Source organism: Pseudomonas quasicaspiana (assembly GCF_021147825.1).
In the GTDB taxonomy this organism is placed as follows: Bacteria; Pseudomonadota; Gammaproteobacteria; order Pseudomonadales; family Pseudomonadaceae; genus Aquipseudomonas; species Aquipseudomonas quasicaspiana.
The window spans coordinates 1-56,584 of the sequence record NZ_JAGTPI010000019.1 but is presented as its reverse complement, the minus strand read 5'-3'; the positions used below and the strand labels follow the sequence as shown (position 1 = coordinate 56,584).

Below are 56,584 nucleotides of genomic sequence, written 5' to 3'. Positions count from 1 at the left end.
GGCTTTCCCCTTCCATTCGGTACCGCACCCACTCGTCCTGCGGCTCGGCGCCGATGGATTTATAGAAATCGATGGCAGGCTTATTCCAGTCCAGCACGCTCCACTCAAACCGGCCGCAGCCTGTGTCATGGGCGATTTTCGCCAAGTGGCGCAATAGGTGTTTGCCTGCGCCGACACCGCGATGTTCGAGTGACACAAACAGGTCTTCCAGGTACAAGCCTTTGCGCCCCTGCCATGTGGAATAGTTGAAGAAGTACACGGCAAAACCGATCGGTTGATCATCCAGCAGGCAAATCAGCGCCTTGGCCGGAGACGCTTCGTCAAACAGGCTACGCTCGATATCAGAGACGTCTGCCAGAACTTCATGCTCGGCCTTTTCATAGATGGCCAACTCGGTAATAAAGCCCAGAATGACCTGGGCATCAGCCCGGGTGGCCTCACGAATATGCAACGTCACGACTCTCTCCTTGTAATGATGGCTCTTTATGATCGAACAGGCCGTTCAGCAGCGAACGACCGGCGGTGGATTGTGTCTCAAGCATCAGCCCGGCGCAGCATTAAAACGTCTACGCCTTCACTCGTATTTAAGGATGCTGTATGGACAACAATGAAGAAGGCAGAACCCCCGGGTTATCCGCTGAAGAAGAACGCGAAGTCGACGAGAACCAGCCTCCCCGTGCGGCGGTGCTGCACGAGACCATTCGCATTCAGGGCGATCATGAGCTGGAGCGCAGTGTTGCGGCCCTCTGGTGGTCGGCGTTGGCCGCGGGTTTGACCATGGGCCTGTCGCTGATGGCCATGGGGTTGTTCAAGTCACGCCTGCCGGATATCGAGTCCAGTCATGTCATCGCCAGCCTGGGTTATTCCGCCGGTTTTCTCGCGGTCATCCTGGCTCGTCAGCAACTGTTCACCGAAAACACCCTGACGGCGGTGCTGCCGGTCATGAGCAAGCCGACCTTGAGCAACCTGGGTCGGTTGTTGCGATTGTGGGGCGTGGTGCTGTTCGGCAACCTGTGCGGTACTTTGCTGGTGGCCTATGTGATGTTGAATCTGCCGATCTTCGATAGCCAGACTGACAAGGCGTTTCTGGAAATCGGCCGCAAGGTGATGGAAAACGACGTCATTCACATGTTCTCCAAAGGCATCGTGTCCGGCTGGATGATCGCCACCATGGTCTGGATGATTGCGTCCATGGAAGCTGCGAAGATCTGGATCATCGTGCTGATCACCTACTTGATGGCCCTCGGCGACTTCACCCATATCGTGGTGGGCTCGGCCGAAGCATCGTATCTGGTGTTTGCCGGCGAATTGTCCTGGAGTGACTTCTGGCTGGTCTTCGCCGCACCAACGCTGGCCGGTAACATCATTGGCGGCAGCTTCATCTTCGCCATCCTCAGCCATGCGCAGATCCGCAGCGAAAAAGACACCACTGCCAAACTGGAGCGGGACCGGTTGAAAAAGATTGCAGAGAAGAAGCGGTTGAAGGAAGAGGAGCAGGCTGCAGCCGTCGAAAAAACGACCTGAACTGGAATGCTCTCCCTTGTGGGAGCGAATTCATTCGCGAAGGGGCAGGTACATCCGCAACCAAAGTATCGCCTGAAATACCGCCTTCCCGAATGAATTCGGTCCCACCGGGCCGCCATTGAGCTTGAGACTAGCGCCAGTCTGGGGGAGCGGTATTCCATACCAAACCTGTAACAGATGAAAATTCTTTCAGAAACTATTCAGGTCACATCAGCGAGAATAGGTTTTTTGGCTGTAATCCTTCAGGCAGGCAAGATGACCCGAATTCTGACCATCGAAGACGATGCCGTGACCGCCCAGGAAATCGTTGCGGAATTGAGCAACCATGGCCTTGAGGTGGACTGGGTCGATAATGGCCGTGAGGGCCTCGCCCGTGCGGTAAGCGGCGACTATGACCTGATCACCCTCGACCGCATGCTGCCCGAAGTGGACGGTCTGGCCATTGTTACCACCTTGCGCGCGCAAGGCATCCTCACCCCTATTCTGATGATCAGCGCCCTCTCCGACGTTGATGAACGTGTGCGCGGCCTGCGTGCCGGTGGCGATGATTACCTCGCCAAGCCTTTTGCGTCCGACGAAATGGCCGCACGGGTTGAAGTCTTGCTGCGCCGACGTAACACTGTGGCCGCCGCGGAAACCATCCTGCGGGTCGCCGATCTTGAGCTGAACCTGATCAAACGTGAAGCCAGCCGCGGACAACAGCCACTGAGCTTGCTGCCCACCGAGTACAAACTGCTGGAATTCCTGATGCGCAACAGCGGGCAGATCATCACCCGCATGATGATTTTCGAGGAAGTCTGGGGTTATCACTTCGATCCCGGCACCAACCTGATCGACGTACATATTGGGCGTTTGCGGAAAAAAATCGATCCACCCGGCATGACTCCACTGATTCGGACCGTGCGAGGCTCGGGTTATGTCATTGCTGAACCCGTCTAAAGGCTGGCGTTCCTCTACTAGCCGCTTGCTGGCGTTGTACAGTTTTCTGTTCGTGGCCTGGAGCTGCACGCTGATCGGCGTGTTGTACTGGGAAGTCAGCAGCTACCTGGAAAACCTCGCCCGCCACTCCCTCATGCAACGCCAGCAGCTGTTTGCCCGCTTTGAAGGCGAACAGTTGATCGAGGCACTAACCTCCAGCATGACCTTCGACATGCGCGCCGTGGACGCCTATGGCCTGTTCGACGCCGAGCTGCGCCCGCTCAATGGCCCGATAAAAACGGTCCCTCCCAGCCTGCCGCTGGACGGCAAGATTCATCAGTTGAGTAACTGCGTCGACTCCGAAGATCCGCACATGCCGCAGGACACCTGCGATGCAGTGGCCAGCCAGACCCGCGACGGTCACTGGCTGGTGCTGGTGCGCGACAACGGTTCACTGTTCGCCGTCACTACCCTGATCTTGCGCGCCCTGCTCTGGGGGCTGTCATTGACGATTATTCCCGGCATTGCTGGCTGGCATTTGCTGAGTCGCCGACCGCTGAAACGCATTCGCGGCATTCAGGCCAGCGCCGAGGCAATCGTCGCAGGCGATCTGGGTCGCCGCCTTCCGGTGTCGGCACGCCGCGATGAGCTGGACATGCTGGCGGTCATCGTCAACGCCATGCTAGATCGCATCGAAAAACTGATGAATGAGGTCAAAGGCGTCTGCGATAGCATCGCCCATGACCTGCGCACACCACTGACTCGCTTGCGAGCGCAGCTCTATCGCATCCAGCAACAATCGCCGGAAGACTCGCTGGTAGCCACGCAAATGGATCAAGTGATTGCCGAGGCAGACACGCTGATGGCGCGTTTTCGCGGCTTGCTGCGCATTTCGGAAATCGAGGATCACCAGCGTCGCTCGGCGTTCGTCCAAGTCGATCCTGGCGAACTGTTGCAAGAGGTTCACGATTTTTACCTGCCTCTGGCCGAGGAAGGCGGCGTCAGCCTGTACCTGCGCGTGGAGGATCCGCTGCCACCACTAATGGGCGACCGCGCCCTGCTCTTCGAAGCACTGGCAAACCTGCTCAGCAACTCAATCAAGTTCACCCCGCCCGGCGGCAGCGTGATCCTTAGTGCCAGAGCAGACGGCGACAGCACCTGCCTCGAAGTCCAGGACTCAGGCCCCGGTATTCCTGAGGCAGAACGGCAAGCGGTGTTCCAACGCTTTTATCGCAGTGAAGGCAGCACCCAGAAACACGGGTTTGGCCTCGGGCTGTCCATTGTTGCGGCGATCGTCAACCTGCACGGCTTCACCTTGCACATCGGTACGAGTCCGCTGGGTGGCGCGAGATTGAGTCTTGAGTGTCGGCAGACGGTGGCGTTGGTGTGATCGTGCACTATTGCTTATTCAACGATCTGTAGGAGCGCGCTTGGTCTGGGCCGCATCCGGACGATGCGGTGCGTCAGCGAAAAATGCGTTCCCTGACCAGATCCCATCGCGGGCAAGCTCGCTCCTACAAGTAAGCGTTTGCTGCGCGACAGCGCTGTGTCAGGAACACTGAGCGCGCTCCTATCAAACAAAATATAACTATCTGATTTGGAATGCTTTTTACTGTAGGAGTGAGCTTGCTCGCGATAGCTTCAGCACAGGCAATATATTCATCGACCAACAGATCGAATCGCGAGCAAGCTCACTCCTACAGGTCCCGTGTTTGTTTCGCGACAGCGCGGTGTCAGGGATACAGGGCTAGCTCCTACAGATCATCAGAGAGTTGTAGTTTGTTTGACAGGAGCTGTCGAAGGCTGCGAAAGGCAGCCGTATTTCAAGGCACCGAAAACCCAAACAACACTCGTGGCGCATCAACCAGCAAGCCACTAAGTTCAGCCCCGGAACAGCCCAGCCCCTGCAACTGGCCGATGACCCGAGCGAAATCAACTTCACTCTCGTGCTGCGTATGCGGCCAGTCACTGCCCCAGACCAGCCGATTCAAGCCGAAGAACCTGATCAGCAAGGGCATGGCTGCCCTGGCAAAACCGGCGTTTTGCTCGGCGCTGCCACCCAGGCGATAAATCGCCGAAACCTTGACCCACACCCGACCGCTCAAACCGCATTCCAGCAGGGCCTTAAATGCCGGATGGTCAACCCCGAGCGGCGCTTCAGGACGACCAAAGTGATCGACGACGATCTTGCAGCCAAACGGCATCAGGCCGCGAATCAGGGTTGGAATGTCTTCTACCCCGCGATGCAATTCCACGTGCCAGCCCAGCGCTGAAACTTCATCGAGAAGACGCTTCCACGCGGGCTCGGTGAAGTCAGGCAAAGGCTTGCCCATCAGGTTCAGACGAATGCCGACGATGCCCTGCTCGTCCATCTGCCGAAGCGCTTCGCGGCTGATATCAACATCAACCACCGCGACACCACGCAATTGCTCAGGAGCCTTTGCGAGCGCGGCCAGCAGGTATTGATTGTCTGTACCGAGAAAGCTCGGCTGCACCAACACGCCGTGGCTCAGGCCATTGTCGTGAAGTTGCTGCAGGTAGGCCTCAAGGGTGGCGTCGTAGTCCGGGGTGTAACGGCGACCCGCCGTCAGGTTCAGATCACTGCTGAATACATGGGCGTGGCCATCGATACCGATGATCGGGGAAGTGCGGGAGTCAGGCATGGAGCTCATCTATCAAGAAGGCGCGGCGGATACCATACCCACCGCGCGTGGATCTGCTGCAAATCAGAAGCTCAATCAGACATCGGATCAGGCTTACTGCGGGGCTTCACGTCCTTGAGCCCCATCGGCTTCAGGTGTGGCCGCCTCCAGACTGCGGCCACGGGTTTCGGGTAAGCACAGCGCGGCGATCACTGCCACGCCGTAGGCGATACCGGCGTCGATACCGATGGCTGTGCCCAACGACATGGATTCACTCATGTGACCGACCATGAACGGAAAGACTGCCGACAGCACGCGGCCGAAGTTGTAGCAGAAACCAACGCCTGCGCCGCGCACATCTGCCGGATACAGTTCATTGAAAAACGAACCGAGACTGGCCGGAATACCGGCTGCAAAGAAGCCCAGCGGGAAGCCGAGGAACAGCATCTGCGTGTTGGTCAGTGGCATAAACACATAGCACTGCACCGTGATCACGCAGCAGATAGCGAACAGCAAAATGTTCATGCGCCGACCGATACGGTCGATCAGGAAGCCACTGGCAACGCAACCACACCAGAAGGCGACAATGATCACCGCCAGATAACCGCCCGAGTTCAATACCGACAGGTTGCGCTCGGTTTTCAGGAACGTCGGCAGCCAGGTCATCACCGCGTGATAACCACCGTGTGCGCCCAGCCCGAGGATGCCGCCAAGCAGAGTGACCCGCAGCAGTTCAGGGCGGAAGATCCCGGCCATGGACTTGAAGAAGCTTTTCGGCGTGGTCTTGTCTTTTTGCTGACGCTGGAAGCTGTCCGGTTCTTCGACGTTGCGACGTACCCAGATAATCAACAGGGATGGCAACAGACCGACAAGGAACATCGCGCGCCATGCAATATCCTGCGGCACCAGCGAGTAAATCAGAGTGAACACCAGCACCGCCAGCCCCCAACCTACAGCCCATGCGCTCTGCACGGTGCCCATGACCTTGCCGCGGTATTTGGACTGGATGGTTTCCGCCATCAGTACCGCACCGGCCGCCCACTCGCCGCCGATGCCGAAGCCTTGCAGGGCCTTGACGATCAAAAGCTGGTTAAAGCCGGTGACGAACGCCGAGAGAAAGGTGAAGAACGAGAACCACAAAATCATCCACTGCAGGGTACGCACCCGGCCGTAGCGATCCGACAGCGTACCGCCGACCCAGCCGCCCAATGCCGACGTCACCAGCGTCACACCGCTGATCAACCCGGCATCGCCCTTGGTCAAGGCAAAGGCGGCAATCAGTGCCGGAATCGCCAGACCGAACATTTGCACTTCCAGCGCATCCAGCGACCAGCCGCCGAAGCAGGCCCAAAACGTTTTGCGCTCACGAGGAGTGACTTGGCGATACCAACTGAACATGGTTTTTGTCCTTATAAGAATTTACCCGGAACCGCTAGATGAGCCATGCAGGGCCGAATTCATTCGCGAACCGATATTCCAGCCGACAAATTTTCACCGGATGTAAATGCCCTTCGCGAATGAATTCGCTCCCACCTGGCCGCCCCGCTTTCAACCCAGGCCATTGCGTTTTTTTGATTAAAAGCTGCGGACGAACCGTCAGCGGATTTCCACGCTGTAACGGAAATGGCTGGCGTGTCCACGCGAGCGACGCCACTCCAGCGGTTCGCCTGCGTAGTTGCGCGCCAGACGTTCAATCACCACCACCGGACTGTTGACGGGAATCTGCAACAGACGCGCATGCACATCACTGACCGCCTCGGCCGTCAGGGTCTCTTCGGCATAGGCCACCACCTGGCCGCATAATGTTTCGTAAATCGGGTACAGCAACGGCCCCTGACGCTGCAGGTCGTTGTCGAGCAACGCCTGGAATTGAACCCGGGGCAACCAGATTTCTTCCGCCAGCATGGGCTGCGTTTCAAGCAAGCGCAGACGCACCATGCGAATCACCGGCGAGTCAGGAACCAGACCCAGGGCCTGGCTGACGGCTGAAGGCGCGGTCATTGGTTCAATCGACAGGATTCGGCTTTCTGGTACCTGACGGGCGCCAGCAGCGGACTGAAAACGAAAGAAGCGGAACAGCGAGGACTCAAACTGCGGACGGCGAATAAATGTTCCGCGTCCCTGCTGACGCTCGAGAATATTGTCGGCAACCAGCATGTCGATGGCTTTGCGGACCGTGCCGGTGGACAGGCAATACTCGCTGGACAGTGCCGCTTCGGTAGGAATCGCCTCGCCTGGACGCCAACGATTATTGGCAATCTGCTCGGCCAACTGATCCCGCAGACGTTGATAAAGAGGTAAACGCTCATCACTGGATAATTTGTTCATATTGTTATTTATCTAGTCATCTATATGAATGTGAGACAAAGTATTGTCTCGATCATCAGGACCGTCAAGGCAACCAGACGACATTTTTTCGCCCCGTTCTATAAGATGATCAGCGTTTAGCCCTGTCGCTCAAGCAAAGGGTGATCTTTGAATGTGTAGTGAAGCGAGATGATGCAATTGACGAAACTGGATGCCGGACTGGCTGACTGGAACGACCTGCAAAACGCCCCTGACGAAAGCTGGGGGCTGTTGATGGGAAACGGGGCGAGTCTTGCCGTCTGGAAAAACTTCGCATACGACTCGCTGTTCGACCTGTCCCAGACCACTCGCAGCAACCCCATGAGTCGCACTGAACTGGCAGTATTCAGCGCCATGGAAACCAGCAATTTCGAACCGGTGCTGGCCGCGCTGAAATCAGCCATGCGGGTCAACGCTGCGTTGACCATCAGTTCGTCATCGCCGCGCAATCGCTATTTCGCCATCAAGGAAGCGCTGATCCACGCCATTCGTTCGGTGCATATTCCGTGGAAACTGATCGAGGCCAACACTCTTGCGCGGATGAACACCGAGTTGCAGCGCTACGCGACTGTGTATTCAAGCAACTATGACTTGCTGGCCTATTGGGCGGTGATGCATGCGCCGGAACACTTCGACGATCTGTTCAACGACGACGCGACGTTCAATCTGCATGAAACACGAGCTACCGCTACTCGCGTGCTGTATCTGCACGGGGGCATGCATCTGGTGAAGAACCTCGACGGAACGGTGCGCAAGCTGTTGTCATCGGAAAGCTCGCTGCTGGGCAGCTTCGCTATCAATGCCCTGGACGATGTGCCGCTGTTCATCAGCGAAGGCACCAGCGCTGAAAAAATGAAGCTCATCCGGACGTCGGATTACCTGTCGTTCTGTCATGGGCAATTGGCACAGCATGGCGATGCGCTGTGCATTTTCGGCCATGCACTGGGCAAGCAGGATGCGCATATCATCGCTGCGATCCGTCAGGCCCGGCCGAAGCGGATCGCGATTTCTGTCCTGCCGCGCAGTGAAGCGTTTATCGAGTTTCAAAAGCGGCATTACATCGGGTTGTTGGGTGATCTGGATATCGAGCTGAGCTTTTTTGATGCGAAAAGTCATCCGCTGGGCAGTGCGGATTTTTTGGTGAAAGCCTGACTGTAATGCCTACTCCTGTGGGAGCGAGGCTTGCCCGCGAAGAACGATAACGCGGTGCGTCTGATCCACCGCGTTATCGTTCTTCGCGGGCAAGCCTCGCTCCAACAGAACTTCAATCGAGAGCCTAGCGCGCCCCCGCCCGCCGCACCGGCGCCAACGCTGCGGCGATATGCTCCACCAGATACTCCGCATCCCGCGCCACACCGGAAAATCTGCCGGAACCCCAGGTGTACAGCCACGGCAAGCCGAGGAAGTACAGGCCCGGCTGTGCAGTGATACCTCGTTTGTGTCCGGGATGGCCGCGACCATTGAACACCGGGGCTTCAACCCAGGTGAAGTCAGGCGTAAACCCGATACACCACACAATACTGGTAATACCCGCCGCGCTCAGATCCAGTTCGGTGCGCTCCTGCTCAGGCGTCCATTGCGGCGAATAAACCTCACCGGCTGGAGCATTGATGCCGTGCTCCAGAATGTATTTATCGATGGAGCCATTGATCCGGTTATAGACCGCATCAGCACTGTCGAGACTGTCTTTGAGGTTATTGGCAAACGTCAGCGTGTTGCCCTTCAAGCCTTGCAGGCGTCCGAACAGTTCCATGCCCTCGACCGCGAAACGACGCAGGTCGATATCGCGACCACCGTCACGCCCCGTGACGTAATGATTGGTGTTGTCGCGCACGCCTTCACGCAGCGGATGCGTGTCGACACCGATTTCGTAGTAGCCCATTTCGGCCAGCCAGTCGACCACGTCCTTGCCGCGATAGAAACGCGCGCAACGGGGTGCATCGCCTACGGCCAGATAGACCTTGCGCCCGGCCAGGTGCAGGTCTTCGGCAATCTGCGCCCCGCTCTGCCCTGAGCCCACCACCAACACATTGCCTTCGGGCAGCGACTCGGCGTTGCGGTATTGCTCGGAGTGAATCTGGGTAATCTGCGCTGATACTCGCTCGGCCAGACGCGGGATGATCGGCGTGTGATAGCCGCCCGACGCGACGATCACCTGATCAGCCGTGAACTCGCCCTGAGAGGTGTGCACCTCAAAGCCGCCGCCAACGCGTGGCAACACGCGCTGCACCGCCACGCCCTCAAGCGCGGGCGCATTCACCGACGCGACAAACCCCGCCAGATACTCGTTGATTTGATCCTTGGTCATGAAGCCATGGGGATCCTTGCCCTGGTGCTCTACGCTGTAGCGATACCCAGGCAATGCGCATTGCCAGTTGGGCGTGACCAGACTGAAAGCATCCCAGCGCTGAGTGCGCCAGATATGGGTCAGGCTGTTTTTTTCCAGCACCAGATGATCGATGCCGTGGGCCTGTAAATAATGGCTGGCAGACAAACCGGCCTGCCCGCCGCCGACGATGATCACGCTGTGATGGGGTGGTTTGATTGAAGTGAGAGGGTTGGGCATGGGGGCTCCGGGATATTGGATTGAAATGCGTTTCCTGTGGGAGCCGGGCTTGCCCGCGATGAACGATGACGCGGTCTGACATTAAATCGCGTCCAGCACCATCGCGGGCAAGCCCGGCTCCCACACGACCGCAGCATGCAGGCCTAAAAAGAACTCCACCCCGAGCTGGGCACCCGCCCGCCGCCTTCGGTGCGCATACTGATAACCTCCACAGCGCCGTCTTCCTGACGCATGGCCTGGCCCTTCAGGGAGTTGAGGGTGTCCATCGCCGAGCTGCAGTAGAAGCCTTTGACCTGCTTGACCCGCTCCGAGGCATTGTTGAGACCGCCTTCGATGCGTTCCAGAAAGTCGGCCAGCGGGTAACTGGCGCCTTCCTGCAAGTGGTCGTAAATCACCGTCGAAGGTGAATAGCCGGAGGCTTCTTTGCCGTTGGGCCAGCGAATGGTGAAATTGACAGCGGGCATGTCAGTGCTCCTGTGGGATGGTCAATGAGGACAGATCAAGATGGGCGTAACTGAAGCCGGTAAAGGCCTGCTCGCCAAGATTCCAGAACTCGGCGTGTTGCGAACCGGCCTGCACCGTCAGCGCGGCACTGGCGTTGACCTGACCGATTCGCTCGCAACACAGCCCTTCAAACGCAAAGGCGGCCTGCACGCTGGGCCAGTCCTTTTCATCAAGGGTCATGAGAAAGCCGTAGCTGGGAAAAACCTGTAGCCAGCGCTGTGGATCAGCATCCGGCGGACATGGCAATGCACTCAAATCCACATGCCCACCACAACCGGTGGCCTCCAGCAGCATCAGCAGGCTGCCCAATACCCCGGCGTTGCTGATGTCCTTGGCGGCATGCAGCAACTGCGCTTCGGCCAGACGCGCCAACACGTCCAGCTTGCTGCGCAGCCGTGAGGCCGGGACACCCTCGAAGGCCTTCCAATAGGTCGTGTCCGCGTGCCACTGGCCTTCGAGGTCCACCGCCATGGCAATCACCTGCCCCGGCGCGACATGCAGGCTGGAAAGCAACTTGCTGGCGACCCCGGTAATCGCCACAGCCAACGCAGTCGGATTGCCGTTGGCCAGACTGGTATGCCCGCCCGCCAGCATCAAACCGTAGGCCTCACACGCGGCGCGAATGCCGGCCAACACTTGCTGGGCGGCGTCTTGATCATGGTGCCAATACGCGTTGACCACCGCTGTGGCCCGACCGCCCATGGCGGTGATATCGCTGACATTGGCCATCACTGCCGACCAGCCCGCGAACCACGGGGCGGCACTGACGAATCCGGGCAACATGCCTTCAATCGCCAACAACTGATAATGCTCACCGCAGGCGATGGCCGCCGTGTCGTCGCCGGGCAAGGCGTAGAGTTCGGCACGAGTCATTACCTTGTCCGCTTTACCGATGACCGCTGCCGGCTGCTGAATGGCCTGCTTGGAAAGCATCGCCGGGGTGTTTCGCAACAGTCCGAGCAGCGCTGGCAGATCGTTGATCTCACGCATGGCGAGCCGCCTGCAAGGTGCGAAGCGACACCTGGCGCGGCATGAATGGGTAGCGCGTCAAATCGGCCTGCATCAGGCAATGAGGCTGGCCGAGCAACTCCAGGTGATTCAGGGTCTGCCAGTGCAGCGCCTGGAAATACAGCTCGTTGGCTGTTTGCACGGTGGCGTGAAAGATTTCGCAGCCCAGATCCTTTGCTCGCGACACCGCCTCATTGACAAGTGCCTTGCCGATCATGCTGTGGCGTCGATAGGCTGGCGCAACGCACAAGCGTCCGCCAAACCACACGCCAGGTTCGGGCTGGTAAATCCGTACCGCGCCGACCACCTGATCGGCCATGCCGCAATTACCGGCCAACGCGACAATCGCAATCGCCTGAAAGTCGTGACCGTCCTTGTCTTGCGCCAACAGTTGTTGCTCATCGGAGAACACCGCACGGCGCAACGCGTAATATGCCTGTTTCTCCCAATGTTCCGTGGCTGGTTTAACCAAAAGCTCACCGGCACGAAAAGGCTCGAACGTGCTGTCGACAAGAGCAAAGGCAAGGCTGGACATGGCGTTTCTCCCTTGGGTAAACCGGCTTACTCGTAGTTCTTCAGTGCCGAGCACGCGCCGCACTTGGCGCAACCGGCATTGATCTGTTCGGAACGCAAACCGTGACGACGCAGGCTCGCGCCAATCTGCGGATACAAGCGGGACATCATGGCGCTGTCGGGTTTGGGATGACGGGCCAGTGGCGTGCCGTCGATAGGTACAAAAGGCACCACGAACGGATACACACCCAATTCGCACAAGCGCTCACTCATCTCGGTGATCGCCGCTTCGCTGTCGCCCAGTCCGGCAAGGATGTAGGTGCTGACCTGACCGCGACCGAACACCTCGACCGCCGCGCTGAAGGCTTCGAAATAACGCGTGAGGGGCACTTCGGCCTTGCCGGGCATGATCCGCTGACGAACCTCGTCGGTGACCGCTTCCAGGTGCATGCCCAATGACACCACACCGCTGTCGCGCAGTCGCATGAACCACGCATCGTTATCCGGCGGCTCGCATTGCGCCTGAATCGGCAGATCAACGGCGGCCGTCACTGCGGCGGCGGACTCACACAGAATGGCTGCGCCGCGATCAGGCGTTTGTGGCGTGCCAGTGGTCATCACCATGTGCTTGACGCCATCCAGTTCAACTGCGGCTTTTGCCACTTCAGCCAGTTGCTGCGGACGCTTGCGGGCAATGGTCTTGCCAGCAGCCAAAGACTGGCCGATCGCACAGAACTGGCACGAAGTACCACGATCATTGAAGCGGATGCAATGCTGCAGGACGGTCGTTGCGAGCACATCGCTGCTGTGCAACGTGGCGATTTTCCAGTACGGAATGCCGTCATCAGTGCTCAATCCGTAAAACTTCGGCACGCCCGGCATCTGTACCTGACCGACCTGCAAGCCCTGACGAAAAATCAGCGCATGGCTGCCATCTTCACTGGGTTGCGCCTGATATGGAGAATCCTGAGAGGCCTGATTGAGGATCGGCACCATCATGGTCCGGCTGCCGAAACTCAGCGCCTTGTGGTCCGATGGCCCCGCTCCGCCTTGCCGCGACAGACCGTTCTGCGCGGCGGGCCAGCGCACCCCGTGACATTGCAACTCGGCCAGCAATTCATTGGTCTGCATGGGCAAGCTCCTCGGTTTTGAGTTGAGCGGCGCGCTCGTGCACATGCGCGGTGGGCGTGCGATCAATCAGCAGGCTGAGCAGTTCTGGACGGCTGTAATGCCCCACCGAATCCATCATGCGTTTACGCTTGTCGATCAGCGCCAGATCCAGATCAGCAATCACCCAGCCTTCACCGGAGCGCAGCGGCTCGCCGAGCAATTTGCCTTCCGGCGAGACAATGGCCGTGAAGCAACCGCCGGAAATCGGCGCCAGACCGCAGCCGGTGTCCTGCATGATTTGCCCCTGCTGATCGGCATCCAGCCAGGCTGTGGCGTTGACCACAAAGCAGCCTGACTCAAGGGCGTGATGGCGGATGGTGACTTCGATCTGCTCGGCAAAAATGTCTCCTACCAATGAGCCGGGGAACATCGCCACATGAATCTGCTCGCCGTCGGCCATCAACGCATAGCGGGCCAACGGGTTGTAATGCTCCCAGCAGGCCAGCGAGCCGATGCGGCCGACCGCGCTGTCCACGGCACGCAAGCCGGAGCCGTCGCCCTGCCCCCAGACCATGCGCTCGTGATACGTCGGGGTAATCTTGCGACGGTGCTGAATCAACGTGCCATCGGCATCGAACAACAACTGCGCGTTGTAGATCGTGCCGCCATCGCGCTCGTTGACGCCGATAGACGCGACGATCCCTGCCTCACGACAGGCCTCACCGATCTGCCGGGTCACGTCGGAAGGCACCGTGACGGACTGTTCAAGGAGTTTCAGGTGTTCCTTGCCCATGGCAAATGGCGGCTGGACGAAGGAAAAATAGGGGTAGTACGGCACCACGGTTTCCGGGAAAACCGCGAACTCCACACCTTCGCGCCCCAGCGCCAGCAAGGTTGTGCAGAGCTTGGCGACAGTGGCTTCCCGGGAGTACAACACCGGGCTGAACTGAACGGCGGCGGCGCGGATGGTGGTCATTTGGGAGGTCCTGAAAATTTTGGCGGCTTTCATGAAACTGATTTGAAATGAGATCCAACTGTGGGAGCCGGGCTTGCCCGCGATGCATGAGACGCGTCTTGAAGGTACACCGCGTTATCGTTTATCGCGGGCAAGCCCAGCTCCCACAGGTGCATTCCATGCAGGCACCGCGTGTTCTGTTACGCCGTCCAGGTATCGATAATCATCGCGCCCTCGCGGCGCATCAGCAGGCGCAGGTCCATGACGTCCAGTGGGTTGATGGGACGAATACCCTCGATCAGGGCTTTTTCGGTCTGGCCGTACAGGGCCTGCAAGGCGAAGCGGCAGGCGTAGACTTCGCCGCCTTCGGACATGAACGCTTTGATCTGGTTGTTCACCGCCAGATGGCCGGGGAAGGCTTCTGCACCCAGCGTCGGGAAACCACGCTGCACACCCAGCTGCACGCCGGGTCCGTACAACAGGATTTTGGTTTCAAAGCCTTTGCGCAGCAGGCGTTTGGCCTGGAGCATGTTGACCAGGCCGATAGAACCTTCGAAAGCGATGGTGTGAAACGTGAGCAGGGCTTTTTCGCCCGGTTCGGCTTTGACGTCCTCGAAGACTTTTTCTTCGTAATTGACCAGGAAGTCGCCGTCTTGATAGTGAGCAATGTCCACGCTTGGCATATCGTCGTTCTCCAGTAAGTCATGTTTTTATCAGCGGCTTGAAAACGCCGGGGTGACAACAGGACAAGAGCGAACGCCGTGCCAAAAATAAAAATGTTGTCCGTATGCGGGCTAAGCCACTGATTATCAAAAATATTAAGATCTGATCCGGTTTTTACGGACCTATCTGAGCCTATCGCCGGATCACGCATTCCCGTAGAAATACGAATCTTCGTAGCGCTGGATCACGAGATTTCGTAATGAGCGAGCCAGATTCACTGACCGGCTGGGCCGACCTGGCCTATTCTTCGCGGCACATGGTGTTCGAGCACTGCGCCGAGGCCATCGCCCTGCTCGACCCCGTAGCGGATCGCTTCGGCGACCTGAACGTGGCGGCCTGCAAGCTGCTCGGCTATCCGCGCCAGGAACTGCTGGAGCTGCCGGTCAGCAAATTGTTCGGTCATCAACTGGCCGACCTGATCGTCTTTACTCAAGCCGTCATGAATAAAGGCCGTGGCTGGACCGAAGATCTCAGCTGCAATTGCAAGACCGGCGAGCGCATAGAGCTGGAATTGTCAGCAACCATTCTGCAGGTCAAAGGCAACCCACAGCTGATTCTGGTCATGCGTGAAGCCAGCCATGAGAAGTACCAGCGTGATCAGGCCCATACCGAGCGCACCATGCGTGGCGGCCTGCTGGAATGGCGCAATATTCTCAACCTGTTTCAGGAAACAGAGCGCGATAATCAGTTGCTGCTCAGCGCGGTGGGCGACGGCATTTACAGCATCAACACCGATGGCCTGGCCACCTTCGTTAACCCGGCTGGCGCACGCATGCTGGGCTGGGAACCGGCAGACATGATCGGCAAGAACATCCACCGCATTCACCATCACACCCACGCCGATGGCAGCCACTACCCGGTGGAAGACTGCCCGATTTATAAAGCGGTACGCGATGGTGTGGTTCATGAGGGTCGGCAGGAGGTTTTCTGGCGTCGGGATGGCAGCTCGTTCCCGGTTGAGTTCACCAGCACGCCGGTGATTGCCGATGGTCGAATTGCCGGTGCGGTGGTGGTATTCCGCGACATCACCGAGCGGCGGACCACGGAGAACCAGCTGCACAATGCGCTCGAAGAGCTCAAGGTGCTCAAGCAGCGCCTTGAAGAGCAAAACGCGTATCTGCAGGAAGAAATTCACATCGAACACAACTTTCGGGAAATCGTCGGCCAGAGCGAGCCGATCCTGAAGATCATCAAACAGATCGACGTCGTGGCGCCGACCGACGCCAGCGTGTTGATCAATGGCGAATCCGGCACCGGCAAAGAATTGATTGCCCGGGCGATCCATCAGGCCAGTCGACGCAGTGCCAACCCGCTGATCAGGGTCAACTGCGCGGCGATTCCCACCGAGTTGTTTGAAAGCGAGTTCTTCGGCCATATTCGCGGTGCGTTTACCGGAGCGATTCGTGACCGTGTCGGACGTTTTGAACTGGCGGATGGCGGCACTCTGTTCCTTGATGAAATCGGCGAGATACCACTGGAGTTGCAAAGCAAACTGTTACGAGTTCTACAGGAAGGTCAGTTCGAGCGCGTCGGCGAAGAACGCACGCGCAAGGTTGATGTGCGAATCATCGCCGCGACTAACCGGGACTTGCGTCAGGAAGTGACCGCCAAACATTTCCGCGAGGATCTGTACTTCCGCCTTAACGTCTTTCCTATCCAGTCCCCGGCCCTGCGCGAGCGGCCGATGGACATTGCGCCATTGGCTGCACACTTCCTCAAACAGACCGCCAAACGCTTGAACATGCCGGGCCGCCGGTTGCGCAACAGCGACATCGAACGCCTGCAACGCTATTCATGGCCCGGCAATATCCGTGAGTTGCAGAACGTTATCGAACGAGCGCTGATCACCTCTCACGGTGCGGATTTGAATATGGACCTGCCGGACGAGCCCAACAGAACCGAAGCCGCCCCTGCACTGCTTCCCGCCACGAGCATCATGACGGACGCTCAGGTGAGAGAACTGGAACGGAGCAACATGCAGGCGGCACTCAAAGCCTGTAATGGCAAGTTGTTCGGCAAGGGAGGTGCAGCAGAGTTGCTGGGTTTGAAACCGACAACATTGGCGTCGCGGTTGAAGCGGCTGGATATTGAGGTGGGATGAAATGCTAGGCCCGAAGACTTCGAATAACATTGACCAAAACAGGAGAAAAGGGTTGAAGCTTTTGTTCGCGATCTATTTGACGCAAATCGTCTAGCAGCAAATTGAGCAAGTCGTCAGTGGTAAGCCTAAGCTCAGCAGCGTCCAGACCTCCGTTGCTATACAGCAACGTATCAACCATTGCCCTCCGCTCTCCTATCAGCCCACGATTATTTAGCTTAAGAACCCTGATGCTGGCGTTCGCTCGCTCAGTCAAACCTTCTACTGCTCCAGATAACTCGAACAGCAACTCTGTTTCACATTCATCCATCAGTGGTGTTAGCGGCAACGGCTGACTGCGATGGGCGTCGCCGCATCGTCCGGGTTTATTGCAGCTGGCGACGATATTCTGGAAATCCAGCGTCCGATTACGCGCCAAATTTTGAGCTTCGACATGCTCGTTGTGAGAGCTCACTTTCTCGGAAGATATTCCGCGACAGCAATAAGCGCATAAACCATGTTGCTCAGCGACACAGGCTTGTCGAATGGCATCTTTTATCTCGCCGTGACCGACAAGATCATGATACCGAGTGCCTGGGTTCCTTCGCTTCCATGCTTCAAGGATCGCTAAACCTCCTTTTTCAATCTTTCGCACGATGCACTTCCTGCTTTCGAATCAACAACGCGGCTTTAGCTAGCTCAATGTGGTCTGCGGGGAGCTCGCCAGCCAGGATTCGATACAAAGTGCGAGCCTCATCCAGCTCACCCCTCACAAGGAAATATTGCAATTCATCAAGATGAGCTTGAACGGAGGTATTACGGATATCAGTATCCATAACACTCAACAGCACTTGGTTGGCGTCCAGACCATAAAGACTGTCTTGCTCATGTAACTCCCCATCGCTCATAACGTATACCAATACATCCTTGGCATCGCTGATGACCAATGGGGAGTGGGTGGTCAAAAGGAACTGGCAATTAGGAAAGGTCGTGGTGAGCTGTTCAATCAGGCTACGCTGCCACTTGGGGTGAAGATGAAGCTCTACCTCGTCGATCAAAACGATACCGTTACCCTGCAGGGGATTTTCGAGGGCTGGGTTCATCATAGCTAGGCGCCTGGCGATATCTCCAACCAGTGCCATCATAGATTTTTCGCCCTGAGAAAGCTGAGAAACGTTTAGAGTGACGCCCTCTTTATCGATAGCCATATGCAAACTTGGCCTTCGCTTAACGCGCAGATTATTGAATCCGGGCATAAAGGCTTCCACCGCAATTCTCACGGCTGTCAGTTGGCGATCTCGAGATGAGGCGTGCTCTTGTGACAATAATTTCCACGTCGCGCTATCTGGCGCGACTTTCTGGGAAAGTTCATTTAAGAGTTCTGCAGATATTCCCGTCTCATTTTCATTGTCCTCACGCTCTCTGAACCACTCAAAAAATCGGCGAAAATCTACGCCTCTTGCAAGCGCGTTGTCATAACCATCGAGTTGGTCAAACGTGTGTTTAGCATGAATTTTCAACGGAATTTCAAGCACCGAGCGCTCAACCGGGTAATAAGCCACCATTGGCAAGGACGCACTCTCACTCTCTGTCAACAACGAGCGATAGCTGTCTGCCAAAAGATTGAGATCACTCAACATCGACACTGAAGCTGCCTTACGACCTTTTTTCGCAGTTGATATCGCCCACTTTGAAGAGGGCCTATGAACACGAGGATCAAACACAACCGCTTCATTTACCTCAACGACAATCGAGGCTGAAGAGGCATCGTTGCGAATCGCCGACTCATCAATACGGTTACCAATACCTTTCTCCGTACGAATCCGCGCGACCAACCAACTTAGAGACGTAGCCACCGACTTGAGCAATGTGGTCTTGCCCGCCCCATTGTTCCCAACCAGTACCGTGACACTAGATAAGTGCCGCGGGGTAGGTGCCAAAGGGACATCAAGGTCGGCGAAACGACCCACGTTAACGAGCCTGAAGCTTTTGATTTCCATGTAATCCCTGAGGGGCCGGATCCAGATTTGAGTGACAGGGCGAAGTATGCCACTCATTGCAGGGCTTGAATCTCGACGAAAGCGCCCGTTACCAAATAAAAGGGGGAGCCAGACGGTATGTCGGCCCCCCCGAATACCCAGCAGCATGCTTGGCGTCAGTTGACCTTCACATCACTGAACTTCAGAACACTTTCATTGCTGTCCCTGTTACGGAAAGTCAGCTTCAGTGCCGGAGAGAGTTTTACCTGAGCTCTGGTTGTTTCGAAAATCAACGTCAGACGCGTCGGCACGTTTCTGATCAATTGGAACGAGTCCCACCGGTCAAACTTGGCATCACCTACACGCAACTGCGCCAGATTCAGAGCCCCGCCGGCTTCTTCAAACAGACTGCTGGGCGATACCAGCCTGAAATCACGATCCGAGTTGTTGTTGGTCAGCATCAGAGTACAGGCAGGCGCTTGCCCATTCTGTTCACATTCCAGCAACTCGATGCGAACGTTGTCGACTGTTTCAACCCGTTTACCAAAGACGTTGGCGTTGTCATTTACCTGCATGAGTTTCTGATTGCGAGCGAACTCAAAGGAAGGCTTGGCATACTCGCCACCCAGTTTGAAAAAGACACCACACAGCATGAGGCTGAGCAGTAGCCAAACCGTGTATTTAAGGGCGCGCGGTAGCTTATCGGCTAGAAAAGCAATCCAGAACGCTACGAGGAAGGTCACCACGCAAACCACCGAAATCATGGTTTGCCAGTTTAGAAACTCGAGACTGAAACCAAAAACACTAGGATCGGGGAAAACGTAGGTAAATAGCCCCCATAAAGTCGCCAACAAGCTGCTAATGCTTGCGCCTATTTTGGTAAAAAGAATTGCCGGTTTGCTGCGGGGAGGTGTTGCTGCATCCATTGCTACTTTGCCTTGTACGATTTCTGAGAAAACTGATCGATACCCTGAAAAGGATTATTCGAACGGAATGGCGAGCACCAATAGTGGTGTTCCGCCATTATCCCGGAAATGTCAGCAAAAATGCACCGCCCTCACATGACGAAGCTTTCCTACTTGACTACCCTCTCCAACCAACCCGCCAAATCATTGACCTCAGTCTCGTTCACACCGTGAGGCAGCCCGGCATAGGCGTGGTATTGCGGCTTGAGCCCCAACGCTTTCAGGTACGCCTCGGCATCGCTCGCGCCCTGCACCGGGATCAGTGTGTCGGCTGTGCCGTGGCCGATGAAGACAGCGAGTTTGCGCAGCGCCGGATCAGGCTTGAGTTCCGCCTTGAGCACCGGCAGCATGTGGCCACTCAATGCTGCAAAGCCTCCCACCAGACCGGGATCACGCAGCGCCACTTCGTAGCTCATCATGGCACCCTGACTGAAGCCCACCAGAAAGACCTTTGACGGCTGGGTCTGGTATTTGCTCGTCGCCTGTTCAATAAACTGCTTCAGCAATTGCCCGCTGCTTTCAAGGTCCGACGTTACGCCGTCGTAATAGGCAGAATCCCGCTTCGGGGTGAACCACTGATAGCCCTCCTCCCTTGCGTTCATCGGCGCCCGCACCGACAGGTAGTTGTAATCACTCGGCATCAGCGAGGTGAAGCTGAGCAGGTTGGTTTCATCGCCACCGTAGCCATGTAAAAAGATGACCAGAGGCTTGTCTTTTACTTCAGTGCTGGCCTGTTCCACATAAGCCAGAGGCAGATCACGCAACAATGGCTGCCCGGCCTGAGCCAACCCGCACATGGCAAACAACATGAAGGCAAACACTTTCAACATTAATCAAGACCTCGGATGAGCGCTGCCTGTCTTCAGGACAGCGCTAAGTGGGGGGTAAGGATCAATCGTCGATGCCGGTGTGGCTGACCCTTTCCGGACGCAGCAACTGCATTTGCTGACGATAATCATCCGTCACCTGACGGGACTGGCTGCTGCTGGTGATCACACGTGGCGTGATCAGCACGATCAGCTCGGTGCGCGCCTTGGATTTGCTCGTGGTGCCGAACAACCAGCGCAGACCGGGAATATTGCCCAGATACGGTATCGAGCTGGTGGTCTCGGAATTGTTCTGATTGATCAGACCGCCAAGCAGCACCGTCTGGCCACTTTGTACGGCAACCTGAGTCGACACCGAACGGGTCGAAATGCTCGGATTGGCCTGCGTATCGGTGATAGTAGACGTGTCCGCATTACTGACCTGCTGCTGGATATCCATGTACACCAGACCGCCCGGATTGATCCGTGGCACCACATCCAGAATCACACCGGTCTGCACGTATTCGACGCTGCTCAGGGTGGTATCGGAGTTGATGGTGTTGACCGTGGTCTGGCTGATCGGGATGTTATCGCCGACCTGGATCTGCGCCTGCTGGTTGTTCATCACCACCAGAGATGGCGCGGACAGCACCTGGGTGCGGCCGTTGGTTTCCAGGGCACGCAGGGCGACTTGCAAGTTACTGCTGACAAACGAGTAGAACAGCGAGGAGTTCTGAACCCCTAGGCCGCCGCCGCCCAATGCGCCCTGACTGCCAGAGGCATTATTGATGTTGGTGGTGCCAGTGTTACCCGCCAGACGGCCCAGGTACCACTGCACTCCCAGATCGAGGTCGCCGGTCAGATTGACTTCGAGAATCCGCGTTTCGATCTGCACTTGCAGCGGCGCGTTATCGAGGCGCTTGATGGCCGCTTCGATCTCCTTCCACTGCGCCGGGCGGGTACGGACCAGCAACTGGTTGCTGCTCTTCTGTGCAGTGATACGGGTGCTGGCATCGATGCCCTTGGGCGTGTTGCCGCTACCGCCGCCCTGCTCCGCGCTGGTGTCGGATTCGCTGTCGAGGTTTTCTTCGCTGCTTTCGCTGTCCTGCTCTTCGTCGCCGCTGCCCATGCCCTGGTTCTGGTTGTTGCCCATCCCCATGCCGCTGCTGTTGCCGCCCATGCCGCCCACACCACCGAAACCGCCGGTGCTGTTGTTCATGCCATTGGAGGTGCCACCCGAGCTCAATGATGAGAGCGAGCGGGTGCGCAGACCCGGTGCAACCTTGGCCGCAGAGTCATCCTTGATCGCGCCGTTACCGTAGATCTGGCGCAGGTATTTGGCGAGGTCGGTGGCTTTCATGTTGCGCACATCGTAGACGTACATTTGCGGCTCGTTGCCGCCACCCTCGTCGATGGTCCGGATCCAGTCACCCACTTCACGCAGGTACTCCGGCTGCGAAGAAATCGCCACCACGGAGTTGGTCCGTTCGATGGGCAGGAAACGCACCATGCCCGCCAACGGCATGCCGCTGTCGGGGCCGAACATCTTTTGCAGTTCCGGCATCAGCTCGCCAACCGAGGCGCGCTGCAAACCAAACACACCTACTGACATGCCCTTGAGCCAGTCAACGTCAAAGGTATCGATGGTGTCCTGATAGTTGGCCAGTTCATCCGGCGTACCCGACATGCTCAATATGTTGCGCGCCGGATCAACCAGCAGGAAGGCGTTTTCCCGGGCGAACGGTTTGAGCAGTTTCTGCATCTCGGTAGCCGAGATATAGCGCAACGGGAACAGCCGCGCCGACATGCCGGCTGCGGGCTGGGACACGGTCATTTCAGGCACCAGCTTGCCCGCGACCGCCTGATTGGCGGGCAGGATCACGTAGCGATCGCCCTGCTTGATCATGGCGTTGTCAGTCCAGGAGAGCAGCGTCTCGAGGATCGACAGCGCTTGCCGCTTGTTAACCGGCTTGGAGGTCGAAAAACTCACCTCACCCTTAACGCCTTGAGCAATGCTGTAGTTCTCATGCAGCAGGTCGCCCATGATGCTGTTGATTACGGCTTCGATGGGCTGGTTGGTGAAGTTGAAAACGATGTCACCGACTTCAGCGTTACGGCCTGCAGGCGCTGAAGATGGCGACGCGGCCGTCGGCTTGCGCACGAATTGCTGGTTGCCACGGATCAACTGCCGGGTAGGCGCTGTGGCGGGTTGAGGCTGCGACGCTTCCTGCGGAACCTGCTCACTGCGCGGATCAACCGGCGGACGTTGCGAGCCGGTGCCGTTCAGGGCCTCGCGCAACATGTCGCTGTCTTGATCGTAATTGTTGGGCGCTGTGGCACAGCCCCCGAGGGCGACAGCTGTGGCCAGGCACAACATGGGAGTGCGCAAGCGAGGGAATTGACGAACGCCTGAAGAAGTAGCCATTTACTGGGTGGACTCGCGAGGAAGAGAAATCGGTGGTGTTTTAGACGGCGGCGGCAAACGCAGCGCACGCAGCGCCAGGCTTTGAGTGCGACCGTCGGAAGAAAAATCGGCTTGCATGGGGGTCAGCTTTTCCAGCTTCCAGCCGTTGGGCAGCGACTCGCCCTGGTGCACTTTCAATGGTGGTCCGTCAGTACGTTTGATCAAGGCAACCCGCAGTTCACCGTCGATCATGATCCCGGTCAACGTCAGTCCCGCGAGACTGGACGCCTGAGCTTTTCCAACCGAGCGATCCGGCGTGCGGTCGGTACTGAACAGCGGGGCCTGCCAGGTTTGCGCAAGGCTTTGCAGCGTGGCACTCGGGGCGACAAGGGCTTTTCCGGCTTTGTCATTTTGCGAGCGCGGAGCTTGTGCTGGCAACCAGTCCGGGGAATTGGCAGCGCCGCTGACAATTGCGGTAATGACCAGACCGAGAACGGCCGCCAGACCGAGCAAGCCCCATTCGGTGGAGCGCAATGAACCGATCATTGGGCATCCTCTTCAGTTTCGGGCGCGTCTTGAGCTTCGGACGCCTCTTCAACTTCAACGCCTGCCGGTTGCAGATAACCACGGACCAGCAAATGCGCGACCAGCTTGCCAGCCCCGCCTTTAACCGGCGCATCGGCACCACGGCGCACGCTCATTTCATCGACAAAGAGAAACGGCCGCTGGTATTCCAGCTCGTGCAGAATCGCGGTCAATGGCTCGATGGCGCACTCCAGGGTCAGGCTGACTTTGACCTGGCGGTACGGCTCGGCGCTGTCCTGTTCCGGAGTGATCGGCATGCGCTGGGTCAATGCACAGCCGCCACCGGTGCTCGCGTGGCTGTTGATCAGGTCGGCGATGCGCTGCATCAAATCGGCAGCCACGGCGCTGGGATCATCGCCGGGCAACAGGCTGGTGCTGCTGGCAGGATCGTTACGGGCCTGTTCAAGTTGCTTTTTCAGCGTGTTGCCCTGGCTCAGCAAGCCCGCGTAGCGCTGTTGCTGCTCACGTAGCTGGTCGGCCTGAGCATCGATTTCACGCAGCGGCCCGGCGAACCAGCTGTCGATCAGCAGCCAATAGGCGAAGCACAGCACCAGCGCCAATACGATCAGCGCGGCACCGCGACGTTCACGGCTGGTCAGTGGTCGGCGCATTTGCGGCCTCCTGATGCAAATGGGCGCGCAGCGAGAAACGATCCTTGCCGGTTTGTGGGTCAGGCTGAATGACGCCCTGGAATTGTGCGTTGTCCAGACTGTGGCAATCTTTCACCCGGGCAATCAGGGCGCTGGCCTTGGCGCTTTGCCCGGAAAACGAAACTTCGGCGCTGTCGGTGATTTCCAGTTGGTCGATCCAGGTGTCACGCGGCAAGCAAGCCGTGAGTTCGCTGAGCAGCGATGCATACGTCGGCTGCGCGGCTTTACGCTGGATCAGGTAACTGGCGGCACCGCGGGTATTGGTCAGTTGCTGACGGATTTTCTGAATCTGCGCGACCTGGGCTCTTTGTGCCTGGACGGTGCTTTGCATTTCTTCCAGCAATTGCTGGCGACTGTTGAGCCAGAGAAACATGGCGACGATCAACAGGCCGCCGCACAGCCACAGGAGTTTGCGTTGCAGGCCCAGACCATTGCTTTTTTGCCGAGGACGCAACGGGGCGGGTAGCAGGTCAACACCCAGACGGGACGCGTGATCACTGCCCACATCCACGGCGTGCGGCTGCAAGCCGAGGGTTGCGCATTCATTGAGAATCGCATCCAGCCGCTCGCGCAGAATCGCTACCAGCGTGACATGAATAAAGGCGCCGCTGCGCTTGTCCTGCCGGGCAACGAAGTACAGCTGCGAGGCATCGTACGGCGTAAATCGGTCCAGTTCATAACCAACCACGGTGTTCAGGTCCCGGGCAGCGGCCAGAGGCAGTTGCAGGCTTTGCACAAGCACCATTGACGGCGGCAGCAGTAAAACCTGTTGTACGTTTGCAGGCAGGACCGGCAACGATCCCACCAACGGCCAGGCATGCAAGTGCTCCGGCGTGTCGTGAATCAACAGCAGCTGCAGTTTCTCGGGCATGCAGGCCCGCAGTTCCGCCAGCCACAATTGCCAGCCGCGTTGCAGCAGGCTGCCGCGCCACTGTTGGGCGATACGCTCGGCAAGGGCCAGTAAGGGCGCAGGCAAGGTCATCTGCCGCGCTGAAAATAGTCGATTCATTCTTGCCAACGCAGGACCCGATAAGGCTGTGCGCTTCCCTCCGATGGGCTCAATAAAACAGTGGTCTGTAGCTCGGCATGGAAACCGCCGGGGCGTTGCGCGTAACTTTCGATCATCAATACTTCACCCGGATCGCTACCCACCGCGCTCTGGTTTGGCAGGTTCAAGGCCCGCCGCAACAACGGCGATGCAAAAGCCGGTTCAGGTCGGTCCAGCCCACTCCACAAGGTCACTTCCGGCAGCATCTGGCGATACAACGCCTGAGTCATGCCCGGTAATTGCCTGACTTCTTCAATCACCCGCAGCGGCGGCGAACCCGAACCGCGACGGCTTTCAATCTCCTGGGCCATGGCCGCAGCCTGATCTTTCCCGGCACCGCAAGCCTGGGCCAGACGGGCAATGTCACCCGCCACTGCACTGTTCAAATCCAGCTTGCCGCGCTCGCTGCGCACCCTGATCCGCAACTGCGCATCATCAAAGCGCAATGCAACTTCCCGGCCATCGGCGATCCAGCGTTTACGTTCCAGCGGATCGCTCAAACCTTTGACTGCCATCGCCAGACCAGCCTCTGCTGCCAAATGCGCCTGAGTGTGTTGCCGGGCCCACAATGCCTGGCGACTTTCCAGTTGCACCCAACTGGCCAGACTGCCGAGTAACAGGCTAAGAAGCGCCAAAGCCCATAACACCAGCAGCAATGCGACACCGCGCTGTTTATCGGGTACCGCCCTCATTGGCCGCCCGCTCCACCAGACAAATCCAGCCGCAGCGCCACTACTTCAGTCAGCCATGGCACCGGGCCGTTGAGCTTAGCGTCGATCCGCACCGCTCGCGGCAGGCGCGTTGGCCAGGGCCAGTCGGCCATCCAGCCAGTGGGCTCACCTTTGGGTGTGACCCCCCGGTAGCTCAAACTCAACGACTCAACATTACGCGCCAGCACCTGCGGGTCGCCCCACGGTCTGGAAGTGGTGCCATCGGCTGTGCTCAGAATCTGCGCGAAAGCGACCTGCAACTCCCGATCCTTTACCTCAAGGGTGTGCAGCTGAATCCCGCCGCCCAGCTCCCCCGGCAACGTGGCAACAAATTGCAGGCGCTGGCTTGAGCCGACAAAAAAGCCGCTACTTTCGCTGTCGTCTTCCGAACTGTCCAGCGGTAATGCCTGACCAATGGAATCTCGGAGGAAATTCTGCGCCGCACGCATCTCGTCCAGGCTGGTGGTGTAACGCTGGGCTTTGAGCACGGCCCGGTTGGCACCGAGCATCGCGCCGCCCACCAGAACGAGCAATACACCCAGCAGGCTCAGCACCAACATGATTTCCAGCAGCGTGAAACCACGCTGGGCCAGTCTCAAGATCCGGCTCCGGTGACTGCGCCACGTAACCTGAGTGTGCTGAACTGTGCCCGGCGCTGATGCTCACGTACGTCAAGGTCCAGCCGGAACATTCGGGCCTGACCGTTGCGTCCCGGCATCTGCTGGATATCCAGCTGCCAGCTGATATCGCCCGCCAGAACGCCTTGCCGTGTACCGCTTTCCAGCGGACCGGCAGCTTCCTGATCCAGGATCGTACGCGCCGCATGTGTCAGGCGATCGCTGTGCGACACTTGTTGCAAGGACCGTGCGCTCTGCCCAAAGGCCACCAATAACACGCTGCTGCACACCGCCATCACGGTCAGCGCTGCAAGCATTTCCAGCAAGGTGAAACCACCCTGGCTGCCGCCGTTCATGGCAACGCCTTGGACTGCACGCTGCCGGTCAGCCAGCCGATGTCGATGCGCCAGCGCCGATCACCATTAACCAGAGTCAGGTTGCCGCCGGTGGAACCGCCGTCCGGGTAGAACTCGACAGTCGAGCCCATCTCCGCAGCCGTCTGCAAAGTCACCTGCAATTCCGGCGGCCAGTGATGAATACGCTGGTCCGGGGCCTGGAAGGCTTTCGACCTGAGATCAAAAACGGTACGCGCCGGTTGCCCGGTGACAATCGCCTTGACCCGTGTTGCGCGTAAAGCGTTGACCATTTGCCCGACAGTCTGGCGCTCTTTCGCCGCACTCAGGCCCTGCTGTAAACCGAACCCTACGAGACCAATGGCGATACTCATCAAAACGATGACCACCAGCATTTCCATCAGGGTAAAACCACGGCTTGCAGCACGACTGTTCATGATCGGTGATTATTCCCAGTTGCCCAGGTCAGCGCTGTAGCCTTCGCCGCCTGCCTGGCCGTCCTGGCCGAAAAAGATCAGGTCAAACGTGCCGTGCTGGCCCGGGAAGCGATAGCCGAACGCGTGACCAAACGGGTCTTTAAGGTCCGAAGGCTTGGCATACGGGCCAGCCCAGCCGGAAGCATTGCCGGATTTCTCCACCAGTTGCTGCAGGGTTTTAGGCGGCGAACCGACGTCCAGCGCGTAGCTTTCGATCTTCATCGACAGGCTGGCCAGTTGCGCTTTGCCCGCACCGTATTTGCCTTTGTCGACGTTACCGCCGACCTGACGCACTACAATGGTCGCCACAATGCCCAGCAACACGATAACCGCGAGCATTTCCAGCAAGGTGAAGCCGTTTTGTCTGCGGCCCGGTTTGAAGCGTTTACGGCTGAAACTCATCACAATCGTTTCCTCTTTCGAAAATTCAAATATTGCTGGTCAGGCTCATCAACGGCAGCATGATCGCGAGCATGATCACTGCCACCATCCCGGCCATGACCACGGTCAGAGCAGGCACCAGCGCCGCGAGCATCCGGTCGATGCCGCGCTTGGCCTCGATGTCGAATACATCCGCGACCTTGAGCAACATGCTGTCCAGTTCGCCCGCCTGTTCGCCGACTTCAATCATTTGCAGGGCCAGATCCGGCAACAGCGGCTCGGCACCAAAGGCACTGGCCAGCGTGCCGCCGCCTTTCACTGATTCTGCGGCTTGCGCGACCTGCGCTTGCAGCGCGCGATTAGTACAGACCTGACGAGCAATGACCAGCGCTTGTAACAACGCAACGCCATTATTGAGAAGTGTGCCCAATGTTCGCGCCAGACGAGCAGCTTCGATACGTTGCAGCAGCGGGCCGATGATGCGAATCCCCAGCAGACGACGATCATGACGTTCACGTCGGGCCGGATCCTTGCGGCGCACCATCACCAACCAGATCAAGGCAATCAACCCGGCCAACACCGCCAGCCCGTAAGCACTTAAAAACTCACCCAGGCCGAGGATCACTTCAGTGATCAACGGGATCGGCACGCCAAGATCCTTGAAGATCGGCACGAACTGCGGCACCACGTAGGCCAGCAGCAACGCCAGAGATCCCAGCACACCCACAACAAGAAACGCCGGGTAAATCAGCGCGTTGATCACTTCGCCGCGCAGCAACTGACTGCGCTCCAGGTAATCACTTAGCTGGCGCAAGGTGCTTTCCAGCGCACCGCCCGCCTCGCCCGCACGAACCATGCTTATATAAAGAGAAGAAAACTGCGTGCCCTCTTCTTCCAGTGCTGCCGAAAGCGGCTTACCGGCCTTGACCTGTTCGCGAATGCGCTCGATCAACGCCCGGGTCTGCGGCTGGCCGGGCTGCTTGAGCAGGATGCCCAACGAGCGCTCCAGAGGCTGACCGGCACCGAGCAGCGTTGCCAGTTGCTGGGTAAAACTCACCAGCGCCGCACCATTGAGCATGCCGCGGCCGAGTGCATTACGCAGGCCGCCCATACCGGCAGGGTCGATTTGCAGGACCAGCAGGCCGCGCTTTTGCAAAACAGCGACGGCCGCGTCCTGATCCTTGGCATCCAGGGTGCCATTTTGAGCAACGCCCTGACTGTCCAGGGCGCGATATTTAAACAGGCTCAATTACCTTCCCCGCGGGTCACCCGCAAGACTTCCTCAAGAGAGGTGACACCGGCCACTGCCTGACGCAAACCTTCTTCATGCAGGGTCCGTAAACCACCACGACGGGCCGCTTGCTCCAGCGTCGACGCATCGGCATGACGCATCAGCAGGCTGCGCAATTCTTCGTTCATCACCAGCAATTCGGTGATGGCACTACGGCCGCGATAGCCACCACCGGGCGCATCGGGGCGTGGACGGTACAGCATGATTGGACGTTCGTCAGTAAAACGATCAAGTCCGTGCTCTTCTATTAATTCAGGCGGTGCTTCAAACGCTTCGCGAGTCGCAGGATCGAGACGACGCACCAGACGCTGGGCCAGAATACCGTTCACGGTGGAAGCAATCAGGTAACTCTCGACACCCATGTCCAGCAAACGGGTGATACTCGCCGCCGCACTGTTGGTGTGCAGGGTCGAGAGCACCAGGTGACCGGTGAGCGAGGATTGAATCGCGATGCGGCAGGTTTCCAGGTCACGCATCTCACCAATCATGATCACGTCCGGGTCCTGACGCACGATGGAACGCAGCGCTCCAGCGAAGTCCAGACCGATAGCGGGCTTGACCTGAATCTGGTTGATGCCTTCGAGCTGGTACTCCACCGGGTCTTCAACAGTGATGATCTTGCGTTCGGCGGTGTTCAGCCGGGACAGCGCGGTGTAAAGCGTGGTGGTTTTACCGGAACCGGTCGGACCGGTCACCAACAGGATGCCGTGAGGCCGTTCCAGTACTTCAAGAAATTCGTCGAGGCGTTCGCCGTCGAAGCCCAGGCTCGGGAAGTCGAAATTGATGGTCTGCCGATCCAGCAGACGCATGACCACCGACTCACCAAAACTGGTGGGCACGGTAGAAACCCGCAAGTCGAGCTCCTTACCTTGAATACGCAGCATGATCCGCCCGTCCTGAGGCAGCCGACGCTCGGCAATATCAAGCCGGGCCATGATCTTCACCCGCGAGATCACCGCCGCCGATGAACTGGACGGCGGCGCTTCGGCTTCGTGCAGGACACCATCGATGCGGTAACGGACTTTGAGCTGGCTTTCAAATGGTTCGATATGGATGTCGGAGGCGCGATGCTCGACGGCCCGTTGCAGGATCAGGTTGACCAGACGAATCACCGGCGCTTCGGACGCCATGTCTTTCAGGTGTTCGATGTCCTCAAGCGAGCCGCCCTCTTCGTCGAGGTTCTCGATCAGCGTGCCCATGGCTGAGCGACCCTGGCCGTAATAACGCTCAATGAGGGTTTCGACTTCATTACGGGGGCCGACCGACAGCAAGACCGGCACATCGCAGGCGTACGCAACGGCTTGAAACGGATACAGCAGATGCGGATTGGCCGCCAATACGCGCAAGCCACCGTCACTCCAGCCCAGCGGCACGATCTGGTAGTGACGCATGAAGCGCTCGGTCAACGGCGGCAACGGGTCCAGCAGCGGCGGCGCGGACTCGGCCAGCACCAGCGGCGCATCAAGAAGAGCCGCCCAGGCACGGGCCAGTTCAAATTCGGAGACCAGACCCAATCGGGTCAGCAAGCCCAGCAGCTCGGCGGATTCGGATTCTTGAGCCGATTCCTGAGCCAGACGCCGGGCACGTTCCAGATCAACGGTCTTCAGACCGGCATTTTCCATCAACCAGGCGCAAACCTGCTCGGCATCGGGGATCACTAATCGGGAGGTATCGACGGGGGCGGACATATAGGTGCGGGCATCTGTACAAATCGAAGGAGCAAGGGTACCAGCCTCTTGACCGAATCGGGATCAATCAGGAGGCCGGTAGAAAAACGGTTAGACCATCAATTCGAGGTTTTTTGCGAATTGTTTTTGGTGGCGTCGAGAGGACGACCGCCTTTGGTGGTCTGGGCTTGCTGTTTTTTCAACACTTTGGCGTCTTGAGTCTGGGTCAGCACCGTGGAATCGGTAGCACCCGACTTCGCATCGGCATCGGTGGCTTCAGCAGCGATTGCAGCACCAGTAAGTGCAAAACCCAACACCACGCCCGCACCAATAAGAGGCAACTTCATAAACTATCTCCCGCAAAATAATAATAAATAGCTACGCAATACCCACCGAAAAACAGAGGCATTAAACCGCAACTAAGGGGAACCTCGGCATCGTGCCAGCAGCGAAGATGAATCGCTCGCCGAAAATTCTTAAACCAATCGACCAGTAGGTTTAGCATGAGTTCAAATTTGTAAGCAAAAAAAACAAAAACTCACTCAAAACGAGCTTTTGTTTGACATTCCGGGTCGAGAATTGTCTTAATTACGCCGCCAACGCGAATCAAAGTGCCATCTTGTGATGTCACAGTGATATCAAGTGAAGACACGAAACACATAATTCTTACAATATAAATACACGTTTAAAACACTAACTATTGCGCTGAGATTAATACTCGGAAAGTCGCGAAGAAGGTGAAGTATTGCCCGAATAAAAGTTCGTGAGCAGTCAGAATTGAGCAGCCTTTAACAGCATAAAACTTGAAAATTGGTAGTCGGAGTAATACATGAACAAACGGAAAATGATCGGTGCAAAGTATGCACTCGCTTTGCTGGCGCTGGCAGTATCACAGGTCCACGCAGCCACCAGCGCGGCCACTAGCCCTTCGCTGGATGAAGGCAAGGTAAGCCGTGCCGAGAAGGCCGCGGAAAAAACCCTGAAAAAAATGACCCTGGAAGAAAAGCTGGCCTACATCGGCGGCACCGGTGGTTGGGACGTGAAGCCATTGACTCAATATGGCATCCCGCAGATTCACGGTGCTGACGGCGGCGTCGGTGTTCGTTACACCAGCGAAGGCAACGCTCAGGGCGTGGTTTATCCGTCCGGTCCTAACCTGGCTGCTACCTGGAACCCGCGTCGTGCCATCGATCTGGGTCGCGCCCTGGGTTACGACACCGCTACCGGCGGCTACCAGTTCGTGACTGGCCCTGGTGTCAACCTGTACCGCATGCCTTACAGCGGTCGTGCCTTCGAATACCTTTCCGGTGAAGATCCGTTCCTGGGTGCAAGCCTCAGCCCAGCAGTGATTAACGGTATTCAGTCCCGTGGTGTATGGGCGAACGCCAAGCACTACGCAGCCAACGACCAGGAAAGCAACCGCTTCAACCTGGACGAAACCATCAGCGAGCGCGTACTGCGCGAAATGACCCTGCCTGCCTTCGAATCCGCTTCGAAGAACAGTAAGGTCGCGATGATGATGTGCGCCTTCCAGAAAGTGAACGGTGAGTTCGCTTGCGAAAACGAACACCTGATGCGCGACATTCTGAAAACAGAATGGGGCTATCCAGGCTTCGTACAGAGCGACTACAACGCTGTAGTCCACGGTCTGAACGCCGCTCAGGCAGGCACCGACCTGGACATGATGGGCTATCAGATGAATAGCACCATCCTCAAGCCTTACCTGGACAGCGGTGAGCTGGACGTAGCGACCATCGATGACAAGGTTCGCCGCATCCTCAAGCAGATCTACCTGTACAAGTTCGACAGCAAAGCGCCATTGACCGCGCACAACATGAACAGCGCCACCAGCAACAAGGTTGCCCTGAACGCTGCGCGTGAAGGCATCGTGCTGCTGAAAAACGACAACAACCTGCTGCCGTTGAACAAGCAAACGGTCAAGAAGATCGCAGTGGTCGGCACCCTGGCCAAATACGCGCCGCCTACCGGTTTCGGTAGCGCCAACGTCATGGCAGCCCACTACATCAGCGAGCTGAGCGGTCTGCAGCAGCTGGCACCTAACGCCAAGGTCGAGTTCATCGACGGCTTGTCGCTGGACCCGAGCGCCACTACCTGGAGCCACGCAGACAGCGATGGCAAAAGCGTCAGCGGCCTGAAAACCGAGTTCTTCACCAACGCCAACTGGTCCGGTGATGCTGCGGCGACCCGTACCGACAAACACGTTGATCTGGACTGGTCCACTGACTCTCTGCCAGTCAACGGCGACACGTCGAACACTTCGATTCGTTACACCGGTCAGATCACACCGACCACCAGCGGCGACCAGGTGTTCAAGGTCCGTGCCGACGGCGCAGTACGTCTGTACGTAAACGGCAAGAAGGTCCTGGACAACGGTGACGGCAAGCCGCTGCCGAGCAACAGCATCCCGCCGACCATTCCAGTGTTCGCCAAGGTCAACCTGGAAGCAGGCAAGGCTTACGACATCAAGCTGGAATACTCGCGTCGCAATGGCTACCTCTCCACCATGGGCGGCCTGGTTGGCGTGCAAATGAGCTGGGCTTCGCTGAATGCTCCGCAGGATCTGTCTCAGTACGATGCAGTGCTGGTTGCAGTGGGTAACAGCAGCGAATACGAAGGTGAAGGCTTCGACCACAGCTTCGACCTGCCGGAATTCCAGAACGAGCTGATTCAGAACATCGCCAAGGTCAACCCGAACACCGTGGTGACCATGCACGGCGGTACCGGTCTGAAGATGAGCGACTGGATCGATCAGGTTCCTGCTGCGCTGCACGCGTTCTATCCAGGTCAGAACGGCGGTCAGGCTCTGGCTGAAATCCTGTTCGGCAAGGTCAACCCGTCGGGCAAGCTGCCGATCAGTATCGAACGCAACATCGAAGATAACCCGATCTACGCGACCTTCCCGAAATTCGACAACGAAGAAACGCTGAAAACCATGAGCTACAAGGACGACCTGCTCCTTGGCTATCGTGGTTACGAGAAGAAAGGCATCAAGCCGCTCTATCCGTTCGGTTACGGCCTGTCGTACACCACCTTCGGCTACAGCAACATCACCGTTACTCCGGGTGTCGCAGTGGGCAACACGCCTATCAAGGTGTCGTTCGACCTGACCAACACCGGCAAGGTGGGTGGTTCCGAAGTTGCCGAGCTGTATGTTGGCCAGCAGAACCCGAAAGTCGAGCGCGCTATCAAGGAGCTGAAAGGCTACAAGAAAGTGTTCCTGAAGCCGGGCGAAAGCAAGCGTGTAACCATCGAGCTCAACGATCGCTCGCTGGCTTACTACGACGTGGACAGCAAGCAATGGGTTGTGGACGCAGACAGCTTCAACCTGTCGGTGGGCGCGTCGTCTCAGGATATCCGCCTGAACGCCAAGCTGGTCAATCCGTTCCGTCAGGAACTGTCGACCACCACCAGCAACCCGCTGCCACGCTCGGCGCTGAACTCCACGCTGCGTGATTCGGCAGTCAAAACCGGCGGCGTGCTTGATCAAGGCACCGGCGACACCGACACCAGCGAAGGTGATGGCTACGACACCACCGATGACACCACCACTCAAGGCAGCGCAAGCGGTAACTAAGCGCTGATTCAGGGATAGAGCCGGACCTCTCACGAGGTCCGGACGGGTTCAGGGACGAACTCTTATCGCTGCATCGACCCGTGCGATGTAGGTATCGAAACGCTCCACCAGATCGACTTTCTCCGGAAAGCGCAGCCACTGGACCTGCAAACCGTCCATCATTGCCAGGATTTCCTGGACAAGTCCCGGCAGGTCGACATCGGCCCGCACCTCTCCCGCATTGACCAGATCGGTAAATTGTCCGATCAGCTTTCCGTAAATCAACTCGTAGCGATCCTGAAACCAGTTCCAGGCCGGATGCCCTTCGACCAGACTTTCTGCGTTGAGAATGGTGAAAGCACGCACCACACCGGGTGCCGTGGCATTTGACCGGTTGATCGCGCGCAAACTGCCCAGCAAACCCGTCAGGCTTTTATCGGCACGGACTTCTTCGGCAATTCGGCTGTTGGCTTTGTCACGCCGATCAAGCACACCCATCAACAGCGAAATCTTGCTGGGAAAGTGATGCAGGAGCCCGGCAACCGATATGCCGACAATCGCCGCCACCTGAGCCACCGAGGCACCGCTGTACCCCTCAAGTGAAAATACCTGCAAAGCAGCATCGAGCAATTCTTCACGGCGTTTTTCGCCCTTTGGCGCGCGACGTTGTTTAGGTCGATCGGCTGCTGCATCCGCCACTCCGGGCGGGGTTAACTGAGTCATTTCAAGCTCCTTGCCAGACAGCTGGCTACCCTACCGGCAAAGACAACCCGTCGCAATCATCCTGCCCGGCCTTAAAACTGAACGCCCGTTCCAGGTTGGCACGTTATTTTCAAGAGCAAGGTGTCAGGCCGCTATTCGTTGCACGGCCGGACCAATCGCCATACAAGGCGCACCAATTAAACGTCTTGTACCCGCGTTTCGTCCAATAACAGTGCGCGCAGTCGATACACTCGCCCTCAGAAAGGAACCCGCTCATGTCCTATCTACTGATGCTCAAAGAATCGCTGCTGTCTCGCCTCGCAATCAAAGTAACGCCAGCCCATGAGAGCCTCGCCCCTCAGCCAGAGACGATAAAAACCATCACCGCTTCGGATGCCGAAGCGGGTCAGGCGCATCTGGACCAGTTCGTCGATGGCGTGGAATGGGAAACACTGCTGGTTGATCTGGCCTGCTTCAATGACGGGCCGGAGTACTCTGCTCAGGCGCGTTTCTAAAAGCCCCGTTTCTGAAAACTGTTTCTAAAACCGCTACCAGCTCTCCCCCAGCCCGAGCAGCCCCAGAATCTGCTTGCGCAGGTCGACCAGATAAGGATCGTCGCGATGGCGCGGATAAGGGCGCTCGATGGTCAGTTGCGCCTTAATGGTGGCCGGTCGGTCGCTGAAAACGATGACACGATTGGCCAGCAGCAAGGCTTCTTCAACGTCATGAGTCACCAGCAATGCCGTGTATCCCTGACGTTGCCAGAGATCAATCAATTCCTTTTGCATGGTGATGCGCGTCAGCGAATCGAGTTTGCCAAGCGGTTCATCGAGAATCAGCAGTCGCGGTTCATTGACCAGCGCACGTGCCAGCGCCACACGCTGAGCCATCCCGCCTGACAATTGCCGCGGATAAGCGCGGGCAAAACTGCTGAGGCCCACCGTGGCCAACGCAGCATCAACTTTGCCGGAGTGGCTTTTGAGCAGCCCCTGAGCTTGTAGCCCTAGTGCCACGTTGTCCCAGACTCGCCGCCACGGATAAAGCGTCGGGTCCTGAAAGACCACCACGCGGCTCGGATCGGGGCCGCTGATCGCTAGGCCATCCGCCAACAAAGCTCCACTGTCAGCGGGTTCCAGCCCGGCAACCAGTCGCAACAAAGTGGACTTGCCGCATCCCGACGGCCCCAACAAGGCGACGAACTCGCCCGGAGCCACGTCCAGTGAAACGTTTTCCAGAACAGGCAGATGCTGACCGTCCAACGCAAATCCATGACTCAGATTTTCAATCCGCAACGTCAACCCGGCTGACGTTGAAACCGTTGAAGCAGATGCAGTAGCTACCATTTCATGGCTCCTTGTTGCCAGGCCAGCAGGCGATCACGTATGAGAAAGAGCCCCGAAATCAATCCGGAACAGGCCAGCGCCATGATCAGCAACGCCGCATACATATTGGCGTAGGCGGCCCAGCCTTGCGCCCATTGCAAGTACCAGCCAATGCCTGATTTCACGCCCATCATTTCAGCAACGACCAACGTGGAGAACGACGCGCCAAGGCCCATGAACAGGCCGACGAACACGTGAGGCAGTGCAGCCGGAATCGCCACGTTGAAAATCAGAAAGCCCGGTTTGGCGCCCAGCGTCCGGGCGACGTCGTAATAGGCCTTATCGACACTCGCAACCCCCGACCAGGTCAGCACCGTGACCGGGAACCAGGTGGCCAGTGCGATGAGAAACACGCTGGCACTCCAGCTGCTGGGGAACAGGAAGAAGCACAGCGGCAGTAATGCCGTGGACGGCACCGGGCCCAGAATGCGCAATACCGGGTGCAGCCAGTAGCCGATACTGGTTGACCAGCCAATCGCGACACCTGCAATAAACCCTGTCACTGCTCCCAGTGCCACGCCCGTGCCCAACAGCAACGCTGAATTGAGCAAGCTGTCGGCCAGCCGCGGCCAGTCTTCGACATACACATCCAGTAGCGCCTGCGGCGGCGCAAAGAACGGCACCGGCAACAAGGCCAGTTTGGCGGTGAGCAACTCCCAGATTCCCAACAACACTGGCAAGGCAATCAGCCAGGCACCTGCGGGATAGGCGCGGCGCTGCACAGCGGCAAACCAGCGACCCAAAATGCCCGCCAGGCCGATCAGCGCGGCGATCGCCAGGCACAGATTGGCCAGCCCCTGAGTCATGGGCCAGTTGCGGGTGGCATTAGGGAAATAAGCGATCAGCAGCGCGACGCCAATCCAGGCGACAACGGCCACCGTCCCCTGTCGCCAGAATCTGGCAGGTGCTCGCTCAAGCACCGCGATGTGCGGCGCGGCTTCAATTGAAGACATCGGCGGTAATCTCCTTAGAGAACGCTACGGCGTCGGTGCTCTTGCGAATCACTTCAACCGTCTGCAAATCGGTCACGTAGGTGACGATTTCCTTGGTCAAGGCTGCGCCAACCGCATGGTGGCCATGGGTGTGGTCGTGAAGAATGGCTTTCACTTCTTCAACCGACGTGTTCAGAGCGTGAGCCTGGAAACCCTTGGCGACGACTTCCGGATTTTTCACGGAATAGTCATGGGCTTCGAGAATGGCCTGAGTCAAAGCCGCCGCGACGCGTTTCTCGTCGCGCACCAATTTGCCGGTCACACCGACAACGCAGCAGCTGAGATTGGCGTATTCCTCGACCAGGTTGTTTGACAGTTCGCGGGCCTTGCCGCCCTGAATCAGGCGGTACATAAACGGGTCACTGCCACTGACTGCCTGCACTTCACCGCGCTCCAGCGCAGTGCCGAGCAGATCCGCTGGGTACAGCCGCCATTCGACGTCACGCACCGGATCAACGCCGTGCTTCTTGAGCAGGATGGAGAAGAAGTTACGGTCCGGGCTGGCCATGTCAGTGACACCAATGGCCTTGCCCTTCAGGTCTTCGAGCTTCTGCACCGGGCTGTTGACGGCACTGAGCAGACGCAGGCAACCACCGTGGGTTCCGGCGGTGAGCTTGACGTCGAAACCTTGCTCCAGCGCTTTGAGCCAGCGCAGCGCCATGCCGACCCCCGCATCCGCCTTGCCAGTGGCAATGGCTTCAAGCAGCACTTCTGTAGAGTTGCCGAAGTTGACCAGCTCCACGTCCAGATTATGTTTGGTGAAAAAGCCCCGCCCATGGGCAATCACCACCGGCGCCAGGCAGACCGCGTTGAGATTCACCGCCAGCTTGAGTTTGCGTGTTTCGGCAAGTTTGATGAATTCCCCGGTGCCTGCTGGCTCCGCATCACCGCCGCCAGCATTGTGCCCGGCATGCTCATCGGCAGCCCAGGCAAAACCGGGAACAGACGCCAGTAGAGGACTGGCCAGGGCAACGCCGGTCAAACCGAGCAAACGACGACGGGTGAGATGATCAAAAGCTGCCATGCAGGTATTCCTTGAGAAGTGATAAATCAGGCCGTCAGCCGAAATCCCTTTCTTATAACTTTTCTCAAGGTTTCCAGTGACTGGTTAAAACCTTATCACCGGATAATTTATTCCGAAAATGCATTTAAATTCTAAACTAATATGCAAATAGTATATCGAGACTGCCTGCCTTACTGATCATTCGGAAGGCTACCGCTACCATCGCCCAATGCTCGCTGCATCAACACTGTGTCGACCCAGCGCCCGTGCTTGAAGCCCACCGACTCAAAAACCCCGACCCGACGAAACCCCAGCTTTTCATGAAGCCGCAGAGAACCATGGTTTTCACTGTTGCCGATTACCGCCACCATTTGCCGCCAGCCGCCCTGCACGCAGTGCTCGATGACTGCAGCCAACAGTGCCTGGCCGATGCCTTTGCCACCCATGCCTTCAGCCATATACACAGAGTCTTCCGCCGTAAAACGGTAGCCGGGCCTGGGTCGATACAACGTGGCGTAACCGTAACCGACCACCGCTCCCTCCAGTTCGGCAACCAGATACGGCAACTTGCGCGACAACACTTCGGCACGGCGGCGCAGCATCTCCTCCACTGACGGCGGCTGTAGTTCGAAACTGGCAATGCCGGTCAGCACATGGTGCGCATAGATAGCCTGTACAGCGGGCATGTCATCCTCGCGAGTGGTGCGCAGGATTAGGTCGTGGTTCATCTTCGTTCTCGGTAACGATTGCAAGTGCGGCAATCATGCCGACCCTGTAGACCTTAATAAAGCTATGATTAATCATCCTCAGCATAAGTAAAACTTTGCCATGCAAGCGTTGAATCTGAATCACTTGAACAGTTTTTCCGAGGTCATTCATCAGGGCAGCTTTTCAGCCGCGGCCACTACGCTGAACCTCACCCAACCAGCGGTGAGCTTGCATATTCGCCTGCTGGAACAACGCCTCAACCTGCGCCTGATCGAGCGAGTCGGCAAACGTCTGAAACCGACGGCTGCCGGCCTGACCTTGCTGAGCCATATCGGTCGTATTGATTCGGTGATTGATGACGCGCTTCAGGATCTCGCCAGCCATGCTCAAGGCGTTGCCGGACAAATCGTAATTGGCACTGGCGCCACCGCTTGCATTCATCTGCTGCCGCCAGTCCTGAAAACCTTGCGCACGGCGTTCCCGAAACTGGATGTACGGGTTTGCACCGGCAATACCGAGGCCATCCTCAAGGCGGTAGAAGAAAATCGAATTGATCTGGCCTTGGTCACCTTGCCTGCAGCGGGTCGTAGTCTGCACTTCACGACGTTGCTGGAGGACGAAATGGTGGCAATTTTTGCCCCTGACCAGACCGGCCTGAAGCCGTCGATCAATGCCGACGCCCTGAGCAGTTTGCCGCTGGTGGTGTTCGAAGCGGGCAGCAGCACGCGCTTGCTGATCAATCAATGGTTCCAGCAAGCGGGTGTTCGGCCCAGCCCGGTGATGGAACTGGGCAGCATCGAAGCCATCAAGGAAATGGTCTCTGCCGGGCTGGGTTACAGCATCGTCCCACGTATTGCGGTGGCCACTGCTCACCATCGGCGTAACCTGCAAATCCGCAGCCTGACGCCACCTTTGAGCCGCGACCTGAGCCTGGTGCTGCGCCAGGACAAACCGGTCAATCGCGCGCTGCGTGAGGTGATTGGCGCGTTGCGGCGGCTAGAGATGTAAAGGTACGGCGCCCGGAAACCGAAAAGGAACGGTTTGAAATTCGGCGCTGCGGGAAATGCCAGGTTCGCCAGCCATCTTCACCTTGCAGGACCGGCTTCTGCCGGGAGGACGGTATTCAGGCGAAGAATGTTTGGTGGATATCCCGACGCCCTGCCGGTTGAAGCCGTTCCTGCGCACGAGCGCAATCTCATGTGGGAGCCGGGCTGAACTGCGATGAACGATGACGCGTTGAACCTGCTGAATCGTGGTGGCCCTATCGCGGGCAAGCCTCGCTCCCACGGATTTGTGTAAGGCTTCAGGTTCATGATGAGCCTGTGGGACCGACCGGGGTGGCGCTCCACTTCATTCGGGAAGGCGGCATTTCAAGCGATACATCAACTGCGGATGTACCGGCCCCTTCGCGAATGAATTCGCTCCCACGGATTTGTGTTTGCAGGCCAACATAGAATCTCCCACCGGATCTATGCAATCCCGTAGAACCGGCTTTAGCCGGGAGGACGGTATTTCAGGCGAAGAATGTTTGGTGGATATCCCGACGCCCTGCCGGCTGAAGCCGTTCCTGCGCACGAGCGCAATCTCATGTGGGAGCCGGGCTGAACTGCGATGAACGATGACGCGTTGAACCTGCTGAATCGTGGTGGCCCTATCGCGGGCAAGCCTCGCTCCCACGGATTTGTGTAAGGCTTTAGGTTCATGATGAGCCTGTGGGACCGACCGGGGTGGCGCTCCACTTCATTCGGGATGGCGGCATTTCAAGCGATACATCAACTGCGGATGTACCGGCCCCTACGCGAATGAATTCGCTCCCACGGATTTGTGTTTGCAGGCCAACATAGAATCTCCCACCGGATCTATGCAATCTTCCAGCTAAAGCCGGTCCTGCGGGGTTAATGGCCAGCGGGGAAGATTGCAGGCCAGCATGGAATCTCCAAGGTTGCGCAGTCATACCCATAGTTGTACGATGACTGTCAACATGTTGAGCCGTGCAGTTGCTGGTAAGCTCACATTACCGTCATCGAACGGTTGGCAGATCTCTAAGACAGGCAGCAGCCTGATTAAACCCGCAAATAAAAACAGGAGACAAAGATGCCTAATGTTCTCGGCCACAACTTCATCGCAGGCGCACGCAGCGCCCTTGGCGAGCCGCAACACAAAAGTCTCGATGCTACTACCGGTGAAGCACTGCCCTACAGCTTCTATCAGGCTACTGATGCGGAAATCGACGCCGCAGCACTGGCAGCCAAAGGCGCCTTTCTTGAATATCGCCAGCTGAGCCCGGGTCGCCGTGCAGAATTCCTTGATGCCATCGCCGACGAGCTGGATCAGCTCGGTGATGATTTCGTCGCTATCGTTTGTCAGGAAACCGCTCTGCCAGCCGCCCGTATTCAAGGTGAGCGCGGTCGTACCAGCGGCCAGATGCGTCTGTTCGCCAAAGTCCTGCGTCGCGGTGATTTCCTGGGTGCGCGCATCGATCTGGCACTGCCGGATCGCAAGCCGTTGCCACGCGTTGACCTGCGCCAATACCGCATCGGGGTAGGCCCGGTTGCCGTGTTTGGTGCCAGCAACTTCCCGTTGGCCTTCTCTACCGCAGGCGGCGACACCGCCGCAGCACTGGCTGCCGGTTGCCCGGTGGTATTCAAGGCGCACAGCGGTCACATGGCGACAGCCGATCTGGTCGGCTCTGCGATCATCCGCGCAGCAGAAAAAACCAAAATGCCGAAAGGCGTGTTCAACATGATCTTCGGCAGCGGTGTTGGCGAAGGTCTGGTCAAGCATCCGGCCATCAAAGCCGTTGGCTTCACTGGCTCCCTGAGCGGTGGCGACGCACTGTGCAAAATGGCTGCAGAACGTCCTGAGCCAATTCCGGTGTTCGCAGAAATGTCGAGCATCAACCCGGTCGTCTTGCTGCCTGAAGCGCTGGCTTCTCGCGGCGATACCGTGGCCAAGGATCTCGCAGCATCCGTCGTCATGGGCGCAGGTCAGTTCTGCACCAACCCCGGCGTAGTGATCGGCATCAGCTCGCCAACCTTCACCCGCTTCCTTGAGCAACTTCAGGAACACATGGGCGGCCAGGCTCCTCAAACCATGCTGAACGCTGGCGGCCTGCGCAGCTACAGCAAAGGCGTAGAGCATCTGCTGTCGCATCCAGGTGTGACTCATCTGGCAGGCAAACCGCAGGAAGGCAAACAGGCTCAGGCGCAGCTGTTCAAAGCTGACGTCAGTCTGCTGCTCAACGGCGATCCACTGCTGCAGGAAGAAGTGTTCGGTCCAACGACTCTAGTGATCGAAGTCGCTGACGACGCGCAACTGAAAAGCGCGCTGCAAGCCCTTCGCGGTCAACTGACCGCTACCCTGATCGGCGAACAGAGCGATCTGCAGAAGTACCAATGGCTGGTGCCGGTACTGGAAGAGAAAGTCGGCCGCATTCTGGTCAACGGCTACCCAACCGGTGTTGAGGTCTGCGAAGCCATGGTTCACGGTGGTCCATACCCGGCGACTTCCGATGCTCGCGGCACCTCAGTGGGTACGCTGGCGATTGACCGCTTCCTGCGTCCGGTCTGCTACCAGAACTACCCTGACAGCCTGCTCCCGGAAGCGTTGCAGAACGCCAACCCGCTGGGTCTCAAGCGTCTTGTAAACAGCGAGTGGAGCGATCAGCCAATCGCCTGAGACTGACCTGTTCAGTGCTCCGTAAAAGAAACGGCGCGACCTGACAGTCGCGCCGTTTCTTTATGTGAAAGCTGTGAAGAGCTGACAGCGCGTCAATGGGCGCTGCTGGAAAGCGCATTTTTTCATCAGGTGGAACACCATGAATCCCACCCCGATTTTCGAACCGGCAGAGGGCGATTCGTCCATAAGACGTCCGCGCAATCTGACACTGGCGCTGGTCAATATCCTGACCGGCATGATTGAAGACGGCCAACTCAAGGTCGGTGACAAGCTACCCCCGGAAAAACACATTACCCAAGAGCACCGCGTGAGTCGCACGGTGGTGCGCGAAGCCATTTCGCACCTGCAATCCCACGGTCTGGTAGAAACGCGGCACGGTATCGGAACATTTGTGGTTCGGCAGCGAGTCGATCAAATCGATCCTCAGGCAGACCGCACGCTTGGCGACGTGATGGCGGTCATCGAGTTACGTATCGGTATCGAAGTCGATTCTGCCGGCCTCGCGGCCCTGCGCAGAACCGAGGATCAACTGGCGCGCATGCAACAGGCGCTGAGCATCATAGAAGACCCGACTGCCAGCCGGGCCGAAGCGGCGGCCGCTGATTTTGAGTTTCATCAGCAAATTGCTCTGGCCACCGACAATCGCTATTTCGCGGATATCACCGAACATCTCGGCCTGACGCTGATTCCGCGTAACCGTCTCAACTCGGCAGCGCTGGCCAATACGGCCATCGAGGATTACAGCACCAGGTTGCGCCAGGAACATCACGACATCTACGCCACTATCGCCAACCGGGACTCAGACGGCGCGAAGGCTGCCATGCGCCGGCATTTGAGTAACATCCGTGAACGCTTGCGTGCGGCCTATGAAAGACAGGGGTCATAAACGCGGATCAAAAAACTGTAGCGACTGTCACGTCGCTACAATTTTACGAGCCTGAAATTTACAGGGCGAATCGTCCCACCAGCCTGTTCATGTCAGCCGCCAGACGCGACAACTCGGAACTGGCCGCTGCGGTCTGATGGGCTCCTGTTGCACTCTGAATTGACAGATCACGAATACTCATCAGGTTGCCGTCCACCGAACGAGCCACTTGGGCTTGCTGCTCGGAAGCGGTGGCGATCATCAGGTTCATTTCGTTGATTTCATTGATGGCCTTGGCAATCAAGGTCAACGCCGCGCCCGCTTCATGGGCCACACCCAACGTGCCTTGGGCCTGCTCGCAGCTCTCGCTCATGGCTTTGGTGGCCTGTTCGGTGCCCTTGAGGATGTCACCGATCATTTGCTCGATTTCCTGAGTGGAAGTCTGAGTACGATGCGCCAGCGCCCTCACCTCATCGGCGACAACGGCAAACCCTCTGCCCTGCTCCCCGGCTCGTGCCGCTTCAATGGCTGCGTTCAAGGCCAGCAGGTTCGTCTGCTCGGCAATGGTACGGATCACGTCCAGCACCTTGCTGATGTCCTTGGACTGTACCGCCAGACGCTGAACATCACCGCTGGTATTCTGCACGGTCTGACTGAGTCGCTCGATGGCAGTGACGGTGCTGGTGACGCGCGAAGCGCCAGTGCGGGTTGCCTGATCAGAAGCCTTGGCAGCGTCAGACGCCGAAGCGGCATTACGGGCGACTTCATCAACAGCCGCAGTCATTTCATTGACCGCCGTCGCCGCCTGGTCGATTTCGGTGTTTTGACGCATCAACCCTTTGCTGGATTCTTCAGTCACAGCGTTCATCTCCTCGGATGCCGAGGCCAGTTGAGTGGCTGAATCACCAATCAGCTTGATGGTGTCGCGCAGGTTGTTCTGCATCTGCTGGGTGGAGCGCAGAAGGTCGGCAAACTCGTCCTTGCCATTGATCGTAATAACGGTGCGCAGATCACCTTTGGCGATCATGTCATTGACCCGCAACATTTCCCGCAAAGGCACAACAATACTTTTAGTAAATAAAACCGCTAACACAATGGTCGCCAGTGCGGCGGCAACAATAATAAAAATGACAAACATCAAACCACTTTCATAAGACTGCTGGGACGCTTTACCCGCATTGCCCGCCTCGTCAATATTCATCTGGACAAGCCCGGCCACTGCTTCTTCCAGAGGCCGCGTAACCGGCGTCACATTACTGGATATATAAGCCAATGCCTCGGCAGCTGCACCTCGACTTGCAAGGGCTGAAACGCCATCAAAAGCGGTCAACATTTTTTCAGAGTTTTCAGAAACGGCTTTGAATAACTGGCCTTCCCTGTCGCTCGCAACAAAAGGGGCGTAAGTCTGAATCTGCTTTCTCAACTCATCACGCACGCTGTTGATCGTCTTGACAGTTGCGGCGATAGCCTCGGGATCGGTCTGGGAGACCAGTCGACGGTTCTCAAGGCGCAAGCGCAGCATGGCTGCGTTGATCCGGTCAGCGACCACGATACTGGCCAGCGCGTCATTCTCCAGATCCTCAGCCGACGCGCGGATTTCTCCCATTTTCCATACGGACAACCCGCCCAGCGCAACCAACAGAAAAGCGATAAACATGAAGCTGAGTGTCGCGCGCACCGATACCTTGAGGTTTCTCATTAACAGGCTTCCGTTTCAGATTTATTAGCATTCAATATGAAACTATCGGCCATTGAAAATTAAGCTTGAGGGCATCTTAAAAATTGCAGTAGCACACTGTTTATTGGCATTAATTAAAACACCTTACCCCTATTAAATTATTCGGCACATTGAAAGCTGGTTGAAAGAAACAAGGCATTTGAACGGAAAAAGCCTTTGAAACGGCGCGTACGTAAGCTATTAAAAATAACAGTAATAAATACTTTAACTGATCATGCGGTCAGCTTTTTTATTTTCCAGGCCCTGTCATGCTATCAACTGACGACCACTAATCGGCAAGGTCGAACTTGACCCGCGCGCCTGTCTCAAAGGTAAGCAGGCGGGCAATCGTCCGCCGATGTCCAAGAGGTAGTGTCATGGAACTGAGCAAATTGGCTGATCAGGTGAAGAAAGGCGAAATTGAAGCGGTGCATCTGGTCACGATGGAGGGAGGGTCCTACGTGATGCACGCGATGAAGGGCGGCAAATCCCAGCCCATCATCGATGCAAAGGGTGGCACGCTGCATATCGCGTCACTGGAAGAAGCACGCAAGAATCTGAAGGGCGTGCCTGAAGTGCCGCTGTTCCTCGTTCAGCCCGCTGTCTACGACGAGATGGTCGGTCTAGGTGATACCGACCGACAACCCAATCGCGAGCCGATTCCCTGGCACTCAAGCTTGTGAAGAAGGGGCAACATCAAGCGGGTTCATGCCAACGCTGTTCAGCTCATCGCGTAATTCACTGATGAGCGCCAACACGTCGTGCTGGGTTTTAACCTGATCCAGCGCAATGCCAATGACCATCAGGTCGACGCGTCCTGACTCTCGATCATAGATACGAACGCTGAGGGATGCGTCTGCGCTGATGACGCATTCGCACGCCAGCGGCTCAAAGCTGCCTTCGATTTCCTGGCGGACCTGCGACAGCCAGCTCAACGCCGATCACCTTGTACTTGCGAGCTCTTAAAAGTTTGCAACTGCTGCCCCTGACGAGGTCCGGAAATGGACCGTCAGGGTAAAGAAAACAGCGCTGGGATAAACAGACGAATTTGTACTGGTAGCACTAGTGCATTCGCACCATCAGCCTAGTGCAGTGGCTTGCGGCCATCACTGGTAAACAGCGCCCGCTCCCTTGCCCAGACAATGGCTTCGGCCCGGCTGTGAACGCCAAGTTTGGAATACATGGTCGCTACGTGATTGCGCACCGTGTTGGGCGCAAGCTTGAGGCGTGCTGCGATTTCCTTGTCGGCCAGTCCCTCGCAAATCAAGCCCAGTACATCCTTTTCCCGAGCCGTCAGGTCTGTCAGCGAACTGCCTGGTAATTGCGGCGCCTTGCCTTTCTTCACGTTGGCGAGTTTTTCAATCAACGAACGGGCAAACCAGGAGGCGTCCTGCATGACCTCTTCGATGGCCGCAATCAGTTCCAGATCGGATCGCTTGCGCTCGGAAATGTCCATCAGCACCAGTAAATAGCAGGGCGTATCCTGAATAACGACCGTATCGGCGGACAACATACAGTCGATGATCTCGTCGCCACGCTTGCGTACTTTGACCTCCATTCCCTCGATACTGCCGGTTTTCTTCAAGACCTCGAAAATCTGCTGGCGACTGCTTTGATCGTCGATGAAGCCAAGTTCATCAACGGATCGTCCGGTCAGCTCCTGAGCTGTAAAGCCGGTGGTGCTGATAAACGCATCATTGACCTCAACCACAAACTGCGACTCGGCGTTACACACCAGAGTCGGGACAGGGGTCAGACGAAACGCTTTGGCAAAGCGCTCTTCGCTTTGTCGCAGCGCGGTCTCAACCTTGCGACGGGGTTCCATGTCCATGAAGGAAAACAGCATGCAGTCGTCTTCGCTGATGTCCAGCGGCTGTCCGGCAACGATCACCATCTTGCTGCCGCCGTCGGGCAGCTTCAACTCGGCCTGCATTTGCGGGATGGTGCCGCCGTCGTTGAGCCGCTCGATGGCGAGGTCTTTGCGCTCTGCATTCTCGAGCACATCAAGTTCATAGACTGAACGGCCAATGACTTGCTCGCGGCTGTAGCCGGTCATCTCCAGAAAGCCCTGATTGACTTTGATGTAGCGCAAGTCGCTGAGCCTGCAGATAACAGCGGGTGCCGGGTTGGCCGCGAAGGTTCGCTCGAAACGCTGCTCGGCGCTGGCCAGTTCGGTGGCGTCGGTGATGATCAGGGCCATCAGTTCCGGCTCGCCAGAACGTCCTTCCAGCACCATGCTGCGCACCCGGTGCACCCAGCATTTTTCGTCGTTGCCCGCTGGCCTGACTTCCACCACAACGTCGCTGAAGGATTCCCCCTGAGCGATCCGGCTGATCGGGTAGTGATCCAGCGCAAGCGGATGATTATTGCGGTAGCGCAGGTGAAACCGCGATGCATATTCCCGGACATTACGACCCAGTTCCTTGACGTGCTTGACGCCGTGCATCTCCAACGCGGACTCATTGGCCCACAGAATGCTTTGATCCAGCTCGATCAAAAGCACGCCGTCCGACAGGCCTCCAATGATGCTCTGCAGTTGTCGACGATCGGTTTCTTTCTCAAGGACTGCCTGACTCATGGTTCCTCCGTTCCATGCCAACGAGCGCCCGGCACGCCGCTGAAGCTAGCTGTTCAGCCACGGCGGATCATTGCCCAACGTCGGTATGACAGTGGACCTTTGTCGGGAATTCCAAAGAATTCAAGGCGGTCCGGCTGGAATGCAATTTTTTGTGGGAGCCGTGCTTGCCCGAGATAAACGATAACGCGACATGCCTTCTGGCCGCGTCTCATGTATCGCGTGCAAGCAACGCTCCCACAGACGATCGCCAAATCCGTAGGAGCGCGCTTGCCCGCGATTCAGGCACTGCGGTGTATCAGGCATACCGCGTTATCGTTCTTCGCGGGCAAGCCACGCTCCCAAAGGTGATCGCGCTATCCGTAGGCCCGGCTTTAGCCGGGAGGGCGTCGGGACATTCACTACATACTCTTCGTCAGAAATACCGCTCTCCCGGCTAAAGCCGGTCCTATGGGATTGCAAGCAAACATAGAATCTCCCACAGGTTCTGCGTACTCCCAATTAGTCGCATCCAGATGAAAATTTCCGCGGCCGCAAACCTTTTCCATAACGGCAGCTCAAAGCTCCATCATCGACTGACCGAGACATCCCGTGGACGCCAATACCCAACGCCGCAACAACCGCTCACTGGATGCCCTGAATTTCTTTCTTGCTGATGTTCGCGACGGGCTCGGGCCGTATCTGGCTATTTATCTTTTGGCAGTCCACCAATGGGACCCGGCAAGCATTGGCATTGTCATGACGGTGGCGGCGATCGCGGGTCTGGTGACCCAGGGACCGGCAGGCGCATTGATCGACAGCACTCATTACAAACGAGCCGTGGTCGCAATCGCTGCGCTGCTGGTAACGGCCAGCTGTCTGGTGCTGCCCTTCACCTCCTCAGTCAGCCTGATTGCGATAACCCAAGCGGTCAGCGGGATCGCCGCGTCAGTATTTGTTCCGGCAGTTGCTGCCATCTCCCTGGGTATCACCGGCCCCAAAGCGTTTACCCGGCGTACCGGACGCAACGAGACCTTCAACCATGCAGGTAACGCCTGCGCAGCGATGCTGGCTGGCGGCTTTGCTTACCTGTTTGGTCCTATCGCGGTGTTTTATCTGATGGCGGCGATGGCCGTCGCCAGCGTCATTGCAATCAGTTGCGTGTCGGCCAAGGCGATCGATCATGATGTAGCCCGCGAACTGAGTCATGGAGATGCACAGCACGGCGCTCAGCCTTCCGGCTTCAAAGCATTGGCAAGTAATAAAACACTGCTGTTGTTTGCCGCCTGCTGCGCCCTCTTCCACCTGGCAAACGCGGCGATGCTGCCGTTAGTGAGCCAGAAGCTGGCACAGGTGAACCTGCATTTGGCCACACCGTTGACCTCGGCCTGCATCGTCGCTGCCCAGTGGGTCATGGTGCCTGTCGCGCTGCTGGTGGGTGCAAAGGCTGATGTGTGGGGACGCAAGCCACTGCTGCTGGCAGGCTTTCTGATCCTGCCCATTCGCGGCGTTCTTTATGTGCTGTCCGATAACCCTTTCTGGCTGGTCGCCGTGCAACTGCTCGACGGTATTGGCGCGGGATTGTTCGGCGCGTTGTTCCCTCTGGTGGTCAAGGACCTGACGCAAGGGACCGGGCGGTTCAGCGTCAGCCTCGGGATCATCTCGACAATATTCGGGCTGGGCGCGGCGTTGAGCAACGGACTGGCCGGGATCATCGTCCAGAACGCGGGCTATAACGCCGCTTTTCTGACCCTGGCTGCCATTGCTACAGCCGCACTGCTGTTGCTGCTGGCGATGCCGGAAACGCTGACCGCCAAGGAGCATCCGGGAGAAGAGACAGACTCGGCCCTCCCGGCCGCCTGACGCAGCATTACATCACGTCCTGACTGGGCGCTCGCTGCGTGCCCAGTCAGTCACCAGACTGTAACCCACAGCCAACAGCGTCGGGCCGATAAACAGGCCTATGAAGCCGAAAGCCAACAAGCCACCAAATACACCCAGCAACACGATCACCAGCGGCAGGTTACCGCCGCGACTGATCAGGTAAGGCTTGAGCACGTTGTCCACGCCACTGATGATGAACGTGCCCCAGATGGCGAGGAAAACGGCCATGCCGTAGTTGCCATTCCACGCCAGCCACGCGGTCGCAGGAATCCATACCAGCGGCGGGCCCATCGGAATCAGACTGAACATGAAGGTCATGATGCCAAGCACCAAGGCACCCGGCACCCCGGCAATCAGAAAACCGATCAACGCCAGCACAGCTTGTGCGGCGGCGGTGCCGATCACGCCGTTGACCACTCGCTGGACGGTGCCTGCCACCAGATCCAGATAATATTGCGCCCGGTCACCGATCAAACGCTCCAGCAAGCGCAGCACAAAAGCCGCCAGTCGCGGGCCGTCCCGGTAGAAGAAGAACACGAACACCAGGCTCAGGGTCAGCTCAAGAATCCCGCCGCCGATCTGCGCACTGCGCGCCAACAGCCAGTTACCCACCTGGCCGAAATACGGCTTGAGGGTGGTCATCATCGCCGCGCCCTGCTCGTCGATGCTGTTCCAGAATGCGACTAGCCGCTCGCCAACCAATGGAACGCTGCCCAGCCAGCCGGGAGGATCGGGCAAGCCGTCGACCTGGATATCCTTGACCAGTGCTGTCGCGTCACGCACATGATCAGCCAGATTGAAGCCGAGCCAGACCAGCGGCGCAGCGACCAGAACCATCCAGCCCAGACTCAGGATCAAAGCCGCGAGGGACTCGCGGCCGTTTAGCCAGCGTGTCAGCAGGCGCATCAGTGGCCAGCTGGCAAATGCCAGCACCGCGCCCCAGAACAGCGCCGACCAGAATGGCGCCATCACCCAGACACAGGCACCGAGCAGCGCAAGGAGCAGAATCTGCACCAACAGGCGATCGTTATTGAACATGAGCGTTTTCCAAAAGAAGGGTCAGGACATCAGAAGTGAAGCATAACGGCGAACAATGACGACGTCAGTGTTCGCCGCGGACCAGCCTATGAGCTGCGTTCAGCGAATGAGTTCGATAAGCAGGCCAGGTGTGTCGCCGTTCCCCGCTTCCAGACGGGCCGCTCGCACGCCCTTACTGACCAGCGCCTCACGCCAGGCTTCGGCTTGCGGGCCAGATACCGTGGCACGCAGGCTGCTGTCGAGATTAAGACCGCGGGACAGTAGGGTCAGCCATGCGTCCTGAGGGGCACCCACCAGTTTGGGTAGCGCCAGCTTGCCGGTGCTTTTCAATTGCCGAAGCAGCGTACCCGACGTAGGCATAAGCTCGCCCAGTGGCGCGGCGGCGTCGAATTGTTCCACATGCAGATAGGCTCGGCGATTACCCCGGGTGATGCTGTAGAGAGCCACCAACGTGTCGGCTTTTGGCTCGGCCAGACGCAGCAAAAGATAAGCCTGTTGCTCGTCTGCGCCATACAATTTGGAGTTGCCGAATACCTCGTTGGCCCACAGGCTGCTTTCACCGCAGTCCCGGGCCTGACACCAGAACAACAACTCCGCATTTTGCGCCTGCAAGGCTTCACGTGCAGCCGTGAAGGCCTCATAAGAGGTACGTTCAGCAGGCAACTGATAAGTCACGCCAGTGACGTTGCCCCTCGCGCTGACCTGACCGTCAAAACGCAACTGGCCGCTGATCTTGCGGATCGAGCCCATGGGATAGATGCGTTCCAGCTCGGAAGCCGGACGATAATCGACAATTTCGGCGTCGGTGAGCCTTGGCACTACCTGCAAATCACCGCTGCCGGGGACGTCCGCCGCCCATAACGACGTGCTGAGTAAAGATGCACACAACGTCACTCCGAGCGTACGGGTAAAACCAATACGCGCGCTCATCGCGGCACGTTCGGGAAAATAGCGTTAACGGGCAGTTCAAAAAGTGCAGCGATACATAGATCCATCATGATTGATTCCTGTTTCAACTCGCCCAGCCTCGGCAGTTGCCCCTCGCAAGTCAAGGCGTAGCGAAGAAGCGATTGAAACAGTCTGCAACAGCGCCTGCCCCGGCTTCGTCGTTCAAATGCAGATGATGGCCTCCTGACAGGCTCGCCACCTCAAAAGGCAGCCTTGAAAGCAGCGATTCGTTCTGTGCCAGCAACCCTTGAGAAGCTACTACCAAATGTGTCGGACAGCGGATTGCCTCGACGAATGCCGTGGCTTGCTCACGGGTTATGCGAATCGCAGACGGCAGAGTCAGCCGTCCGTCACTGCGCCAGGTGTAACCGCCCGGAACCGGCATCAGGCCGCGCTGGGCCAGCAATTCGGCGGCTTCACGGCTAACGGCGACTGCACCTTTCATTCGCGCGCAAATAGCTTGCTCCTGATCGGGGTAAACCGGTTTGCGCTTGTTGACCAGACGCAGTTGCGCCTGCAATGACTTGCCCAGTTGCCCGGGCGCATTATCAGCATCGCCCGTCGGGGGAATCAGCCCGTCAATCAAGGCCAGTCGCGAAACACGCTCTGGCACCGCTGCGGCGAGGAACACGGATATGATTGCACCCAGAGAATGACCGAGTAGCGAAAACTGCTGCCAGCCCAGTTGCTCGGCGACTTGCAGCACATCGTGAACGTAGTCCGCCAGCGCATAACCTGCACCCGGCGGCCGGTGACTGGAATGACCATGCCCCGCCAGGTCCAGCGCAACGATGCGCAAGCCGTCAAGCCGTGGCGCCAGACGCGCAAAGCTATTGGCATTGTCGAGCCAGCCATGCAGCGCAATCACCGGCTGGCCGTCTTCGGGACCATACAAGTGGGCAGCCAGTTCGATATGCGGCAAGCTCAGGCGGACTTCCTCCACAGAATGGTTCATACCCCAGCGCCTGCGGTCCAGCGGCTGAACAGCGATTTGAGCAACTGTGCCGTCGCCTCCGGTTGCTCGAGTGGAAACATATGGCCACCGGGCATCGACAGATATTCCCCCAGCGGCATGCGCCTGACAGAACGTGCATGATGGCGCATCACAACGCGACTGTGCTCACCACGGACCATTGCCAGCGGGAGTTTGAGCTGGCGGGAAAGACCGGGGCTGGTGTGCGGCACACTGCGGTAAATACTGATTTCCGTGGCAGCGTCGAAACGTAGCCGTAGCTGTTCGCCGTCGCTCTGCAAACCATGCTGCAGATAGGCGTCGAAACACTCGGGATCGAAGCGGCGGAACAGGGTTTTGCCGGAGAAGTAACGACGCGCCGACTCAAGATCTGCAAACGCCTCGCGACGTCCCAGCGTGCGTCCGGCCGGGGTAATGCGGTCAATGAAACCAAATCGTTTGGCGGCGCGGATCATCCATTGATCAGCCAGAGTCAGCACTGGCGAATCGAGCATGACGACGCCGCGATAAAGCTCAGGACAGCGCATCGCGGCGTGCAAGTGCAATACGCCACCCAGAGAATGACCAACTCCCCATACGGGTTCGGGCTGCTCGCGCAAATGGTGAATCAGCTCGTCCACCAGATTCAGCCAGTTATCATCCACCGGAAAACGCGGGTCGTGGGCATGTTGCTCCAGGTGGCTCACGATGTAGTCCGGCGCCAGCGCGGAAAACAGTTTGCCGTAGGTGCCTGACGGAAAACCGTTGGCGTGAGCGAAGAACACCTGTTGCGACATGCCGGAGCACTCATTGAACCAGATCAGTGGTGATTGTGCGCAATGAGCCGATCACTCGGCAATGATCGTAACGGCCATCGAACATGACGATCCGGCCACCGCCCGGCACAACAGGCATCTAGCGTGCGGGAGGTTCCTGCCCCAGCGGTACAACCGCAACAGTCAGCCGGGAGATGCAACTGGCCTTGCCCTCCTCGCTGGTCAAACGGATATCCCAGACATGGGTGGTGCGACCGATGTGTACCGGGTGCGCCACGGCCGTCACCCGACCACTGCGCACGCCACGCAGGTGATTGGCGTTGACCTCGATGCCGACACAAAAATACTTGCTGGTATCGATGCACAGATAGCTGGCCGAAGAACCCAGCGATTCTGCGAGCACCACCGACGCACCGCCATGCAGCAGGCCGTAAGGCTGATGAGTCCGCTGGTCGACCACCATGCTGGCGGTCAGGGAGTTCTCGGTGAATGATTCGAAACGAATATCGAGCAGTTCAAGAATGGTGTTTTTACTCTTGGCATTGAGTTGCTCAAGGTCCGGAGTTTCGTGCCACAGGCTCATAGTCAATCCTTGTCATGAAGCGCTCGAACGCTGAGCGCCGGGAGTTCATCTGCCTTGCTGTTATCACACAAAATGCAATCGAATGTTTTGTGTAGGAGATTGCTCTGTGCCCTGACACAGCGCTGTCGCGAAGCAAACACGGCCCCTGTAGGAGTGAGCTTGCAGATAGACAGCGCGGTGTCAGGGCAAAGGGCAATCTCTTATCAAGATAGCAATAATCAAACGTGCCGAACGCTCAACAACTCCATCGTTCCGGCCAGTGCAAAGTCACCTTTCAATTCCGCCAGACTGGCCGTACTCATTGGCTGAGATTGTTGATGACTGCCGTGCACCGCAAGACCGATAAGGGCCCCCACCAACGGTTGATGGCTGACCAGCAACACATCCTCGGCGGCATAAGCGTCCAGTTGAGCAAGCACCTTGCCTGGATCACTTTCCGGAACAAGCCACGGCACTGTGACCACGGGCTCACTGAAACCCAATGCCTTATGTACCAACTCGGCGGTCTGCTGCGCCCGCACATAGGGACTGGCGAAGATTCGCGTCAGAGGCTTACCCAACAGGTGAGCTGCACTTTGCAGCACCTCCTCACGACCATGGCCTGTCAGCTCGCGTTGCGCGTCACTGCGCGCATGCGCCTGCGCTTCACCGTGACGCAGCACCCATACCTTCACAGCTTGGGCTCCTCATCACGCACCGGGTGCGCGGCAGGAGGAACACTGTGTGGCTTTTCGCCTTCCGGCGCACGAGGAGTCGGCCAGTCAGCAAACGGCCAGGGTTTCTGATCACTGTGGAACGTGCCGAAACGGCCGATCTGCGCAAGAAACTGGCTCAGGCTGTCACCGAAATTCATCAGGCTGCCACTCGGTGCCCCGTAGATCAGGCGATAACCCAGCTGGACCAGCACCACGCCTGCCAGCAGCAGTTCAGCCAATTGCCAGATCACCACGAACAGCACCATCCAGAGGATGCGCAATAAAATGGACTCATCTTGCTTGATTTTGGACTCGTTCAAGATCTTCTCCCTGTATGAGTGTTTCAGTTGAAACCGGTGATGGAGATGAAGTCCACATCCGTTTTCGGCTCGGCACGCATCAACTGCTCTATGACCTGACTCAGCGTACGGCCCTCGAAAAGAATTGCATGCAGGCCCGCGACCAGTGGCATATATACCTGCAGCTCATCAGCCTTGACCTTGAGTACTTTGAGGGTATTGACCCCTTCGGCGACTTCACCGAGCCGATTGACCGCCTCTTCAAGACTCAGGCCCTGCCCCAGCGCAAAACCCACCTGATAATTGCGACTCTTCGGAGAAGAGCAGGTCACGATCAGGTCACCGACGCCCGCCAGCCCAAGAAAGGTCATGGGGTTGGCACCCTGGCTGACCGCAAAACGGGTCATTTCCGCCAGCGCGCGGGTGATCAGCATGCTCTTGGTGTTTTCGCCCATGTCCAGCGCTACTGCCATACCGGCGATGATCGCGTAGACGTTTTTCAGCGCCCCGCCCAGCTCTACACCAAAGCGGTCGTTGCTGGCGTAAACCCTGAACGTCCTGCCGTGCAGCACCTCCTGAACCTGCATACAGAGGTCTTCGTCTTCGCTGGCGACCACAGTTGCAGTCAGTGCATGCTCGGCAATTTCTCGCGCAAGATTGGGACCGGACAGCACGCCAATACGGGCTTGAGGCGCAATGTCTTCGATGATCTGGCTCATCAGTTTGAAGCTCTGCGCTTCGATGCCTTTGGTCAGGCTGACCAGCATCTTGCCGGTCAGACGCTCTACATGCGGCGCAAGTACGCTGCGCAGCGCGCTCGATGGCAGGGCGACAAAAACCAGTTCGCATTCATCCAGCGTCGCCGCCAGGTCTGTGACTGGTTCAACCAGAGGCAGGATTTTAATGCCTTTGAGGTAGCGAGGGTTCTCGCGATTGACACGAATGGCCTCGGCCTGCTCGGGGTCGCGCATCCATTGACGGACGGGACGGCCATTCTCCGCCAGCAAGTTGGCCACTGCGGTACCGAAGCTGCCGCCACCTAGAACCGCAACAGGTTGCTGTGTGGTCATAAAGACATCCATTTAGAGCCATCTCATCTGGCGATGGCGGCATTATACGGAGCATGGCGATGGCGGCCAGTGACAACCTTCATTGCCAGGTGGTTCTTGGTTGTTGAGGCCAACATTTTTGATGCTGTTTACATATCCGTTATCGTGTTGATGGCTGATATTGGTTGCGCTTTTACAGCGCCTCACTTTTGATAGAGCGCAAAAGTAAGCAAAACGCTCTTGCCCCACCACTCGGCACCTCGCTGGTGCTCGGTGTACCCGCCCGCAGATCCTGAACCGTGGGCCGCCGCAACGGGCCATCCATGGCCCAATGCGGCTAACCCGGCGTCCTGCCGGGTTACCCACG

General features: G+C 57.7%; 55 protein-coding genes (1 of these 55 cut by a window edge). 12 read left to right on the top strand and 43 right to left on the bottom strand.

Annotated features, from left to right (window positions below; translation table 11 throughout):
• Positions 1–457, bottom strand: the 5' portion of a protein-coding gene (locus KDX30_RS13715; RefSeq protein WP_099270003.1) for a GNAT family N-acetyltransferase. 29 nt of this gene lie to the left of the window's left edge; the window shows 457 of its 486 coding nt (coding positions 1–457); it begins with the start codon at positions 455–457; its stop codon lies beyond the left edge, outside the window.
• A 140-nt stretch (positions 458–597) separates the two neighbouring features.
• Between KDX30_RS13715 and KDX30_RS13710 the strand changes: the two genes are divergently transcribed.
• The 3 genes from KDX30_RS13710 to KDX30_RS13700 all read left to right on the top strand — a co-directional run bounded on the left by KDX30_RS13710 (position 598) and on the right by KDX30_RS13700 (position 3,832).
• Positions 598–1,524, top strand: coding sequence for a formate/nitrite transporter family protein (locus KDX30_RS13710; RefSeq protein ID WP_231673183.1), 927 nt, complete (start codon positions 598–600; stop codon positions 1,522–1,524).
• A 255-nt stretch (positions 1,525–1,779) separates the two neighbouring features.
• The gene (locus KDX30_RS13705; RefSeq protein WP_027901208.1) at positions 1,780–2,463 is read left to right on the top strand and encodes a response regulator transcription factor; all 684 of its coding nucleotides are present in this window, start codon (positions 1,780–1,782) and stop codon (positions 2,461–2,463) included.
• Positions 2,441–3,832 (top strand): sensor histidine kinase, encoded by a 1,392-nt coding sequence (locus KDX30_RS13700; protein WP_231676319.1) that lies wholly within the window; start codon positions 2,441–2,443, stop codon positions 3,830–3,832. The genes KDX30_RS13705 and KDX30_RS13700 overlap by 23 nt, the downstream gene beginning before the upstream one ends.
• Before the next feature lie 433 nt (positions 3,833–4,265).
• Here the strand turns inward: KDX30_RS13700 and KDX30_RS13695 are convergent, their stop codons facing one another.
• The 3 genes from KDX30_RS13695 to KDX30_RS13685 form a co-directional block, all read right to left on the bottom strand.
• Positions 4,266–5,105: an amidohydrolase family protein gene (locus KDX30_RS13695; protein ID WP_231676318.1), complete on the bottom strand. Its 840-nt coding sequence runs from the start codon at positions 5,103–5,105 to the stop codon at positions 4,266–4,268.
• A 93-nt stretch (positions 5,106–5,198) separates the two neighbouring features.
• Complete coding sequence (locus KDX30_RS13690) at positions 5,199–6,482, bottom strand: MFS transporter (RefSeq protein WP_231676316.1); 1,284 nt, start codon at positions 6,480–6,482, stop codon at positions 5,199–5,201.
• A 198-nt stretch (positions 6,483–6,680) separates the two neighbouring features.
• The gene (locus KDX30_RS13685; RefSeq protein WP_231676314.1) at positions 6,681–7,412 is read right to left on the bottom strand and encodes a GntR family transcriptional regulator; all 732 of its coding nucleotides are present in this window, start codon (positions 7,410–7,412) and stop codon (positions 6,681–6,683) included.
• 168 nt (positions 7,413–7,580) lie between these two features.
• On the opposite strand from KDX30_RS13685, the gene KDX30_RS13680 reads away from it, so the two are divergent.
• Positions 7,581–8,582 carry a DUF4917 family protein gene (locus tag KDX30_RS13680; protein ID WP_406643866.1) on the top strand — a complete coding sequence of 334 codons (1,002 nt, stop codon included), beginning with the start codon at positions 7,581–7,583 and terminating at the stop codon, positions 8,580–8,582.
• A 124-nt stretch (positions 8,583–8,706) separates the two neighbouring features.
• Here KDX30_RS13680 and KDX30_RS13675 read toward each other — a convergent pair whose 3' ends face one another.
• The 7 genes from KDX30_RS13675 to KDX30_RS13645 all read right to left on the bottom strand — a co-directional run bounded on the left by KDX30_RS13675 (position 8,707) and on the right by KDX30_RS13645 (position 14,769).
• The gene (locus KDX30_RS13675) at positions 8,707–9,996 is read right to left on the bottom strand and encodes an MSMEG_0569 family flavin-dependent oxidoreductase (RefSeq protein WP_231676310.1); all 1,290 of its coding nucleotides are present in this window, start codon (positions 9,994–9,996) and stop codon (positions 8,707–8,709) included.
• Positions 9,997–10,139: 143 nt separating this feature from the next.
• Positions 10,140–10,460, bottom strand: a complete 321-nt coding sequence (locus KDX30_RS13670) for an MSMEG_0570 family nitrogen starvation response protein (protein WP_099270849.1) — start codon at positions 10,458–10,460, stop codon at positions 10,140–10,142.
• Between the two features lies 1 nt (position 10,461).
• Positions 10,462–11,490 carry a sll0787 family AIR synthase-like protein gene (locus KDX30_RS13665; RefSeq protein ID WP_231676308.1) on the bottom strand — a complete coding sequence of 343 codons (1,029 nt, stop codon included), beginning with the start codon at positions 11,488–11,490 and terminating at the stop codon, positions 10,462–10,464.
• Positions 11,483–12,043 carry an MSMEG_0567/Sll0786 family nitrogen starvation N-acetyltransferase gene (locus KDX30_RS13660; RefSeq protein WP_099270847.1) on the bottom strand — a complete coding sequence of 187 codons (561 nt, stop codon included), beginning with the start codon at positions 12,041–12,043 and terminating at the stop codon, positions 11,483–11,485. Before KDX30_RS13660 ends, KDX30_RS13665 begins: the two co-directional genes overlap by 8 nt.
• Before the next feature lie 26 nt (positions 12,044–12,069).
• The gene (locus KDX30_RS13655; RefSeq protein ID WP_231676305.1) at positions 12,070–13,152 is read right to left on the bottom strand and encodes an MSMEG_0568 family radical SAM protein; all 1,083 of its coding nucleotides are present in this window, start codon (positions 13,150–13,152) and stop codon (positions 12,070–12,072) included.
• The gene (locus KDX30_RS13650; RefSeq protein ID WP_231676303.1) at positions 13,139–14,107 is read right to left on the bottom strand and encodes a Nit6803 family nitrilase; all 969 of its coding nucleotides are present in this window, start codon (positions 14,105–14,107) and stop codon (positions 13,139–13,141) included. Before KDX30_RS13650 ends, KDX30_RS13655 begins: the two co-directional genes overlap by 14 nt.
• 179 nt (positions 14,108–14,286) lie before the next feature.
• Positions 14,287–14,769: an MSMEG_0572/Sll0783 family nitrogen starvation response protein gene (locus tag KDX30_RS13645; RefSeq protein ID WP_027900808.1), complete on the bottom strand. Its 483-nt coding sequence runs from the start codon at positions 14,767–14,769 to the stop codon at positions 14,287–14,289.
• Positions 14,770–15,008: 239 nt separating this feature from the next.
• Between KDX30_RS13645 and KDX30_RS13640 the strand changes: the two genes are divergently transcribed.
• A complete protein-coding gene (locus KDX30_RS13640) occupies positions 15,009–16,910 on the top strand; it encodes a sigma 54-interacting transcriptional regulator (protein ID WP_231667968.1) in 1,902 nt (633 codons plus the stop codon).
• 4 nt (positions 16,911–16,914) lie between these two features.
• Here KDX30_RS13640 and KDX30_RS13635 read toward each other — a convergent pair whose 3' ends face one another.
• From KDX30_RS13635 to KDX30_RS13560, 16 genes are all read right to left on the bottom strand, one after another.
• Positions 16,915–17,541 carry a retron system putative HNH endonuclease gene (locus tag KDX30_RS13635; protein ID WP_231676300.1) on the bottom strand — a complete coding sequence of 209 codons (627 nt, stop codon included), beginning with the start codon at positions 17,539–17,541 and terminating at the stop codon, positions 16,915–16,917.
• Entirely contained in the window at positions 17,528–18,886 is a 1,359-nt protein-coding gene (locus tag KDX30_RS13630; RefSeq protein WP_231676298.1) for an AAA family ATPase, read from the bottom strand. The genes KDX30_RS13635 and KDX30_RS13630 overlap by 14 nt, the downstream gene beginning before the upstream one ends.
• Positions 18,887–19,041: 155 nt before the next feature.
• Positions 19,042–19,791: a hypothetical protein gene (locus KDX30_RS13625; RefSeq protein WP_231676296.1), complete on the bottom strand. Its 750-nt coding sequence runs from the start codon at positions 19,789–19,791 to the stop codon at positions 19,042–19,044.
• Between the two features lie 149 nt (positions 19,792–19,940).
• Entirely contained in the window at positions 19,941–20,660 is a 720-nt protein-coding gene (locus KDX30_RS13620) for an alpha/beta hydrolase (protein ID WP_231676294.1), read from the bottom strand.
• Positions 20,661–20,721: 61 nt separating this feature from the next.
• Positions 20,722–23,061, bottom strand: a complete 2,340-nt coding sequence (gspD, locus tag KDX30_RS13615) for a type II secretion system secretin GspD (protein ID WP_231676292.1) — start codon at positions 23,059–23,061, stop codon at positions 20,722–20,724.
• The gene (locus KDX30_RS13610; RefSeq protein ID WP_122708766.1) at positions 23,062–23,586 is read right to left on the bottom strand and encodes a general secretion pathway protein GspN; all 525 of its coding nucleotides are present in this window, start codon (positions 23,584–23,586) and stop codon (positions 23,062–23,064) included.
• Positions 23,583–24,236 (bottom strand): type II secretion system protein GspM, encoded by a 654-nt coding sequence (gene gspM, locus KDX30_RS13605; protein WP_027900813.1) that lies wholly within the window; start codon positions 24,234–24,236, stop codon positions 23,583–23,585. Before gspM ends, KDX30_RS13610 begins: the two co-directional genes overlap by 4 nt.
• Positions 24,211–25,284, bottom strand: coding sequence for a type II secretion system protein GspL (locus KDX30_RS13600; RefSeq protein WP_231676289.1), 1,074 nt, complete (start codon positions 25,282–25,284; stop codon positions 24,211–24,213). Before KDX30_RS13600 ends, gspM begins: the two co-directional genes overlap by 26 nt.
• The gene (locus KDX30_RS13595) at positions 25,281–26,015 is read right to left on the bottom strand and encodes a type II secretion system protein GspK (RefSeq protein WP_095098762.1); all 735 of its coding nucleotides are present in this window, start codon (positions 26,013–26,015) and stop codon (positions 25,281–25,283) included. Before KDX30_RS13595 ends, KDX30_RS13600 begins: the two co-directional genes overlap by 4 nt.
• Positions 26,012–26,632, bottom strand: a complete 621-nt coding sequence (locus KDX30_RS13590) for a prepilin-type N-terminal cleavage/methylation domain-containing protein (RefSeq protein ID WP_231676280.1) — start codon at positions 26,630–26,632, stop codon at positions 26,012–26,014. Before KDX30_RS13590 ends, KDX30_RS13595 begins: the two co-directional genes overlap by 4 nt.
• A complete protein-coding gene (locus tag KDX30_RS13585) occupies positions 26,629–27,006 on the bottom strand; it encodes a type II secretion system protein (protein ID WP_122708769.1) in 378 nt (125 codons plus the stop codon). The genes KDX30_RS13590 and KDX30_RS13585 overlap by 4 nt, the downstream gene beginning before the upstream one ends.
• Positions 27,003–27,440, bottom strand: coding sequence for a GspH/FimT family pseudopilin (locus KDX30_RS13580; protein ID WP_080238180.1), 438 nt, complete (start codon positions 27,438–27,440; stop codon positions 27,003–27,005). Before KDX30_RS13580 ends, KDX30_RS13585 begins: the two co-directional genes overlap by 4 nt.
• A 9-nt stretch (positions 27,441–27,449) precedes the next feature.
• Positions 27,450–27,881, bottom strand: coding sequence for a type II secretion system major pseudopilin GspG (gspG, locus tag KDX30_RS13575; protein WP_027900819.1), 432 nt, complete (start codon positions 27,879–27,881; stop codon positions 27,450–27,452).
• Positions 27,882–27,906: 25 nt separating this feature from the next.
• Positions 27,907–29,109 (bottom strand): type II secretion system inner membrane protein GspF, encoded by a 1,203-nt coding sequence (gene gspF, locus KDX30_RS13570; RefSeq protein ID WP_231676278.1) that lies wholly within the window; start codon positions 29,107–29,109, stop codon positions 27,907–27,909.
• Positions 29,106–30,839: a type II secretion system ATPase GspE gene (gene gspE, locus KDX30_RS13565; RefSeq protein ID WP_027900821.1), complete on the bottom strand. Its 1,734-nt coding sequence runs from the start codon at positions 30,837–30,839 to the stop codon at positions 29,106–29,108. Before gspE ends, gspF begins: the two co-directional genes overlap by 4 nt.
• 98 nt (positions 30,840–30,937) lie before the next feature.
• Positions 30,938–31,165, bottom strand: a complete 228-nt coding sequence (locus tag KDX30_RS13560; protein WP_027900822.1) for a hypothetical protein — start codon at positions 31,163–31,165, stop codon at positions 30,938–30,940.
• Positions 31,166–31,647: 482 nt separating this feature from the next.
• On the opposite strand from KDX30_RS13560, the gene KDX30_RS13555 reads away from it, so the two are divergent.
• Entirely contained in the window at positions 31,648–34,413 is a 2,766-nt protein-coding gene (locus KDX30_RS13555; RefSeq protein WP_231676277.1) for a beta-glucosidase, read from the top strand.
• 48 nt (positions 34,414–34,461) lie between these two features.
• On the opposite strand, the gene KDX30_RS13550 is transcribed toward KDX30_RS13555, so the two are convergent.
• Positions 34,462–35,115 (bottom strand): TetR/AcrR family transcriptional regulator, encoded by a 654-nt coding sequence (locus tag KDX30_RS13550; protein ID WP_049827001.1) that lies wholly within the window; start codon positions 35,113–35,115, stop codon positions 34,462–34,464.
• A gap of 254 nt (positions 35,116–35,369) precedes the next feature.
• On the opposite strand from KDX30_RS13550, the gene KDX30_RS13545 reads away from it, so the two are divergent.
• The gene (locus tag KDX30_RS13545; RefSeq protein WP_027900825.1) at positions 35,370–35,609 is read left to right on the top strand and encodes a hypothetical protein; all 240 of its coding nucleotides are present in this window, start codon (positions 35,370–35,372) and stop codon (positions 35,607–35,609) included.
• Positions 35,610–35,642: 33 nt separating this feature from the next.
• On the opposite strand, the gene KDX30_RS13540 is transcribed toward KDX30_RS13545, so the two are convergent.
• The 4 genes from KDX30_RS13540 to KDX30_RS13525 form a co-directional block, all read right to left on the bottom strand.
• Complete coding sequence (locus KDX30_RS13540) at positions 35,643–36,437, bottom strand: ABC transporter ATP-binding protein (RefSeq protein ID WP_231676274.1); 795 nt, start codon at positions 36,435–36,437, stop codon at positions 35,643–35,645.
• Positions 36,431–37,429: an ABC transporter permease gene (locus KDX30_RS13535; RefSeq protein ID WP_231676273.1), complete on the bottom strand. Its 999-nt coding sequence runs from the start codon at positions 37,427–37,429 to the stop codon at positions 36,431–36,433. Before KDX30_RS13535 ends, KDX30_RS13540 begins: the two co-directional genes overlap by 7 nt.
• A complete protein-coding gene (locus KDX30_RS13530; RefSeq protein WP_231676270.1) occupies positions 37,416–38,492 on the bottom strand; it encodes an ABC transporter substrate-binding protein in 1,077 nt (358 codons plus the stop codon). The genes KDX30_RS13535 and KDX30_RS13530 overlap by 14 nt, the downstream gene beginning before the upstream one ends.
• A 170-nt stretch (positions 38,493–38,662) precedes the next feature.
• Complete coding sequence (locus KDX30_RS13525) at positions 38,663–39,199, bottom strand: GNAT family N-acetyltransferase (RefSeq protein WP_231676268.1); 537 nt, start codon at positions 39,197–39,199, stop codon at positions 38,663–38,665.
• 100 nt (positions 39,200–39,299) lie between these two features.
• Here KDX30_RS13525 and KDX30_RS13520 point away from each other — a divergent pair, with 100 nt between their 5' ends.
• The 3 genes from KDX30_RS13520 (at position 39,300) to KDX30_RS13510 (ending at position 43,743) form a co-directional block, all read left to right on the top strand.
• Complete coding sequence (locus KDX30_RS13520; RefSeq protein ID WP_231676265.1) at positions 39,300–40,187, top strand: LysR family transcriptional regulator; 888 nt, start codon at positions 39,300–39,302, stop codon at positions 40,185–40,187.
• 1,086 nt (positions 40,188–41,273) lie between these two features.
• Complete coding sequence (locus KDX30_RS13515) at positions 41,274–42,857, top strand: aldehyde dehydrogenase (NADP(+)) (RefSeq protein ID WP_231676263.1); 1,584 nt, start codon at positions 41,274–41,276, stop codon at positions 42,855–42,857.
• Between the two features lie 139 nt (positions 42,858–42,996).
• On the top strand, positions 42,997–43,743 hold the full coding sequence (locus KDX30_RS13510) for a FadR/GntR family transcriptional regulator (protein WP_231676261.1): 747 nt from the start codon (positions 42,997–42,999) through the stop codon (positions 43,741–43,743).
• Positions 43,744–43,801: 58 nt separating this feature from the next.
• Here the strand turns inward: KDX30_RS13510 and KDX30_RS13505 are convergent, their stop codons facing one another.
• Positions 43,802–45,421: a methyl-accepting chemotaxis protein gene (locus KDX30_RS13505; RefSeq protein WP_231676259.1), complete on the bottom strand. Its 1,620-nt coding sequence runs from the start codon at positions 45,419–45,421 to the stop codon at positions 43,802–43,804.
• A gap of 395 nt (positions 45,422–45,816) precedes the next feature.
• Here KDX30_RS13505 and KDX30_RS13500 point away from each other — a divergent pair, with 395 nt between their 5' ends.
• Entirely contained in the window at positions 45,817–46,122 is a 306-nt protein-coding gene (locus KDX30_RS13500) for a DUF6482 family protein (protein ID WP_122396896.1), read from the top strand.
• Here KDX30_RS13500 and KDX30_RS13495 read toward each other — a convergent pair.
• A complete protein-coding gene (locus KDX30_RS13495; RefSeq protein ID WP_231676256.1) occupies positions 46,111–46,374 on the bottom strand; it encodes a DUF1652 domain-containing protein in 264 nt (87 codons plus the stop codon). The two genes, KDX30_RS13500 and KDX30_RS13495, sit on opposite strands and share 12 nt — an antisense overlap.
• Positions 46,375–46,523: 149 nt before the next feature.
• Positions 46,524–48,017, bottom strand: a complete 1,494-nt coding sequence (locus KDX30_RS13490) for a helix-turn-helix transcriptional regulator (protein WP_099270824.1) — start codon at positions 48,015–48,017, stop codon at positions 46,524–46,526.
• 588 nt (positions 48,018–48,605) lie between these two features.
• Between KDX30_RS13490 and KDX30_RS13485 the strand changes: the two genes are divergently transcribed.
• On the top strand, positions 48,606–49,856 hold the full coding sequence (locus tag KDX30_RS13485; RefSeq protein WP_231676255.1) for an MFS transporter: 1,251 nt from the start codon (positions 48,606–48,608) through the stop codon (positions 49,854–49,856).
• A 12-nt stretch (positions 49,857–49,868) separates the two neighbouring features.
• Here KDX30_RS13485 and KDX30_RS13480 read toward each other — a convergent pair whose 3' ends face one another.
• The 8 genes from KDX30_RS13480 to KDX30_RS13445 form a co-directional block, all read right to left on the bottom strand.
• Complete coding sequence (locus KDX30_RS13480; protein ID WP_099270823.1) at positions 49,869–50,915, bottom strand: AI-2E family transporter; 1,047 nt, start codon at positions 50,913–50,915, stop codon at positions 49,869–49,871.
• 99 nt (positions 50,916–51,014) lie between these two features.
• Positions 51,015–51,845, bottom strand: a complete 831-nt coding sequence (locus tag KDX30_RS13475) for a DUF4892 domain-containing protein (protein WP_231676252.1) — start codon at positions 51,843–51,845, stop codon at positions 51,015–51,017.
• A 118-nt stretch (positions 51,846–51,963) separates the two neighbouring features.
• Positions 51,964–52,818: an alpha/beta hydrolase gene (locus KDX30_RS13470; protein ID WP_231676250.1), complete on the bottom strand. Its 855-nt coding sequence runs from the start codon at positions 52,816–52,818 to the stop codon at positions 51,964–51,966.
• Positions 52,815–53,612, bottom strand: a complete 798-nt coding sequence (locus tag KDX30_RS13465) for an alpha/beta fold hydrolase (RefSeq protein WP_099270820.1) — start codon at positions 53,610–53,612, stop codon at positions 52,815–52,817. Before KDX30_RS13465 ends, KDX30_RS13470 begins: the two co-directional genes overlap by 4 nt.
• A gap of 118 nt (positions 53,613–53,730) precedes the next feature.
• Positions 53,731–54,174: a hotdog fold thioesterase gene (locus KDX30_RS13460; protein ID WP_027897938.1), complete on the bottom strand. Its 444-nt coding sequence runs from the start codon at positions 54,172–54,174 to the stop codon at positions 53,731–53,733.
• A 218-nt stretch (positions 54,175–54,392) separates the two neighbouring features.
• Complete coding sequence (gene sixA / locus KDX30_RS13455; RefSeq protein ID WP_099270819.1) at positions 54,393–54,848, bottom strand: phosphohistidine phosphatase SixA; 456 nt, start codon at positions 54,846–54,848, stop codon at positions 54,393–54,395.
• Positions 54,845–55,189: a DUF4389 domain-containing protein gene (locus KDX30_RS13450; protein ID WP_263267396.1), complete on the bottom strand. Its 345-nt coding sequence runs from the start codon at positions 55,187–55,189 to the stop codon at positions 54,845–54,847. Before KDX30_RS13450 ends, sixA begins: the two co-directional genes overlap by 4 nt.
• 23 nt (positions 55,190–55,212) lie before the next feature.
• Positions 55,213–56,238: an NAD(P)H-dependent glycerol-3-phosphate dehydrogenase gene (locus KDX30_RS13445; RefSeq protein WP_122708780.1), complete on the bottom strand. Its 1,026-nt coding sequence runs from the start codon at positions 56,236–56,238 to the stop codon at positions 55,213–55,215.
• Between the last annotated feature and the right edge of the window lie 346 nt (positions 56,239–56,584).

What these genes read in the sequence shown, in the direction of transcription:
- KDX30_RS13710 (WP_231673183.1), top strand. Translation starts at nt 598, where the DNA reads ATGGACAACAATGAAGAAGGCAGAACCCCCGGGTTATCCGCTGAAGAA.
- KDX30_RS13705 (WP_027901208.1), top strand. Translation starts at nt 1,780, where the DNA reads ATGACCCGAATTCTGACCATCGAAGACGATGCCGTGACCGCCCAGGAA.
- KDX30_RS13700 (WP_231676319.1), top strand. Translation starts at nt 2,441, where the DNA reads ATGTCATTGCTGAACCCGTCTAAAGGCTGGCGTTCCTCTACTAGCCGC.
- KDX30_RS13695 (WP_231676318.1), bottom strand. Translation starts at nt 5,105, where the DNA reads ATGCCTGACTCCCGCACTTCCCCGATCATCGGTATCGATGGCCACGCC.
- KDX30_RS13690 (WP_231676316.1), bottom strand. Translation starts at nt 6,482, where the DNA reads ATGTTCAGTTGGTATCGCCAAGTCACTCCTCGTGAGCGCAAAACGTTT.
- KDX30_RS13685 (WP_231676314.1), bottom strand. Translation starts at nt 7,412, where the DNA reads ATGAACAAATTATCCAGTGATGAGCGTTTACCTCTTTATCAACGTCTG.
- KDX30_RS13680 (WP_406643866.1), top strand. Translation starts at nt 7,581, where the DNA reads ATGATGCAATTGACGAAACTGGATGCCGGACTGGCTGACTGGAACGAC.
- KDX30_RS13675 (WP_231676310.1), bottom strand. Translation starts at nt 9,996, where the DNA reads ATGCCCAACCCTCTCACTTCAATCAAACCACCCCATCACAGCGTGATC.
- KDX30_RS13670 (WP_099270849.1), bottom strand. Translation starts at nt 10,460, where the DNA reads ATGCCCGCTGTCAATTTCACCATTCGCTGGCCCAACGGCAAAGAAGCC.
- KDX30_RS13665 (WP_231676308.1), bottom strand. Translation starts at nt 11,490, where the DNA reads ATGCGTGAGATCAACGATCTGCCAGCGCTGCTCGGACTGTTGCGAAAC.
- KDX30_RS13660 (WP_099270847.1), bottom strand. Translation starts at nt 12,043, where the DNA reads ATGTCCAGCCTTGCCTTTGCTCTTGTCGACAGCACGTTCGAGCCTTTT.
- KDX30_RS13655 (WP_231676305.1), bottom strand. Translation starts at nt 13,152, where the DNA reads ATGCAGACCAATGAATTGCTGGCCGAGTTGCAATGTCACGGGGTGCGC.
- KDX30_RS13650 (WP_231676303.1), bottom strand. Translation starts at nt 14,107, where the DNA reads ATGACCACCATCCGCGCCGCCGCCGTTCAGTTCAGCCCGGTGTTGTAC.
- KDX30_RS13645 (WP_027900808.1), bottom strand. Translation starts at nt 14,769, where the DNA reads ATGCCAAGCGTGGACATTGCTCACTATCAAGACGGCGACTTCCTGGTC.
- KDX30_RS13640 (WP_231667968.1), top strand. Translation starts at nt 15,009, where the DNA reads ATGAGCGAGCCAGATTCACTGACCGGCTGGGCCGACCTGGCCTATTCT.
- KDX30_RS13630 (WP_231676298.1), bottom strand. Translation starts at nt 18,886, where the DNA reads ATGGAAATCAAAAGCTTCAGGCTCGTTAACGTGGGTCGTTTCGCCGAC.
- KDX30_RS13625 (WP_231676296.1), bottom strand. Translation starts at nt 19,791, where the DNA reads ATGGATGCAGCAACACCTCCCCGCAGCAAACCGGCAATTCTTTTTACC.
- KDX30_RS13620 (WP_231676294.1), bottom strand. Translation starts at nt 20,660, where the DNA reads ATGTTGAAAGTGTTTGCCTTCATGTTGTTTGCCATGTGCGGGTTGGCT.
- gspD (WP_231676292.1), bottom strand. Translation starts at nt 23,061, where the DNA reads ATGGCTACTTCTTCAGGCGTTCGTCAATTCCCTCGCTTGCGCACTCCC.
- KDX30_RS13610 (WP_122708766.1), bottom strand. Translation starts at nt 23,586, where the DNA reads ATGATCGGTTCATTGCGCTCCACCGAATGGGGCTTGCTCGGTCTGGCG.
- gspM (WP_027900813.1), bottom strand. Translation starts at nt 24,236, where the DNA reads ATGCGCCGACCACTGACCAGCCGTGAACGTCGCGGTGCCGCGCTGATC.
- KDX30_RS13600 (WP_231676289.1), bottom strand. Translation starts at nt 25,284, where the DNA reads ATGAATCGACTATTTTCAGCGCGGCAGATGACCTTGCCTGCGCCCTTA.
- KDX30_RS13595 (WP_095098762.1), bottom strand. Translation starts at nt 26,015, where the DNA reads ATGAGGGCGGTACCCGATAAACAGCGCGGTGTCGCATTGCTGCTGGTG.
- KDX30_RS13585 (WP_122708769.1), bottom strand. Translation starts at nt 27,006, where the DNA reads ATGAACGGCGGCAGCCAGGGTGGTTTCACCTTGCTGGAAATGCTTGCA.
- KDX30_RS13580 (WP_080238180.1), bottom strand. Translation starts at nt 27,440, where the DNA reads ATGAACAGTCGTGCTGCAAGCCGTGGTTTTACCCTGATGGAAATGCTG.
- gspG (WP_027900819.1), bottom strand. Translation starts at nt 27,881, where the DNA reads ATGAGTTTCAGCCGTAAACGCTTCAAACCGGGCCGCAGACAAAACGGC.
- gspE (WP_027900821.1), bottom strand. Translation starts at nt 30,839, where the DNA reads ATGTCCGCCCCCGTCGATACCTCCCGATTAGTGATCCCCGATGCCGAG.
- KDX30_RS13560 (WP_027900822.1), bottom strand. Translation starts at nt 31,165, where the DNA reads ATGAAGTTGCCTCTTATTGGTGCGGGCGTGGTGTTGGGTTTTGCACTT.
- KDX30_RS13555 (WP_231676277.1), top strand. Translation starts at nt 31,648, where the DNA reads ATGAACAAACGGAAAATGATCGGTGCAAAGTATGCACTCGCTTTGCTG.
- KDX30_RS13550 (WP_049827001.1), bottom strand. Translation starts at nt 35,115, where the DNA reads ATGACTCAGTTAACCCCGCCCGGAGTGGCGGATGCAGCAGCCGATCGA.
- KDX30_RS13545 (WP_027900825.1), top strand. Translation starts at nt 35,370, where the DNA reads ATGTCCTATCTACTGATGCTCAAAGAATCGCTGCTGTCTCGCCTCGCA.
- KDX30_RS13540 (WP_231676274.1), bottom strand. Translation starts at nt 36,437, where the DNA reads ATGGTAGCTACTGCATCTGCTTCAACGGTTTCAACGTCAGCCGGGTTG.
- KDX30_RS13535 (WP_231676273.1), bottom strand. Translation starts at nt 37,429, where the DNA reads ATGTCTTCAATTGAAGCCGCGCCGCACATCGCGGTGCTTGAGCGAGCA.
- KDX30_RS13530 (WP_231676270.1), bottom strand. Translation starts at nt 38,492, where the DNA reads ATGGCAGCTTTTGATCATCTCACCCGTCGTCGTTTGCTCGGTTTGACC.
- KDX30_RS13525 (WP_231676268.1), bottom strand. Translation starts at nt 39,199, where the DNA reads ATGAACCACGACCTAATCCTGCGCACCACTCGCGAGGATGACATGCCC.
- KDX30_RS13520 (WP_231676265.1), top strand. Translation starts at nt 39,300, where the DNA reads ATGCAAGCGTTGAATCTGAATCACTTGAACAGTTTTTCCGAGGTCATT.
- KDX30_RS13515 (WP_231676263.1), top strand. Translation starts at nt 41,274, where the DNA reads ATGCCTAATGTTCTCGGCCACAACTTCATCGCAGGCGCACGCAGCGCC.
- KDX30_RS13510 (WP_231676261.1), top strand. Translation starts at nt 42,997, where the DNA reads ATGAATCCCACCCCGATTTTCGAACCGGCAGAGGGCGATTCGTCCATA.
- KDX30_RS13505 (WP_231676259.1), bottom strand. Translation starts at nt 45,421, where the DNA reads ATGAGAAACCTCAAGGTATCGGTGCGCGCGACACTCAGCTTCATGTTT.
- KDX30_RS13500 (WP_122396896.1), top strand. Translation starts at nt 45,817, where the DNA reads ATGGAACTGAGCAAATTGGCTGATCAGGTGAAGAAAGGCGAAATTGAA.
- KDX30_RS13490 (WP_099270824.1), bottom strand. Translation starts at nt 48,017, where the DNA reads ATGAGTCAGGCAGTCCTTGAGAAAGAAACCGATCGTCGACAACTGCAG.
- KDX30_RS13480 (WP_099270823.1), bottom strand. Translation starts at nt 50,915, where the DNA reads ATGTTCAATAACGATCGCCTGTTGGTGCAGATTCTGCTCCTTGCGCTG.
- KDX30_RS13475 (WP_231676252.1), bottom strand. Translation starts at nt 51,845, where the DNA reads ATGAGCGCGCGTATTGGTTTTACCCGTACGCTCGGAGTGACGTTGTGT.
- KDX30_RS13470 (WP_231676250.1), bottom strand. Translation starts at nt 52,818, where the DNA reads ATGAACCATTCTGTGGAGGAAGTCCGCCTGAGCTTGCCGCATATCGAA.
- KDX30_RS13465 (WP_099270820.1), bottom strand. Translation starts at nt 53,612, where the DNA reads ATGTCGCAACAGGTGTTCTTCGCTCACGCCAACGGTTTTCCGTCAGGC.
- KDX30_RS13460 (WP_027897938.1), bottom strand. Translation starts at nt 54,174, where the DNA reads ATGAGCCTGTGGCACGAAACTCCGGACCTTGAGCAACTCAATGCCAAG.
- KDX30_RS13445 (WP_122708780.1), bottom strand. Translation starts at nt 56,238, where the DNA reads ATGACCACACAGCAACCTGTTGCGGTTCTAGGTGGCGGCAGCTTCGGT.